Origin of the sequence: Photobacterium atrarenae (assembly GCF_024380015.1) — a bacterium.
In the GTDB taxonomy this organism is placed as follows: domain Bacteria; phylum Pseudomonadota; class Gammaproteobacteria; order Enterobacterales; family Vibrionaceae; genus Photobacterium; species Photobacterium atrarenae.
Map to the genome: position 1 here is coordinate 1,917,301 of NZ_CP101508.1, position 57,671 is coordinate 1,974,971.

Here is a 57,671-nt window from a genome sequence, read left to right on the forward strand (position 1 = left end):
AGATTCGTCAATTTAAACACGCTGTCGAAGTCCTCAAGAGCGGGAAAGATGTTGATAATGGCATTAGCTCATATCAGGTCTTTTGTACCTCAATGGCTGCCCGGGTCGGCACCGGGAACATGGCGGGGGTCGCCGTTGCACTGACTGTCGGTGGCCCGGGTGCCATCTTCTGGATGTGGCTAATCGCCATGTTCGGGATGTCGACAGCGTTTATCGAATCAACATTGGCCCAGGTTTTCAAAACGAAAGACGTTGACGGACAATACCGCGGCGGCCCGGCCTACTATATGGAAAAAGGCCTGGGGATGCGTTGGATGGGCTCACTGTTCTCCGTCTGCCTGATCATCGCCTTTGGTCTGGTTTTCAACGCTGTGCAAGCCAACACCATCACTGATGCACTAAACCACTCTTTTGGTTTTGATAAAACCATCATGGGTATCATCATCGTTATTGCCTCTGCCTTCTTCATTATGGGCGGGCTGCGCAAGGTCGCAGAAGCATCTTCTCGCATCGTTCCGGTGATGGCCGTTGGTTACCTGGCGATTGCAATGGTGATAGTGGTGATGAACATCTCTGAGCTGCCTGCTGCGCTAGCACTGATTGTCAAGAGTGCCTTTGGCTGGGAAGAAGCAGCAGTGGGTGGTGTGGCGTACACCATTTCGCAAGCAATGCAGAGCGGTATCGCCCGCGGCCTGTTCTCAAATGAAGCCGGGATGGGATCTGCTGCCAACGTTGCCGCCAGTGCGACACCAAACCCGAACCACCCTGCGTCTCAGGGCTTTGTTCAAATGCTGGGGGTATTTGCGGACACCATCGTGATCTGTACGGCTTCTGCTGCCATGATCATGCTGTCTGGCGTGATGGATCAGCCGAATGCAGCGACCGGGATCGGCCTGCTGCAGCAGGCGCTAAGCAGTGAGCTGGGCGGCTGGACAACCTACTTTATGGCTGCTGCCATCCTGTTGTTCTGCTTCTCTTCAATCATTGCCAACTACACCTATGCCGAAACAAACATCATGTTCCTGAACGGCAACAGCAAGAAAGGCCTGTTCACTTTCCGTCTGTTTGTACTGGCGATGGTCATGTTCGGCTCTGTGGCTTCGCTGCCGGTCGTCTGGAACCTGGCCGATGCCTCAATGGGTATGATGGCGCTCATCAATATCATTGCCCTTGTACTGCTGTCGAAGCTGGCGATCAAAGTCATTAAAGATTATGAGACGCAGCTAAAAGCTGGCAAAACGCCGGCGTTTGATCGCTCCCAATTCCCTGAGCTGGAAGACCTGGATGGTGCATGGCACCCAGAGCAGCCTGCGACAGTGAATAAATAAGTCTGCGTTTGACGCAACCCTAAAAAAAACAGCCAGCAATTTGCTGGCTGTTTTTTTTCTTAGTAACACTTACTCAAACTCAACTTCAAGATTCAGCGCATCGCTTACATCAAGCGCTTCGTGGCGAATACTGAGTTGTCCCCCCTGCTGACGCCATTCACTGACCGGCTGGCCGTTGAGAGTCACCGAAACCACTTTCTCACCCAACCCGAACCAAGCAAAATGGAACGGCCGACGTTGTGGCGCGTCCGGATAACTACCCGACGTCGTCACGCGCAACGCAACACCCGCAGGCGTTTCACGGGAGCTCAGAGTTGTTTTACGCACCTTTCCCTGAAGATAGGCATTGGTCGCGCCATCATCTTCATACAGCGTAAACTCCCCGCCTTTACCATAAATACGGGCAGCCAGCGTGAGCGGCACTGCACTACTCATCGGCATCGACTGCTGCGGGTTCACCGGAATGATAGCGCCTTCCCGGGCATAGAGCGGCAGCGTCAAGATTTGATTCTGGTAGAGCGGCACCTGGCTCAACCACTCCCCCTTGCTAGTGATGGCTTTGCCGGTGCGGTAGTCATACCAGGTTCCACGCGGTAAATAGATATCCACCGCGGTCTGCCCCAGCTGAGCAACAGCCACGCCCAGCAAATCCTGGCCCATCATTTTCTGCGCTGGCAAATTATGTGCCTGAAGATCCTCGCCAAAATAGTACTCCATCGACGGGTAGACCGGCTCTGCGGCCAGATGCGCCCGATGTGCCAGCGCGTACAAGTAAGGGATCAGCTGATATCGCAGTTTGATACTGGCCAAGTTACTTGCCTGATCACCCACACGATCCGGCGCTGTCTCTTTACAATTACACAGATTTTCAGTGTGCGGCCGAACCGGTACCTCAAACAAGCTGCTGTAAGCAAACCACTGGGTATAGGTTTCATTCAGCACCTGCTTCCGTTGCTCCGGCACCACACTCAAAGCGCTGCGGTGGAAACCACCGATATCCGAACTGTAATAGTCCATTCCCGACAGCATCATATTCGGCTGCATACTAAACTGGGTTGCCAGGCTTTCAACATTGGTGCCGATATCTGCCGACCACATGGTTGCACCGAAGCGCTGGATCCCCGGCGCGCCGGAGCGAGACATCATGAAGGGCCGCGACTCAACGGCATTTCGCTGATAACCGTCGTAAATACTTTCCAGCCATTTGTAGTTAAAAATGTTGTGGACGTCATTTTGCGACTTCCCACCAGCATAGACTCCCTGCGGGTTGTACATCTCCGGCTCACCCAGATCGGTCCAATGTCCGAGGATCCCCATCTCAATCAAGGGCTGTCGCTTCCAGTCATGCCAGCTGCTGCCGGCCGCCGGATTCGTCCAGTCGATCATCCCGCCCTTGCCCCACCAGTAACCGTAACCATTCGGGTCAGAATCTATCGGCTGGCCCGTCAGACGCTCCTGAACCAAAAAGCCTTCCTCGGCCAGTTTGGCATGCTCTTGCAACCCGTCGCTGACATAAGACTCTTCGATCAGCATCATTCCGATGCCCTGTGCTTTGAGCTGCTGAATTTTCTTCTCCGGCTCCGGGAAGTGTGTCTCATCCCAGGTTAGTGTGCCCATCGCACTGGTTGCGCTGAAGGCATCAACATTACCGAACCACTGCAAATCCATCACCACGCCATCCAGCGGGAAATGATGCTCGGCCAACGTTACCAGCTTATCATCCAGCTCTTGCCAGCCATCAAAACCATACTCCGACAGCCACATGCCAAACAGCTTCCGCGGCGGTACCAGCGGGTTGCCAACCAGCGCCATATACTGTTGGCGCAGATCCGGCAAGTCGTCACCGGCAATAAACAACAATCTCGGCTCGCTTTCTAACTGGGATATCTGCCAGGGTGAACGGGTAAAATCCCACTCCGCGGAATAGACAGTATCCAGGTAGACCGCATAGTTTTTCTGCTGCGGATTGAGCGCATACAACACCGGGAATTGGGTATTCCCGGTTCCGCCGCCCTGGAACCCTTCCATTTTGTTACCACCGTGACGTTTATGCCCCAGCCAGTTCGCATTCAAAACCCCGGGATCATGAAACTCCTGCCCCAGCCCATTGAGCTGATAGTCACCTTGTGAGGCAAGGCTAAAGCTGCGACCTTTGCCCGGGCAAATTTCACTCAGTTGCCCGCGCTGTTTTGAGGTTACCGTCAGGCACAGGCTCTGAGGTGCCACCTCAACATCCAAAGTCGCTGTCGCAAACCCTTGTTTGGTTTTCACCACCGAAGCATCACCGGCCAGCGATGTGATATCAATCAATTCCGTGGTGGGCAATGCCTGGTTATCCGGGTACGATGAGAACGCGATATGCAGCACATCATCATTGAGCACATCGATCGACAGGCTCTTAACAGGCTGACGCGCCTTCTCCAGCAACCGGGCCTGATGCCTTTCAACGATAGCCTCTCCAAGTTGCTTAGTCAGCGCCTGGACGAACACCGGCTCACTGTAATACGTTTTACCTATCAATGGTTTCAGCGCTTTACGCAAATTCACGTCCGGAATGGCTTTGCGCATCCGAAAGACTTGCGCCGCATCTAACCGGTAACTTTCCTGGTTCTGATAGCGAAAGTAGGTACTTTCTGCTAACACAGAACTACTCATTGCCAGTAAACCGGGCACCGCCAGTCCCAGTAGCCATGGTCGTAATCGTTTGTTTCGGGTCATCGTGGTTCCTTTTCTCATCCAGGGCAGAAGCTTCACAGACACCCCCAGCCCAACACCGACATGAATGGGTGGCTCCCCCTGTGCCGACGCAATATACGATGCCCAACCAAGGCTTAAAAGTATTTATTATCAATAATTTAGTTATTTTACCCCTATCACTAAATGTGCACGTGGAAGGTTACAAGGGTCACAGAATGCAGGGCTGTTCATCGATTAAACTCATGCGTTGCTGCACCCATTAGGTGGCTGTTTTTTATCCGATAGATCCCGCAAATCCGCCTGATCGCTTTAAACTCATTCAGCGCTCCTTTACTATGCCTGTGCAAATCATCTGAGGACGACACGCCATGCAACAAGTAAACATTGCTCCCAATCCACAAATTGCCGGTATTTTTCAGGGTTGGGCTGAAGATTGGGCAAAAGAAAGCCAGGCGAACCAAAAAGATATGGCCAACAAGTTCCATACGGTCTATAAAATCGCGGCAGATGTGTTCTCAAAAGGTGGCGATGTGGAACTGACGTTCCTGTCAGCATTGTTTCAAGACTGTCAAACCAAGCTGGAAATGGCAGAGTCGATGAATGAGAAGATCAAAGCGACCCTTCAGGAAGATGACGCCCGGGCGGCACTGCTGATTGCCAAAGTCACCCGCACCGCGCAAGATGCAGCGCATGTGGTGCGCTATCTCGGCCAGTTACTCAAACCGGCAGCCTGACCCAAAACGCACAGGCCGAGCAGCCTGTGCGTTTTCCTCCACCAAACTGGAGTTATTGCGACAAAACCGTGTTACCTTTATTGCTTCGGTTTCCAGGCTTTCAAGTCAATATCGAGATCCGAGAATTTCTTCGGATCAAAGACCGGATGTTCAGCGCCTGCTTTGAGCTGCTGTTGATAGTCCTTCAAAATCCGGATCAGGGTTGGAAACAGCATCAGCAAAGCCAGCAGATTCACCACCGCCAGAACTCCCATCAGGGGATCGGAGAAGAAGAATACCGAGGTGGCGCCAGGGGCAACCGCACCGATGAATACAATGCCAATGACCACCACCCGCAACACAAACACCGCAACTTTACTGCCAGACATAAATGTCAGGGCATTTTCTCCCAAATAATAGTTGTAGATAATTGAACTGACGGCAAACAACAAAATCGCAATCGTCAGGAAATACTGCGACCATTCACCGAGATGGGACACCAGGGATTGCTGGGTAAGCACAACGCCATCTATTTCTGCCGCGCCGGGTACGTAGACATCCCCCAGCAAAATCACAAACGCGGTACAGCTACAAATTACAATGGTATCAATAAACACGGACAGAGATTGAGTGATCCCCTGGCTTATCGGGTGTGACACTTTGGCAGTTGCGGCAACATTCGGTGCCGAGCCCAATCCGGCTTCATTTGAAAACAGCCCACGGCGCAGCCCTTGCGCCAATGCGGCCCCCATCCCACCACCGACCGCCTCTTCCAGCCCGAAAGCATTGGCAACAATGGTCATGATCACGGCCGGAATATGTGTGATGTTCATCAGGATCACCAACAACGCCATCGCCAAATACCCGACGGCCATGATAGGTACAATCACATCTGCCGCTTTGGCAATCCGCCGGATCCCGCCAAACACGATAAAGCCAGTCCCGATCGCCAGCAACGCACCGGTCCAGATGCGATCAACCCCCAAGCTATCCTGCGCGGCACCCGCAACCGTATTCCCCTGAAAGGCGTTAAACCCCAATGCAAAAGAAGCAATCAGGCACACCGCATACAAGGAAGCAAGCCAGCGATAATCCTCTCCCAAGCCATGAATAATGGTCCGTGCCGGGCCGCCCCGATATGTTTCACCTTCCTTGCGCTTATACAACTGAGCCAGGGAACACTCAACCAGGCTGGTTGCCATCCCGACCAGGGCAATCGCCCACATCCAGAACACGGCTCCCGGGCCCCCCAGGGTAATTGCCACGGCTACCCCAGCAATATTCCCGCCCCCCACGCGCCCCCCCACGGAAAGCAGCAATGCTTCCCGGCCGGAAATTGCGCTCTTGTCCGCGGTCTGGTTTTTATTGAGCAACACCCGGAACATACGTCCGAAGAACCGGAACTGGACAAATCCAGTGACGATGGTAAAGAAAAGGCCCAGGATAACGAGGAAAGGAACAAGGGACCATCCCCAGGTGAGATCACCAATGATCCCAAAAAAGCTCTTTAAAAATTCCATACCCACTCCGAATTCGATTTCTTCTTTTGACCATTCAGAGTATAGACAGGGCTATTCAATCCAGTTGTCAGGGATTTGCGTCCATTGCAGCGTATCTTAGCCATGAACAACTATCTAGGGTGATAGCGCGTAACACCGATTCAGACGGACTTTGCAACCATACAGTGACCGCATATCTGCCCGGCATCGAGGTGGCCGGCAGCAAATACCCGCTGACAAATCCGGCAGCGTTGGAAGTAAGCCGGGTTACTGAGTGTCTCAAGCAGACAATGCAAAGCTTCTAAAACATAAATGCAGCGGAATGAATTCACCCTCTGCCAGTGATGAACAGGTTTTAAACCTGGACGTTGCGTGACGGTACAAAGATTGAGTTCAATGGGTTGGAAGTTTTCATCATCACACTCAGACGGGAGCACCGGGGTGAAGAAATCAATCGGCACCCTTGAGGTCAGCCGGAGGAAGGGATAAGCACCTCCGAGATCGTCCAGGGTTAAATAATGCGAACGCGGGATATGATGTTCAACCAGGAGACTTTCGATATAAACCAAAGCGCCCTGACGTAAATGCTCATCGATATAGACCATTTGTTGCAAGAGCAACTGATGTGCCATCGATAACTGTTCAACGGAAAATGTCACTGAGAGTACAACTTACACGGACTAGCAAAAAATTCGCAGCGTTACTAGCACGAAGCAGCGCTGCGATACGGCTTCAAATCGCTAACTGACGGCGGTGCTATTTTGGAATGTTAAAGCTCTTGTCATCCGCACAAGTGAAAGTGTAATAATTACTCCGTTCATTGAATACGGCAAAACCTTTGCCGTAGCAGTAAGCGCCATTCAGCTCGTTCATGTAGGCCAGGGTTTGTTGATCTTTCACCAGGAAGTAACTCTCATTCTCACACACGACGCGAATTTTTCCATCTTCACCCTGGGAATAAGATTTCACCTTGGCACCACATAAGGCAAAACTTAAATCAACATACTCATCCGCACGCTCATCAACGGTTTTCGCACAACCGGCCAGGAAGATCGGCAACAAGATAGGTAGGATAGCTTTCACAGATGATCTCCCGATAAATCGTATTTATTCTCAATCTCTCTGGGCATTATGATGAGTTTGGGCAACCGCTGCAACTGGTGGAAGGTGTAAAAACAAGTATTTGCGGGGATTCTCATCACCTCCCCGCAAACCATACCTCGTTCAGCCCAGCAATTCTGGTGAGAACCTTGTGGCGCGTTGATGATGATCGCGGGCCAGGATCAACTCCCCCAACTCGCCTGCAACGATCATGACGCAATCCATACCAGCCGCCATTGCCGCGTTTTTACCCAGTTCGGTATCTTCAAAGACCACGCATTCATGGGGCGCAAGCCCAATGCGTTCAGCGGCTTGAAGGAAGGTATCCGGGTGAGGTTTATGGTTTTCTACATCATCCGCTGTGACCAGCGCGTCCAGCAGGGGTAAAATCGCCGTCTCCTCAAGCAGCGGTGCGGCGTGTTTATGCCGGCTGCCGGTCCCCACGGCTATTTTTTTGTCCGCTTTTAAGCGCTTTAGCAACTGGTAAGTCACAGCAATCACTTCCCCCCGGTTAGGCAGGGCCGCAAAAAAGTCACCTTTGGTATTGGCCAGGCGGTGAATATCAAAATTCTGCGCATAACGACGATTAATCGCCTGCGCTGTTTTCAGCGTCGGCAATCCACCGAGACTGTGGAACCAGGCTTCATCAAACGGGATTTCAAATAATTCGCAGGTCTGCTTCCAGGCATAGACATGAGCCGGCATCGAGTCAATCAACGTACCGTCCATATCAAAAATCAATCCTTTATAGGCTGAAAAATCCATATGACTCCTTTCTGTCGCGTAACAACGGATAAGGTGGCGTACCATCTCGCCCAACCAACTTATCAATCCACCATGTCATTTTTATGGTCTCAGTTCAACGCCAGAGCTGTCTGAATTTTCATCAACATCTGATTTGCCACCTGCTCACTGAAGCTCTTTGCTAAGGAATATCCAGGCTCACCAGCCCCCACTTGCGGGCAACCCGATCAAAAAAGCCTTGTGTTTTTTTGAGCTCTATCCAGTGATTTACATAATTGATCCAGACTTGATCCTCTTTGGGCATTAACATCGCAACCGGGGTGGGCCGGCGCATGCCTTTCACCTTGGCAACCGTCAGCTGCGGAAATCGATTGGTCAGCGTGGCCGCTTCAATATTGGAGATCACGATGGCAGTGGCTTTATCCGCCAGCAATTGCTGATAATCACGCAAGGGAGGTTGAATTACGTCGTGCCGGGCTTCCGGAAACAACTCTTTGACCAGGCTTTCCTGAGTCGTTCCCTCCCGGGAGCTGATGGTGATCAGATGACTGTTAAAATCGCGCCAACTTTGAAAACGGCGAAAATGTTTCTTTTGAATCACCGGTACATACGCCAGGTAAAAATATGGCTGGCTGTAGCCGGCAACCCTGGCCCGCTTCATATTCAGCGTTGCACTGCCGGTCATATCATATTTATTAGTGACCACCCCACTGACCAGCGCTTTCCAGTCCGTGGCCACATACTCGACAGTCACACCCAGGTCTTTTGCCAGCTCAGTGGTGATATCAATATCAAATCCCTTATAAAAGTTGGTCGACGGATCGCGGATCGTCATTGGCGTCCAGTCTCCAGTCGTTCCAACCCGTAACACACCGCGATCAATAATCTGTTGCAGTCGGCTGGCCGCTGCAATGGATGACTGGGAAAACACAAGCAAAAAGAGTAAACCGGCCAGGAAAACAGGATTCGGGGCGTACAACGCTCTCATATGGACCTCTCCGCAAAGAACCTGAAAACACAAGCGCATACGTTTAAAGATAGCAGTATTTTGACGCCCAACGTCTCAAATAAATCACTTTCAATTCAGGGGCTCTTCCCATCGCCGGACATGAATTCATAGCATCACACCCAATCCCGGCACGATCAGCCAACACGCCCCCGCATGGTTAACGACACAGCTGCTGAAGTTGCTGGTGGGCCGCAGCAAAGCCCTGATTCGGGAAGTATTCATGATTAATCAGCAAGCTCTGGCTCTCTGCCCAATTGGCAGCAAAAGAGCCGTTGCCGTAGGGAATATTATAAATTTGAAAATGTCGATCGAGCCGGTCAAAGATCAGATTTGCCGCCAGGCGCCCGGAGCGCAAATTAGCATTCCGGTAATACTGAAAATGACCATCACAGCTTTTGACGATATAGGACCCCCTGTCGCTACGAACCCGGATATAGGGCTGCTGGATATTCTCATAATACTGAACTTCCCAGCGGCCGACCTGGCTGACGAGCTGAATCCGGGGAGACGGCGGCCGGACCACAGGTTCATCAGCCACACGCTGAGTCGTCTGTACGGGGTTTGCTGCGATGATATCAGCCGGGTTATGGCTCAAAATCGTCATTTTCACTTCTGGCGGTGGCAGCGGCTCCTCAAACATTGCCATCAATGCGAGCCAAGGCGCTTTCCCTGCGCTCGCCAGTCCCGCGACCAAAATCAGGGGTATCGCCATCAGAGCGGTCCGGCGCAGGTTCATCCGCCCAAGCGACTTGATTTGATTCAGAACAGCCGGTGCGATCTGCCGTTGCGAAGACAACGCGTCCGTGTCCGTATCTTTCTTCCGCCCGGTATCAAACCGAGTCACCGTACGCGTCGTGTCACTGAGCTTTCTACGCGCTTCGTCCAGCTGTTTGCTCAGGCGGTTGTTTTCCCGCCGCAGCCATTTCAGATCCTCTTCACTGGCGGCAACATAACGCTCTAACTCTTCCGTCGATTTCTGTTGCTGCTTCTCCCGCTGGAGCTGTTGGGTCAGATCGTCATTGAGCCGCTGCAGCGCTTCAACCTCCCGCTCAAGCTGATGACATCGGTCTTTATACCGATCATCCGTATTCCCCTTGAGCGTGACCGTGCGGACAGCCTCCTCATACCCTTTCCCCTGACCGACTTTCTCATAAGCCTGAACCAGCAACTGCATCATGGCCTTCGAGCCACCTTTATCCGGATGCAGACGACTGGAAAGTAGCTTATAGCGCCGCTTGAGCTCAGCAGCCGACGTCTGTTTATCTGTCCCTAAAATATCGTGAAAGGTTGTCATCTTCTTCTTTGATACCGTTAACTTTGTCTGTGCCAGATTACGGCGACTCATGGCCTTCCATGCAACTGAATCTCAGGCATTTTTTTACCCTATGCCTTTCAGTGTATATCATGAATCAACCGGGTTACTGGCAATTGTCGCACCGGCGACACATCCTACCCGGGTTATCGGCAGATACGATCATTTTTTTAAACAATCGCTTCATTTCTACTTTGATGGAATGAGATGAGTAAGATGGCATCACAGACAGAAGAGGAAGAGTGAGCAAGTACTCGGCGGAATTGCCGTCACGTGTGGCTCTCATGGCAAAATTCCCAACATCGTTGTTGAGAATTTTTGCTATGAAGAATGCCCCGTTATTCAGATTAGCATTAGGTGTTGAGATTATGTTTACGCATCCTGAACTCGCCTGGCGAGCATCCCATGTGTTTTTTAAACACCCGCGAGAAATACGACACATCCTTAAAACCGGCAGAGTTCGCAATTTGGGAGATTTTCTCCCGATCGGAGCTCAGCAGGCCACACGCCAAATCCAAACGCTTCTTGATAATGTACTGCTTGAGTGTCACGCCCATAATGCTATGAAACAGACGAGAAAAATATGTCGGTGAATAATGGCAGGCGTTCGCCAGATCCTCCTCACGCAACGGCGCACTGATATTCTCATCGATGATCTTCAATGCCGGTCGGATTGACAACTCGCGGTGCTCAAAGCCCGTATCCGCTTCAGTTTCAACCTGATGTGTATGCAACCGGCTAAAGCATTCATCCAGTTCCTGACGCGTGGCATTGGCCGGCAAAACATCTTCTCCCCCGGCCCGTAACACATTCAGTGCCAGGCTGGCATCCAGGCTATGGTAAACAACCACCACCTTTGCCTGTGGAAAACGGCTTTTAATCGATCGCAGTAATTCAAAGCCTTCTGAGCTGGAATCAACGACTTCCAAAAAAATCAATTCCTGGCCTGTCATGGTCGACAGCAATTCAAAAGGCGATACATCAACAACATTGTGTGATTGCTTTAGATTTTCTCTGGCTTCTGCCGTCTTATCATGATGACTACAACTGACCCAAATCACAAATTCACCTTACTACCAGTATGATTAGTACATACAGCTTGTGGCTAAGCTGTGGTGAAACACTCCTTGTTGATGAAGTAAGTAAGCATTTATAGGAATTGTTGTTTTGGTCGTCAAAAAATTGACCACTTGTGAATAATTAACGTTCAGAAACCTAAATAAATCCAGCCGGGCGATCCTGTTTCAAATTTAAGCATTAACTCTGCTGTTTTCTGCTACCCCAGAAACTTCAAACGCTTATACAAAACCCGAACGCTTTTAGATTGGCTTTATATGCCCAATGCGGATTGATAAGCTCGTTTTAATTCCTATTTAATCTATAGATTCACTGTCTACTGCTGCCTAGAAAATAGTATAGAACGCCATAAAAAATTAACAGAACAGTGCGATTTACTATAAATTACTTCATCCATGTCAATTATCCGCCCCTGCTGGCCATGCCAACTCTGCTACCCACTCAGCCTGCCCAATACGCAACCCACCAGCCATTGAACATATTTTGCTCGATATCAAGCCCCATAGAGCCAAATTTTATACCGCCCTGCCACTTTTATGCAGACAATCACATTTTTATACATTAGTATAACCAGCGCAAAATGAGTTCCGATGAAGACAGCAGGAGAGTGGCACGATACTGACCCATCTGGTGAAGTACACGCCCGCCGAAGAAGTAAGTACGTTATCACCTGATTTTACCTAAAAAGGTCAACTGGTTGATAAGGTGTAAATCTTTCAGGCACCAGCATTTCCATGAATAGGTATGCTGGTATGGACTGTTGTTGGAGGAGCCTCTGGAGAGATCCGTTCGATCGGACGCCGAAGGAGCAAACTTGCCGGCTGGTTGACAGTTTCAACCGCAGACAAGTGAAACTCTCAGGCAAAAGGACAGAGGAGATAAGATCAACAGCTCAGAAATATGACCATCGCAATTTTCTGTAACACCCTTTTTCTGTTGTTCTTCATCTCTTCCTTTGATGTTTAAGGGGAGAATCATGAATCCATTCTATCACTTTCTTGAAACCGTCGATAACCTGGTCTGGGGACCGCCCCTCCTGATCCTGCTAGTCGGCACCGGTTTATACCTCACGCTACGCCTGGGTTTTATTCAGCTACGGCACTTGCCACTGGCACTGCGCTACCTGTTCTCAGGCAATGCAAAAGGCCGCGGCCAAGGCGACGTTTCCAGCTTTGCCGCCTTATGTACCGCCCTTTCGGCAACCATCGGGACCGGCAATATCGTGGGCGTGGCCACTGCGATCAAGCTCGGCGGGCCGGGTGCCTTGTTCTGGATGTGGCTGGCAGCCCTATTCGGTATGGCCACCAAATATGCCGAGTGTCTGCTTGCTGTTAAATACCGCGAAGTTGACGCCAACGGCCAGATGATCGGCGGCCCGATGTACTATCTGGAAAAAGGGGTCGGCAGCAAATGGCTGGCGAAACTATTCGCGATCTTCGCCCTCGGAGTTGCCTGTTTCGGGATCGGAACCTTCCCGCAAACCAACGCCATTCTTGATGCCGCCTATTTATCATTTGAAGTGCCACGAGAACTGGCCGCGGTCCTGCTGACCCTGTTGGTAGCCACAGTCACCCTCGGCGGGATCCAATCGATTGCCAAGGTTGCCAGTAAAGTGGTACCGCTGATGGCCGGGCTCTACATTGTCGCCTGTCTCACGGTGCTGACGTCTCAATTTGACGCCGTGCCGGCCGCTATTGAGCTGGTGATCCAGTCTGCCTTTACCGGCCATGCCGCCACCGGTGGCTTCGTCGGGGCCGGGATCATGCTTGCCATTCAATCCGGGATTGCACGCGGGGTGTTCTCAAACGAGTCCGGCCTCGGCAGTGCACCGATGGCCGCAGCCGCCGCCAAAACCGAGTCCTGCGTGCAGCAAGGTCTGATCTCCATGACCGGGACCTTCTTTGATACCATTATCATCTGTACCATGACCGGCCTCACCCTGGTGGTGACTGGTGCCTGGCAGAGCGATTACGCTGGTGCCGCCATGACAACCTTCGCCTTTGCCAGCGGACTGGACTCTGCCTACTGGGGACCGCTGATGGTCTCGGTCGGGCTGATGTTCTTTGCATTCACCACCATTCTAGGGTGGAATTATTATGGCGAGCGCTGTGTGACCTACCTGTTTGGGGTCAAAGCCATCTTGCCTTACAAGCTGTTCTTTCTGGTGTTGATTGCCGGCGGCGCTTTCTTAAAGCTGGATATGATTTGGCTGATCGCCGATATCGTCAACGGCCTGATGGCCATTCCGAACCTGATTGGCCTGCTCCTGCTGCGCCAGGTCATTATCGGTGAAACCCGGCAGTATTTTGAAGCGCTCAAGCAATCCCGGGTGCTCCAGACGCAGACGGCTTAACGCATTCAAGACATAGACCCCAACTCAATGCGGCATGGTGATCATCGTGCCGCTTTGCTTTACTGGCTAATCAATATACCGGGTGAGTTGCTGGTAGAGATCGAAACTGCTGTCTTCCAAACGGCACTCGGTGATCAAGTTGCCCTGACGCAAAAAATAAACCATGCCGGTCATCTCAACCTGCTGCTTGCGCGCCGGGATTTTTGCCCAACCACCGTTGTAGAGTGCACGGCAATGATAAATCGCGACCGTTCGTTCCCCTTCATTGACGATATCCCGCACCGTAAAGTTCACATCACGAAAGCGCTGGCTCCAGATCTCCAGATAACCCAGGTAGGCTTCATGACTCACCGTTTGGATCCGCCCGCCGGGCAAGTGAAAGCTAAACGGATCTGCGGCATATTCTGACAGCAACCGACCGTCAGCCCGCTGCCAGATATCCGTAAACCAGCGAATCACCCATTCGTTACTCTTTTTCATGCGCGGTACCACTCCAACAACATTTTCTTGCGCTTCCTTAATGGAAGACTAGACAAAAAAGTACCGAATTGCAGCGAAACCGCGACGACAGATTAGAAAAATAACCGGAACCCCATGGTCAGGAAAGCCGGTTATTGCAACGCCAGCTGAGAAAAAGCCGCTTTGAAGTGCACCATGTTCGGGATATGGTGGCGGTGTTGTTTTGCTTGTCCGACCTCGACAAAGTCGTAGCCCAGCTCCTGCGCAGCGTGCTTGTTCCAGCTGTGATGACCAAAGAACACCCGGCGGGCAAACGTTGCGCCAGAGTCTTGTTTGGCACGAAATGCAGCCAGCGCCATAATTTCAGTCCGGCTTGACGCATCCGACGCCGTGGTCAGGCTCATCCTGTCTAAAGCCACGCCTGCCGCCCGTAATTTCAACGCGGCAACCGTCGCCCAGTTCCCGGTCGCAATGGCGACATGGGTATCGGCTCTGGCCTGCATTTGCTCAACAAACGACGTAGCACCCTGCGCCTGGGTAAATGCAGAAGAATTGGCTGCCACATGCTCGCGAAGCAGTGCCAGGTAGCGACTTTCGACCTGGCGATGAATCAAGGAGCGGTTCGCTGTCACATGATGCAACTGAATCACTTCATCTAAGATCCCTGCATCCGTCACATTTTGATATTGAGGCCAGTCCGTGTGGATCTGGATCCCGATGACATCTTCAATAGCCTGGCTATAACAATGAAGAGCTGTAGCGTCTGATTCAACCAAAACTCCATCAATATCAATCAGAAATAAGTTCATTTTCTTACCTTTGTTATTGTCATCATTGGTGAGACGGACACATGATGCACTTGTAAATAAAATGTTTCAACCACGCAAACGTTACAATCTGATAATACCTTGCGCTGCATCAATCCTTAATAGTCAACCACTTGGAATTGAAGCCTCGATGACACCCATGTTTACAAAGTGTTAAATGATCAGGCGACTATTCCCGCAGTATCTTTGTCACTGTGGCGAATCTCGGTCATCGACCAAGAATACCGCGAATGTCGCAAAATGAATCTGTCACTCGCGCCATATCCCTCCCACACTTAAACGGACCTGATCTCAATCGGCAAGCAATCCGATATTCGTCAGGAAACGTAAAACTCAAAACAGAGCCTTACAAGAAACCATGCAATGTCGTGTTATCAGAGGAAATCGATATGAAGAAAGACTCAAGCCGCAGGACGTTCTTGAAATTCAGCCTGGCCGGCGTGATCGGTATAACGCTGGGCGGCAAAACCCTAATCCGCCCGGCTCAAGCTGCCGACCTGCCCCACCTGGCCGAAGATGACCCACAAGCGAAAGCCCTACAATATGTTGAAAATTCGCCACATGAAGATCAGAAGTGTGACGGCTGCGCCCTGCTCCAAGGGGAAGAGGGTGCCGACTGGCGACCTTGCCAACTATTTCCCGGCAAAGTCGTTTCAGCCAATGGTTGGTGCTCAGCCTGGGTCAAACGTCCTTAAACGTTCACCGGGCAAGCCCGATGGAATCGGGCTTGCCCATAGAACAACACCATGTTCCAAATTCAGATAGAGTCATCGTCTCTCAGAGCACTTCAGCAAAGATCAGCTCAAGCAAAGCAGTGTTCCGCCCAGCGGGCCAGGCCTGCGGTCACCGAGCCAAAATAGTTTCCGCTGACCAGAGGGACGCCCGGCAGGAGCTCTTCAATACAGGCCCGCAGAATCGGAGAGCGCGCAGTACCGCCGGTCATATAGACGACATCCGGTTTGACACCGCTTTGCTGGATCACCTCGGTGACCAATTGGCTGATCTTCACCCGAGGCGACTCAATCGCCTGCGCCATGTCCTGCTGGGACACAGAGGCGACCAAGTCCGCTGATAAACTCCCCAGCACCACCTGGCTGGCAGCCTGTTCAGAGAGCGCAATCTTGCACTCCTCAGCTTTGCGGACCAACTGGTAGCCCAGGGTTTCCTGGTGAACCCGGAGCAAGTAGCGGAGTTTTTCCGGCTCTGCCGCATCGCGCAGCAACTGCTCCAGCACCCGATAATTTGCCGCCGTGTAAAAATCAGTCTGGGCCGCGATGTTATTAATCGCGATCGGATTCCAGAACTGGCTCACCGGCAGATCGATCCCTTTCAGGTTCTGGCTACCAAGGCCCAACAATGGCATCAGCTGACGGAAGGCCAGGTGAATATCCAGATCATTTCCCCCAACCCTAAGGCCAGTATGGCCCAGCAAACTGGCCTGACGATCAGCCTTGTCACGCCAGTCCGGCCCCATCTGAATCATCGAGCAATCCGTGGTTCCCCCACCGATATCGACCACCAGCACTGTCTTATTGGCTGTCAGGGTACTTTCGTAATCCAGCCCTGCTGCGACCGGCTCGAACTGGAATTCAATGTGGCGAAAACCGGCCCGCTCTGCCGCCTGACGCAAAATCCCTTCGGCTTGCTGATTCGCCTTCTCGCCACCAGTGCCCTGAAAGTTGATCGGGCGACCGATCACCGCGCTCTCAATCGTTTGCTGGGTAGTCAGCTCTGCCTGAGTTTTAATATTGTGCATCATGGCACACACCAGATCCTCGAAGAAGCTGATCTGAACCGGTTGCAAGCCGTTGGCGCCTAAGAAAGACTTGGGCGATTTGACGTAATACACTTCTTCCGGATCATCGAGATACAGATCCAAAGCAGCCTGGCCAAAGCGCATATCCCCCGGCTCGACGTCAATCCCCTCTTCCCGGTTCATGGCAATCGAGCGCCGCAACAGCTGTTCCCCGACCGTCTCCCGGGGCGAGACCCCCATGTGCCGATACAGATATTCACTCACCGCTTCCCGGCTCGGTGCACACAGCGTGGAAGGAATATAGTGGTTGCCGCCTTCCAACGGTAGTAGCACAGGATTTCCCTCTGCCATCATTGCCACCGAACAATTGGCTGTCCCGTAATCAAACCCAATATACATTCCGATTTCCCCACGCTGAAAAAGCCCGCCATCATATCGGAGCCGGGCCAAATACTCAACGACTTGCAAGCCCACCCTTGTACTGGTTTCGAACCTTGAAAATGTAACAAAACCCTTCATTTCACGCCGTTTTTTATACAGTTTGCATTCATCTAAGCCGTTATTTTTACAGCCAGGTGACAAGACGGCTGAATGTCACTGTCAAGACTTGAAGATCCAGATTGATAGTGGTTTGATCTGCCGCCTTGCCACAACCTATCACCGGGTGACTGGGTGATGAGATGAATATAAAACCGGTTGTTATGACCTGGTTTTCTATCATTTGTGCTGGAATAGAAGACAAACATTAAGGTGCATTCATAATGGCGAAAACCCCAACGGCTTCAGCAGCCTCACAGGCAATCGAAATTGCTTACCAGCCGACATCGATGGAGATCTGGGACAGCAAATATCGTCTGACTTCCAAGCATGGAGAAGCGATTGATCAGACCCTGGATGATACATTCAAACGCGTCGCGCGCGCGTTAGCCGATTTAGAACAAAGTAAGGTCAAAGATCACTGGTACAACGAATTCCTGTGGGCGCTGCGTCACGGTGCCATTCCGGCAGGACGCATCACCTCCAACGCCGGGTCGTTCGAGCATAAACCTGCAACCTCAACCATTAACTGCACCGTCTCCGGCACCATTGAAGATTCAATGGACGATATCCTGGGCAAGGTTCACGAAGCGGGACTGACCCTGAAGGCCGGTTGTGGCATCGGCTATGATTTCTCGACCCTGCGTCCGCGGGGGGCCTTTGTCTCTGGCGCCGGCGCCTATACTTCCGGCCCGCTGTCGTTCATGGATATCTACGACAAGATGTGTTTCACCGTCTCTTCAGCCGGAGGTCGTCGCGGCGCGCAGATGGGCACCATGGATATCCGTCACCCGGATGTAATCGACTTTATCCGCGCCAAGCGTGAAGATGGTCGCCTGCGCCAGTTCAACCTGTCGCTGCTAATCACCGAAGAATTCATCAACGCGGTCAAAACCGACAGCGAATGGCAACTGATTTTCCCGATCACCGCCACCGAAGCCAAACAGGACCAACTGGATCCGCACACCGACGAGACCATCGTCTGGGCCGACTGGCCGACCAAAACCAACCTGATTGAAGATGATCTGGGCCGCGTCGCCTGTAAAATCTACCGCACCTTGCCGGCCCGCAAGCTGTGGAACGTGATCATGAGTTCAACTTATGACTACGCCGAGCCAGGTTTCATCCTGATCGACAAGGTCAATCAGATGAACAACAACTGGTTCTGCGAAGAGATCCGCGCCACGAACCCGTGTGGCGAGCAGCCGCTGCCACCTTACGGGGCTTGCCTGCTGGGTTCGGTCAACCTGACCAAGTTCGTGCGCGATCCGTTTACTGACAAGGCCCGTTTTGACTGGGACAGCTACCGCCGGGTAGTTGCCATCTTTACCCGGATGCTGGACAACGTGGTTGAAATCAACCAGTTGCCGCTGGAGAAACAACGCCACGAAATTCAGCACAAACGCCGTCACGGCATGGGCTTTTTAGGTCTGGGCTCAACCCTGACCATGCTCAAGCATCAATACGGCAGTGCGGCATCCGTTGCTTTCACCGAACAGATTGCCCAGGAAATGGCCGTCACCGGCTGGAAAGAAGCCCTGAGCCTGGCCAAAGAGAAAGGCGCCGCGCCAGTGATGGAAGAGGTGTTTGAGATCACCGCCAAAATGATGCGCCTGCGCCCGGAAATGGCCGAAGACGGCATCCAGGTTGGCGACAAGGTAAAAGGTAAAGTGCTGCACGCCCGCTACAGTCGCTACATGCAGCAGGTTGCGGCAGTTGAACCGGAACTGGTGGCGGAGCTGGCACAGCACGGGGCCCGCTTTACCCACCACAGCTCTATTGCGCCGACAGGCACGATTTCGCTGTCTCTGGCCAATAACGCCAGTAACGGCATCGAACCCAGTTTTGCCCACCACTACACCCGTAATGTCATTGTGGCCGGGAAAAAGTCCAAAGAGAGCGTGGATGTCTACAGCTACGAGCTGCTGTCCTACCGCACCCTCATCAACGAACAGGCGATGCCGTACAGCAACGACCCCGAGGCTAAGCTGCCGGATTATTTCATCACCGCCGATGATATTACACCGGCTCAGCACGTCGCGATTCAGGCTGCTGCCCAGCGCTGGATCGACTCGTCGATTTCGAAAACCGCCAACGTGCCGACCGACTTCCCGTTTGAGAACTTTAAAGACATCTATATGGATGCCTACGATCAGGGGCTGAAAGGCTGCACCACGTTCCGTTTTAACCCGGAAGTATTCCAGGGGGTACTGGTCAAAGAGCAGGATCTGGAGAACACCACCTATGTGTTCACACTGGAAGACGGCTCAACCCTGGAAGCCAAAGGGAACGAAACCATAGAGTATGATGGTGAAACCCACACTGCAGCCAATCTTTATGATGCGCTGAAAGAAGGCTACTACGGCAAATTTTAAGTAAGGTAACAACATCATGGTCAAGAAAATTGACAGTAAAATTGTCGGGTTCAAAGTCAAGACCCCGTCCGATGAAACGGCCGCGGTAGCAACTGCTGAGCTGCCGACAACCAAAGTGCCGGAAGTGGTCCACATGCATGAAGACATGCCGCGCCCGGAAAAGCTGCTGGGCTCGACTTATAAACTCAAAACCCCGGAGCATATCTCTGAGCATTCCCTGTTTATCACCATCAATGATGTCGTGCTGAACGAGGGCACGGAGCACGAAATCCGCCGCCCGTTTGAGGTGTTCATCAACTCCAAAAGCCTGGAGCACTATCAGTGGATTGTTGCACTGACGCGTATTATGTCGGCCGTGTTCCGCAAAGGCGGCGACTGTACTTTCCTGGTAGAAGAGCTGCGCTCAGTGTTCGACCCGAAAGGGGGCTACTGGAACAAGGGCAAATACGTGCCGTCATTGATTGCCGAAATCGGCAATGTGATTGAGCAGCACCTGACGGAGATCGGCATGCTGGACAAACCGGAGCCGGATGTCCACCAGCAAGCGTTCCTGAAAGCGAAGCAGCAAGAGTTGACAGCCGAGATTGAAGCCGAAACAACGCCTGCTGAAGATGCGGAAGCCGACAACAGCAATTTTCCACCCAGTGCGACGCTTTGCTACAAATGTCACAGCAAAGCCGTGATAATTAAGGACGGCTGCCAGACATGCCTTAACTGCGGCGACTCAAAGTGCGGTTAACGAACTAAACTTCCTGATTTTCCCCTGACTGTCCATCATTGCTGTTTTCGGTCAGGGGGTATCATCCAAACCTTTAATCATTTATTTACTGATAAGGAAATGATTTACTCTGTCAAAATTATCCTTTCTTAAAAGAATCAGCCCTCTAATGACATATTAAACAATATATAAAACCAGCCAACGCCAGCATTGCATTCATCAAAGTGTAATCACTTATACCAATGACGGTAAGTCAGTGACTAGAAATAGCGTTCCAAAACACTTGAGAACAAGGCTGGTTTAAATAGATCACTGAAGGGTTATCCCAACGCCATTATTTTCAAACAGTCATTTGAATATTCAGCTTTGGCTGGATGATTTAAAACGAGTCTCATTCACGGAACGCCCAAGTCTCGTTTCTTGATTGCGAGCCAACGGTGACCTCCGCTCCGCCAAGGCCCGCGCGCCCACAGCACGACTCAACCGAATCATCATTTCCAGCGGTGTAAAATGTTTTCGCCTACATACCCAGGCATCAAGAATAAATACCTGAGCATAAGTGTGAGCAATAACAATATCTGGATCATATTCTGCACAAATTACATGACATAGATTAAATACTTTCCATACCATGCCGATATAATGAATAAACACATATACCAATATATAAATTTTATTTTAAAGACATAGAGTTAAGCCGTATGAAAGAAATGAAGATAAAAAGCAAGTTATTGCTACTCGGTTTGTTACCCGCTCTTGTGATGATGAGCGCTGCGATTGGCATCATCATTACTTTGGAAAATAAAGCAATTGATGAAGAAGTTGGACTTTATCAGGAGAATCTGGTTCAGGAACGGAAGAATCAGCTGAAAGATACAGTCAACATTGCAAAGCATGCCGTAGAGCATGTCCTCGCCAACACCCCGAACACCACAGTCGCACTTGATGAATTACGCCAGCTCCTGACACCGCTCCGTTTTGCCGAAAACAATGCCGGCTACTTTTTTATCTATGATCACCAAGGGGTCACTCTGGTTCACCCGCTCACACCTGAAAAGCACGGCCAGGGCATGATCGGCCTCAAAGACAGCAACGGGGTCGCGATTATCCGTGAGTTGATCCAGGCCAGCCAAAAAGGCGGCGGCTTTGTCGCCTACAACTACCCGAAGACCAGTGGCGGGCAGCCGCAACCGAAGCTGAGCTTCGCAACCAGTGTCAACAACGGCCAGTGGATGATTGGTACCGGGTTGTACGTTGACGATATAGACCGGGAAGTTGCTATCTATCGTGATGATGCGATTTCCAGCATGCAGAGCCGCTTTCAAATCGTCCTGACAACCACCCTGGTACTTGGTGTGCTCTTTGCGATGGCAATTCTCTACTTTGCCAACCGCATGGCCCGCCCGGTTCAGAACATGGCGCGCACTCTTAATGAGATTGCCGACGGTGAAGGCGATTTAACCCGTCGCCTGGACATTCATGGTCACGATGAAATTGCCCAGCTCGGCGATGCATTTAACCGCTTCGTTGCAAAACTCCAAGGGATCATCACCCAGGTCTCCGATGCCACCCATCATGTTTCCGGCGCGGCTGGCAATATTCATGCGCAAACCGTTCGCCTGACCGAGCAGCTCCATGAGCACAATAATGAGACGGAGCAGGTGGTGACCGCAATTACAGAGATGAGCTCGGCCGCAAGCGAAGTGGCGATGAACGCCAATGAGGTGTCCAATGCCACCAGCAGCGCCAGCGAAGAGTCGCATATTGCCCAGCAGCGGGTCGACACCTCTGTCGTTTCCATTACAGCTTTGGTTGAAGAAGTGGACCAAGCCGCCCAGCATATCCATTCACTGAACCAGCAGTCGCAAAAAATTGATAATGTCCTGAAAGTGATCGGCGACATTGCCGAACAGACCAACCTACTGGCCCTCAATGCCGCGATTGAAGCCGCCCGTGCCGGGGAACAAGGACGCGGGTTTGCCGTGGTGGCCGATGAAGTACGCGGACTGGCCAGCCGGACCCAGTCCAGTACTCAGGAAATCAAAGAGATGTTGGATGAGCTGCATGCTTTGGTCTCACAGGCCGTCTCTTCGATGACCCATAGCCAGTCGACCTGCAGTGAAGCCGTGGATGCCGCCAACTCCATCACTGAGAGCCTGTCGACCGTGACCGGTGCGGTTGAAGCAATCAACGTCATGACCAGCCAGATCGCCACCGCGGCGACAGAACAAAGTTCAGTCACAGATGAGATCAACCGCAACATGGTTGCCATTCAGGATATTGTTGCCGAGTTGACCGAATCGAGCCGCAGCTCCGAGCAGGTCGTCAGTGAACTCAATCATGCCGGCGCCGATCTGAAAAAACTGGTTGGTCAGTTTAAAACCAGCTGATCGGAGCAAAACGCTGCAATAAACCATTCTGGCGGTCCATTCGGGCCGCCTTTTCTTACTCTATTAAGCGGAAAATCCTATTGCGATGCACACGTCGGCTGTTATGCTTTCGGCCTGATCATCTTCATCATGACCAAGGGAACCTCATGAACTATACCCATCCCTACCCGATCGGCACACCTGGTACCCCCTGGGGCGATCAAGAGAAACACGCCTGGCGCGATCAGGTGACGTTCAAACGTTCTTATCAGGACGGTGTGCTGGCAAAACTTAAACCGCTGGATAAGCGCTTTGAGCGGGTACAGTACGGCGCACTTTCTTATGACAAAAACCGCTATCCATTGTTTGCTCTGAAAACCCGACACTGGGACAGCCGGAAACCAACGGTTCTGGTGACCGGCGGCGTTCATGGCTACGAGACCAGCGGTGTTCATGGCGCCATTCAGTTTATCGCCGAGCAAGCCGAGAAATACAGCCAGTGGTTCAATCTGCTGGTTGCGCCCTGTGTCAGTCCGTGGGGCTATGAGACGATCAATCGCTGGAATCCAAACGCCGTCGATCCCAACCGTTCTTTTTACGCCAACAGCCCGGCAGAGGAATCCGCGGCCCTGATGAACCTGGTCGAATCCTTGCAGAGCGACATTCTGGCGCACATTGATCTGCATGAAACCACAGATACCGATGAGCTGGAATTTCGTCCGGCGCTAGCGGCCCGTGACGGGGTTGATTACATCAAAGGCACAGTGCCGGATGGTTTCTACCTGGTCGGTGATGCAGACAATCCTCAGCCGGATTTCCAGAAAGCTGTCATTGATGCCGTCCGCCCCGTAACGCATATTGCCCCGCCGGACAAAACAGGAAAAATAATCGGCGAGCCGATCACCCAGGAAGGTGTCATCAACTACCCGACCAAACAGCTGGGCTTGTGCAGTGGCCTGACCAACTGTGTCTACGGCACCACCACGGAAGTCTATCCGGACAGCCCGAAAGTGACCGAGCAAGAGTGTAATGATGCCCAAGTGGCAGCTGTCACCGGCGCACTGGATTATATTCTCCAGGCCGAAGGGTTCTGATCACGCTGTATCTCTTCTGCAACGCAAAGGGGCGCCTCGGCGCCCCTGATTCACATCAGATTTGCTCCAGTCACTGACTAAACCGAATCAATGCCATAATCCTTACCGTAATGCTCGACGACAAAATCAATGTCTTTATCGCCCCGGCCGGAGAGGTTGATCAAAATCGAGCCTTTCTCACCACCCTTGGCCAGCTTTAAGGCATAGGCCAGCGCGTGTGCTGATTCAATTGCCGGAATAATCCCTTCGCTGCGCGACAGCTCAAAGAATGCCGCAATTGCCTCTTCGTCACTGACAGTGCCATACTGCGCCCGCCCGATATCTTTCAGGTAGCTGTGCTGCGGCCCGACCGACGGATAATCCAACCCACTGGCAACCGAATATACTTCCTGCGGCTCACCCTGATCATCTTTGAGCATGTAAGATTTAAAGCCATGCATGATACCCGGCTCTCCCAGCGTCAGCGTCGCTGCGTGCTCTCCCGCTTCGGTCAGTGAGCGACCGGCCGGCTCCACACCATGGAGCGCTACGCCGGGATCGTCGAGGAATGCACTAAACAGCCCCATGGCATTAGAGCCACCGCCGACACAGGCGACCAGGTTCTCCGGCAGATGGCCGGTCATATCCTGGAACTGCACCCGCGCTTCATTGCCAATAATGGACTGAAAATCACGAACCATCATCGGGAATGGGTGAGGGCCCACCACCGAGCCAATGGCATACAACTGATTCACCGGATCTTTCAGATAAGCTTCAAAGGCCGCATCCACCGCTTCTTTCAGCGTTTTTCGTCCGTGGGTTACCGGGATCACATTGGCCCCGAGGATCCGCATCCGCACAACATTTGGATGCTCCTTGGCAATATCCACTTCCCCCATATAGATATCGCATTCTAACCCCACCAGCGCCGCGGCCGTTGCCAGGGCGACACCATGTTGGCCTGCCCCGGTTTCAGCAATGAGTTTCTTCTTGCCCATTTTTTTCGCCACCAGTGCTTCGCCAAGGCAATGGTTGATTTTGTGGGCACCAGTATGGTTCAAATCTTCACGCTTGAGGTAAATCGGCGCGCCGTGTTGACGGGAAAGATTCTCGGCATGAAAAATCGGGCTTGGCCGGCCAACAAAATGCTTATACAAACGTGCCAGCTCTTCACGGAACGCCGGATCCTGGCGACAAGACTCATAAGCAGCGGTGATCTGAACCATAATTTCTTGCAATTCCGGCGGAATAAAACTCCCGCCATATTCGCCAAAATAACCTTCCGCATTGGGCAATGCGTGCTCAAACGTATTTTTCATGTGCTTCCCTGTCCTACTTAATAAGTACAGATTTCATCTTAAATCAATCACTCAATAGGGTTCCATGACCAAGTTAACACTATTGATGCATATGCATCATGGGTTTGATATTGCCAGTCAGAGCCGTCTGTCGGCTTTCACACCCCTCCTGGCAGAAAGCCGGTGGTTATATTGCTCAATTTTCAGCCAAACGCACCATCCAATAAAAACAATGTTCAAAATATTATTGCACAGTGTTTTTATTGGCGTTAACCTCCCCCCATGACAAAGACAACCCTATCAATATCCAGGTTGTCAGAACAAGAAACAGGTAAACATCATGAACAAGATTGCTCTAGCGCCACTGTCTGCCCTGCTGATCACAGCTTTTTCTGCCCAGGCTGAAAACCCGACTCAAAACTTCAACTTTGTCAGCGGCGGGCTTCAGATCTCTGAATACAATCACGATCTGGTTTCTTCAGCGAACGCCTGGGGCGCCACAACAACGGATGATACGGCCGGCATTTACCTGCGCGGCAGCTGGAACTTCACCGATCAGGTCTTTGTAGAAGCGCGCAGTGAAGGGACCGCTGACAACGATCTGACTATTTCTCACTCGCTGCTGGGCCTGGGTTACTACCATCCGGTAAATGACAACATGACCGTCTACGGCCTGGCCGGGATTGCGCACAGCGAAGCAGAACTGGATGTGCACTACTGGGGCTTCTCCAACGCGAAAACCACCTTTAGTGGTGATGACTCCGGCCTAACCGGTGAAGTGGGTGCCCGTTATCAGGTGATGCGCAACTGGACCATTGAGCCGGCAGTTCGACTAGCAGCCTATGACGACACCCTGCATGAGCTGCGCCTGGGCAATAACATCCAGCTGACGCGTCATTTCAGCGTGGAAGCCAACCTGCAGCACCGCGATTTTGATGAATTGAAAGAAACCAGCTATCAACTGGGTGCGCGTTACAGCTTCTAATACCAATCAAAGTAAGTCAGTGATCAGAAATAGCGCCGGAAAAATGTTTGAGAACAAGGCAGAATTTTTAGATGAGTAGTTATTCTACAATCAAAAATTCTAACGCAGTTATCGAGCATTTGAACAAGCTAGAATGACCCCTTATTTACTGCGGTTGGTATAAGCTTTTTACTGACTGAATCTACGTCATCAAGTACGAAAAAGCGGTTTATTCAGCCACCGGATAAACCGCTTTGTTGTTTCTCAGGACAGTAAGTTATTTCAAAGTCGCAACCAGACGTTCAAACGCCGCCACTTGTTGCTGCACCATATCCACACTTTGCTGCCAGAATGCTGGCTGACGGATGTCCATCCCCAAGTGTTTCTGCACCACAGCTTCAGCGGTCATAGAGCCGGTATCACGTAGCAAGGCTTTATAATCGGCGTAGAACTGCTCGCCTTTCACCGCCCGCTGCGCATAAACCCCTTTACTGAACAGGTAACCGAACAGGTACGGATAGTTATAAAAGCTGATCTCAGGGATACTGAAATGCAGCTTGCTGGCCCAGAACATGGCATTGGTTTCGTCCATGGCTTCGCCATACCATTCACGCCAGGTCTCCCCCATCAGCTCACGTAATTGTGCGGGTGTCAGCTCGCCCTGCTGGCGCTGCTCATAGAAAGCCTTTTCAAATTCATAACGCACCGGAATGTTGATCAGCAGCTGTAATGCCGATTGCGCTTCTTCCCACAGCATTTGGAGCTGATCTTGTGTGGTCTGAGCTTTGGCCATCAGCGCATCACGAACAATATTCTCGGCAAAGATTGAGGCGGTTTCCGCCAGCGTCATCGGATATTCGGTGCGGGCCAGCGGCATGTCCCGCATCACCCAGTTATGGAAGGCATGGCCAAGCTCATGGGCCAGCGTCAGGACATCAGACATACTGCCGCCCCAGGTCATAAACACCAGCGGCGAACGCGTATCGGCAAACTTGGTGCAATAGGCCCCCAAGCGCTTGTGTGGCTGTGGCGCCGCATCAATCCGCTGATTTTCCACCATCCAGTCGACAAAATCTGCCATTTCCTGGTCTACCCCAGCAAAGGCTTCACGGATAATCGTAATGCCCCGGTCAAAGCTGTAGGTCGCACTCTCGCCCCCGTCCAGCGCCGGCATTGACGCCAGCTCATCCCAGGGTTTGAGTTTGTCAGTGCCAAACAAGGCCGCCATCGCCAGGCCCGCTTTTTGACCGACAGCACGATTGTCCCGCGCCACGCCAATCATTGCATCCAGGGTCGACTTTTCAATCCGACTGGTGTGCAGGCTCGGATCGAGAAAATGCACCTGCTCGGTATGGCTGCGCTTTTCATACTCGGTTAACCGGCCACCCGACAGTCCATTGAGAATGGCAGCAAATGACTCCTGATGGACCGTCATCACCTCGGAAATCCCGTGCCAAGCCGGCTCACGCCGCAACGCATCCGGGCCATAAAGCAGGCTCGCTGCCTGTGACAGTCCCACAGTTTCCTCACGGCCATCGACAAGTTTCATCTTGACCGACAGGCTGCCGGTCAGGTTATCATACAACCGGCCCCAGGCATTGCGGCCATCCACGTTCATCGCTGACAGCAACTGCTCTTCGCCAACCGACAACATTCGGTGACGCTGTAACCGTCGGCGTTCGAGTTTAAAGCGAAACACATCCAGCCCTTCGCCTTGCAGTAAGGTCTCAAATACGTTCGCATCGAGATGAATGATGGCCTGCAAGTATGGATTCAACGCCTGCTCAGCCTGCGAATACAGTCGGTCTGCCTGTCCAGCCAGTTTCTTGGCCCCTTCATGGCTGGCATCCACAGAAGCCAGGCAATTGGCGAACGTCGATAACGTTGACAGCGTCACCGATATGTCGGCATCAATCCGCAGCGCCTGTTGCAGATCTTCAAGACGTGTCGGATCCAGCGCTTCCAGGCGATTGATCAGCGACTGGATCATCTCGATATCCCGGGTAATTTTGGGATCGGCAAGATCCTGGTAGGCGATGGAAAGATCCCAGCTCGGTGCGTTCATGTTCGTGTCCTCATCAGCCGAACTTCCTGTTTCGGCTTCTTTATCAAAAATATGAAACTATGATTATAACAAACTGACAACGATCTGCCCGTGAGTCACGGGGGAATGAAGGATGATTTTTGCGAGCCGGGGCATATTTCTCACCCATCTCTCGCGTGCTAGTCAGAGAAAATCAGACACGCCTGTCCGCGATGTTCGATTCGCTGGACCCGAGTCGAAAACACCGCCTCCAACCGCTCAACGGTCATGACGGTTTCCGGCTCACCTTTAGCCACGCAGCTGCCATGATTGAGCAAAATCACTTTATCCGCTTCACGCAAAGTCCGGTTCAAATCATGGTTCGCCATGACCACAGCAATCCCCTTTTGCGCCATCATGCGGATCAATTTGTACATCGCCGCTTCCTGGCCAATGTCCAGTGCCGCGGCCGGTTCATCCAGCAACAGCAGCTTTGCTTGCGGGTTTAACGCAGGCCAAACCTGGAGACACGCTGCCGCAAGTCGTACCCGTTGCCACTCCCCACCCGACAGCTGCTGAATATTGCGGCTGAGCTTATCGGCGATACTGAGCGCCTGGCATACCTCGTCCAGCGCTTGCTGGACCGCAACCGGATCCGGCTTCCCCAGCGCAGAGAGCGCCAAAGCCAGGTAATGATACACCCCAACAGAAAATGCCGGCCTGTCCTGCTGCGCCAGATAGCAGCGCACCGTCGCCAGGGTCGGCAAATCATAGTCAGCCAGGGGCTGTCCCTGCAGGCGCACTTCTCCCCTGGCCGCGACCAGGCCGGACAGCATGGCAATCGCTGTACTCTTGCCGCTGCCATTGGGGCCAATCAGGTGAACAATCTCACCGGCTGCGACCGTAAAGGACACGGGTAATAGGCGCGGCGGCATCGCGAGGTTTTTCACATCCAGGAGCAACGCCTGTTGATTCATAGCGTTCATCGATTTAGTCCATTTGCGATCGCAGCAGCATCCAAATAAACACCGGCGCCCCGAGACTGGTGATCACCACCCCGACCGGCAGCTCCGCTGCCGGCAACAACACCCGAGCAAAAATATCAGCCACTGCCAGAAGCAAAGCACCGCACATTGCAGAGAGCGGCAGCAAGTAGCGATTTTCAGTCCCCAAAGCCAACCGGAGTAAATGCGGCACCACCAGCCCGATAAAGCCAATCACACCACCCAGCGCCACCGCGGCGCCAACCAGCAGGGAAACCACCAGGATCAAACGCCAGCGAAACGCCGTCACATCCAGCCCCAACTGCCGAGCCTGGCTCTCACCCAGCATCAGCAGATCCAACTTTTGTCCCTGCCAACAGAGCCAGCCCAATACCGGCACAACCAATAACAGCAGCGAGAGTTGCAACCAGTTTGCGCCACCAACGCTTCCCATTAGCCAGTACATCAGTTGCCGCAAGTTCAGATCATCACTGAAATAAAAAGCCCAGGTCACCACTGCGCCGGACAAGATCCCCAGCGCTACTCCGATGAGCAACAAACGGGTGGTTGAGACTTTACGCCGCCGCGACAATCCGGCCAGGATCAGGGTAAAACACAAGGCCCCGGCCATCGCGGTCACCATAGTGATCATCGGATTCGAGATTGCAGGAAAGAAAAACAGCAGGATCACCAGCGCCAGGCTGGCGCCGCCGGAAATGCCAATCACCCCGGGCTCAGCCAGCGGGTTACCCAATAAAACCTGCAACACAGCACCGGAAGCGGCCAGCGAAGCCCCGATGGCCATAGCGGCTAATAACCGTGGCATGCGCAACTGGATCAAGAACTGCTGTTCAAGCTCGCTGCCGGGCGACCAGGGCCAGATGAAGATTTCGCCCACGGCGAGAGAGAAAAAACCAGAAATCACCAACGCCACGGCACTCAGGATCAGGCTGAGCTGCCACCGGGCACGCTGGCGGAGAATAAGATCATTTAGTTGCATGGGACGAATACGGTAAAAACGGAGCGTTTACAATACCTTCTCGGCCCTGGAATGAAAAGCGGCGACCGCAAAGAAGCGACATTCTTTGCCTGGCCGCCGCCTGTCATGAATCGTTCGGGTGAATTATTCGACAGTCACCTGCTCTCTGAAGTTTACCCGGGTTTTCTTCACCAGCAGGCAGGCACGCTGACCCACCGCCACATTCGGGTTCGGGAACACAACCGCTTCACCGCCTTGTGCAGCGGTATATTCCACCCCTTCGTCACCGCCCAGTAATGTTCCTTCCTCAAAATGAGTAAAGTTGGCCTGGTTGGCCGGGAATGTAAAGTGGAACGCATCGGTCTGCTTGGTCAGAGTACGGGTGACTTTGTACACGCTCATGGTCTCACCGTACCACTCGAGCGGCACATCCACTTCAGTGACCAGCGCCAGCATCGCGCTGTAGAAGTCTTCCAGACGTGTCAGATCATTTTTACCAAACTGGGCGACTTTGCCAAGTTCCATTGTCAGCGCCTGGGCTGAGAAGTATTCCGCACTATACCAGCTGAATGTCGGCGAGGCCGAATTAGACAGCAAAATCGCATCGATTTGCGCACGCTGTAAAAATGCAAACAGGCGATTGCTGCGAGTTGGGTTGTCTGTATACGGACTGACCGCAAAAGTGTAGTGTTTTGAATCACGGATCGCACAATGCAGATCCAAATGCCAACGATCCGGCTGCGCCTGCGTCGAGCCATGATAAAAGTCGCTCACGGCTTGTTGCAGCGCATTGGCCGTCACACAATCAACGTTGCGCTCGTCATTTCGTGCTTTAAACAACCGGTTCATGTTTTCAGTCACAAACCGGGTATGCGCATTGATCGCTTCCGGGTGAGCAATGATCAACAATAATCGGTGGGCAGGGATGATCTCCCCTTTCAAAATTCCTTCGGCCAAACGCTGGATCAGTTCGATCGGGCTGGTTTCATCACCATGCACCCCTGAGGAGAGGACGATGTCTTTCTCATGTCCGCTCAGCGTTGGCGGCGTGATCTCCAGGACACCGCGCATCGGCAGCTTACACTGAACACCGGTATCCAGTGTCCATTCTCCGGACTCAAACGGTGAAGCCAGGTCCAGCGTCGCTTTGAGGAACCGCCCCTTCTTCACCTGTTTCAGAAACGCCATCGACAACCTCCGTGTAATTGCTCTTTTGCTTGTCAGTTCATCAGTGTTTTATCTTAGGTATTCACTGTTTAGTAGCGTTACACAGTGAAAGCGTTGGAGGGTAATATACAAGTTAGCTACATGTTTGTAACGGCTGAGCGCTTGCAGAAGATCTCAAAAAAAGAAAAAAGCGCTAAAAAAGCTGAACCCAGGAAAGCCTACACACCTTACCTGGGTTCATGTTCTGAACTCAAAACTGTTATTTTTCGATTTCGATGCTTTCTACGCGAGCTTTAAGTTTCTGGCCTGGGCGGAAAGTGACGACACGGCGGGCTGAAATCGGAATATCTTCACCTGTCTTCGGATTTCGTCCTGGTCGCTCATTTTTGTCGCGCAGGTCAAAGTTACCAAATCCGGATAACTTCACTTGCTCACCATGTTCCAGAGCTTTCCTGATTTCTTCAAAGAAGACTTCCACCGTATCCTTGGCGTCCCGTTTGCTTAGTCCAACATTCTCAAACAGGTTCTCAGCCAAATCGGCTTTTGTGAGCGCCATAGATAATTCCCTCAAGACTATGTTGAATGGACTGCAGATATAGAGTCACTACCTCTGCTACGTATTAGTCGCTAGGCAAGCATCACACGGATATGGATCGTCGTACAGTTTAATTCCCATACCCCGAGCCCGACCTCAACTAGTGACAAGTTTAAGCCAACTCGCTGATTTCCGCCAACTTTTTTACGTCAATGAAACGTCAAATTATTGATTATTCGTCGCAGTAAAAGTCAAATTTCATGCACCCAGTTGTGCTTTCTATTCACTTGCTCCCAAAATAATTTCTGAAAAATCATACGACTACCGCATAACACTCTGAAAGAAGCGGCAGAACCAGCAAATACCGCTATCTATCAGAATGTTAGCCAATTTTGACTAAAGATCAAAAAAAAGCAGCCGTTACCGGCTGCTTTCATAAAACAATGACTTAAATAACAAAAAAGTTCGCCTTTAAGTCCTGTTGTTTCTGTGACTAGTCACGCAGGGATGCATCAAAGCCTTCAGCCAGCGCCGCGACAATGGCGTCTACGGCACCTGAGATATCAGCTTCTTCCAGCGTTCGCTCCGTCGATTGCAGCGTCAGCGCAATCGCCAGGCTCTTCTTGCCTTCCTCTACTCCTTTGCCACGGTAGACATCAAACAGATTCACGTCAGTCAGCAGCTCACCACCATGGGTGCGGCAAGCTGCCACAATATCACCCGCAGCAACGTCTTCGTTCACGACGACAGCGATATCACGGCGGTTGGCCGGGAACTTCGACAGCGCCACAGCTTCCGGGATCACGCGGGAATCAATCGCAGACCACTCGATTTCGAACACAATGGTACGACCGTTCAGGCCGAACTTACGCTCAAGCTCAGGGTGAACCGTGCCGATCACACCGATTTCTTTCCCGTCAACAACAATGGCAGCCGTCTGGCCCGGATGAAGTGCCGGATGCTTTGCCGCTTTAAAGCTGTAAGCCTTATCGTTCGCTGTCAACTCCAGAACCGCTTCCAGATCACCTTTCAGGTCGAAGAAGTCAACGGTATTGGTGTCGATATCCCAGTGCTCTTCGCTACGGGTACCGACAATCACACCTGCCAGCATTGGCTCCTGGCGCATGCCGTTTTCAGCGCTGTCACACGGGATGAAACGCAGGCCGTACTCAAACAGGCGAACACGTGGCTGCTGACGTTTCTGATTGTGAACCACCGTGTTCAGCAAGCCCTGGATCAGACCCAGACGCATGGCAGACATATCCGCAGAAATCGGATTTGGCAGCACCAGCGGTTCAACACCCGGTACGATCAGCTGCTGCTGTTCTGGCTCTACGAAGCTGTACGTGATTGCTTCGTGGTAACCACGGTCGACCAGCAGGTTACGAACACGTTTCAGCGGCAGATCCGCTTCTTTGTGATCGTTCATCTTCAATGCCGCCGCAGGCGACTGATTCGGAATATTGTTGTAACCGTAGATACGGCCGACTTCTTCAATCAGATCCTGCTCAATCGCAATATCAAAACGCCAGGTCGGTGCCGTTGCCGTCCAACCTTCGGCTGTGGTTTCTACAGCCATCCCCAGACGCTCAAGGATCTCAACCACCTCAGCATCGGCAATATGGTGACCCAGCAGGTTATCCAGCTTGGTGCGACGCAGGGCAACGGTATTCGGTTGTGGCAGATCCGCTTCAGATTCAACCGCCACGACCGGCGCCACTTCACCACCACAGATCTCAACGATCAGCTGCGTGGCACGTTCCATCGCACTGGCTTGCAGCGCATAATCCACACCGCGTTCAAAGCGCATGGAAGAATCCGTGTGCAGGCCATAGCTACGGGCACGGCCGCGGATGTGATCCGGGGCGAAGAACGCACATTCCAGCAGGATATCTTTGGTGTAAGACATCACGCCCGACAGCTCACCCCCGAAGATACCGGCCATCGCCAGTGCCTTGTTATGGTCCGCAACAACCAGGGTATCGGCATTCAGAACCGCTTCAGAGCCATCCAGCAACGTCAGCTTTTCATCCTGCTCTGCCATCCGAACCACGATGCCACCTTCGATCTTGTCCAGATCAAAGGCATGCATTGGCTGTCCCTGCTCCAGCAGAACGTAGTTGGTGATATCAACAACCGGATCAATCGAGCGGATGCCACAGCGACGCAGCTTTTCCTGCATCCACAACGGTGTTTCCGCAGCAACGTTGACATTCTTGATCACGCGGCCCAGATAACGTGGGCACGCCGCAAGTGCTTTCACTTCGATCGAAACGGTATCATCGATCGATGGCGCAACCGCCTTGACGGCTGGCGCAGTCACGTCGGCACGATTCAGCACGCCGACTTCACGCGCCATCCCGCGGATGCTGAAGCAGTCGGCGCGGTTGGCCGTCAGATCCACATCAACCGTTACATCATCCAGACCCAGGAATTCACGGAAATCAGTTCCGATCACGGCGTCATCTGCCAGCTCCATGATCCCATCAGACTCAACGTCAATGCCCAGCTCGGTGAAAGAACACAGCATGCCGTGAGAAGGCTGGCCACGCAGTTTCGCTTTCTTAATTTTGAAGTCACCCGGCAGTACGGCACCGACAGTGGCTACAGCCACTTTCAAGCCCTGACGACAGTTCGGCGCGCCACAAACGATATCCAGCAGCTCTGCTTCACCCACATCAACTTTGGTCACGCGGAGCTTGTCTGCATCCGGGTGCTGACCACATTCAACCACCTGGCCTACTTTCACACCAGTGAAAGTGCCGGCCACAGGCAGAACGTCATCGACCTCAAGGCCAGCCATTGTAATTTGGTGCGTCAGCTCATCCGTTGTCACAGAAGGGCTTACCCACTCACGAAGCCATGATTCGCTAAATTTCATAGTGTTTAAACCTCTGGATTACTTGAACTGTTTTAGGAAACGAAGATCGTTCTCGAAGAATGCGCGCAGGTCGTTGACGCCGTAACGCAGCATCGTCAGACGCTCTACACCCATACCGAACGCAAAACCAGAGTATTTATCAGGATCGATCCCGACGCTACGCAGCACGTTCGGGTGAACCATACCGCAGCCCAGGACCTCAAGCCACTTACCATTCTTGCCTTTCACGTCCACTTCTGCAGAAGGTTCAGTGAACGGGAAGTATGAAGGACGGAAACGAACTTCCACTTCTTCTTCAAAGAAGTTACACAGGAAGTCATGCAAAATGCCTTTCAGCTGAGCAAAATTGACATTCTCATCAACCAGCATCCCTTCCACCTGGTGAAACATTGGCGTATGGGTTTGGTCGTAGTCATTACGGTAAACACGGCCTGGCGCGATAAAACGGAATGGCGGTTTGCCGTTTTCCATCGTCCGGATCTGAACGCCTGAGGTGTGCGTACGAAGCATCAGATCAGGGTTAAAGAAGAAGGTGTCGTGATCCGTACGCGCCGGGTGATCGGCCGCAATATTCAACGCGTCGAAGTTGTGGAATGCATCTTCGATTTCAGGGCCGGCTTCAACATTAAAGCCCAACTCACCAAAGAAGGTTTCGATACGCTCAACGGTACGGGTAACCGGGTGCAACCCACCGTTCTCGATGCGACGGCCCGGCAGGCTCACATCAATTGTTTCAGCAGCCAGTTTGGCTTCCAGTTCGGCACGTTGCAGCGCATCTTTACGCGCAGCAATGCCCTGCTGAACCGCTTGCTTGGCTTTATTGATGTTTTGACCGGCTTCGCGGCGCTCTTCCGGCGGAAGTTTGCCCAAGCTTTGTAATTGAAGGGTCAGTTCACCCTTTTTGCCCAGATACTGGACACGGACTTCGTCCAGAGCGACTAATGACTCAGCCTGCTCTATGGCTGCCGTTGCGTTGGCAATAATCTCGTCTAGATGTAGCATCGTTTCCTCATCCACCTACAGGTGGCGTCCTTTAGGGAGATATAAATTCGCGTAACGATACATACTAAAGAAACATGCGTCTAAATCCAAACTGAAATGCCATAAAAAGAGGGAATTGAGCAAAATTAACGCCACTGGCGTGCCAAGTCTTCACACACAAACCCGCGGTCTCTCGAACGAAGCAATGCAACTCTGTGTAACTTTGGGTAAGTAGTTGAAGCAGGAACAGAATCAGGCAAGGATCCGAATGATTATGCAACACGTGTTCACCTCGTATTCGGAGACGCTCATGCAAAGGATCCATGCCTTCGACTCAGTAAAGTTCTTGGCAATTATTGCAGTATTTGTCATTCATTATATGAGCTTCTATGGCTACGGGGGTGAAGAGCAGAATGCCATTTATCTGAGCCTGAATATATTGGCCCGGTTCGCTGTGCCCTTCTTTTTTGTCGCCGCCGGATATCTCTACTATTTCCGTAGCCAGTCTGACAGTGGGCAGTATACCCTGCGCTATGTGAGCAAGTTGATCCGGATGTATCTCATCTGGACCCTGTTTTACCTGCTTGTCGTTGGGCTGGGCTATCAAAACTGGCAATCGTTTTCCTGGTTGGCAGCACTGTACCACGGAACTCTCGGGTTCGAGATCATGTGGTTTATGACCGCCCTGATCATCACCATCAGCCTGCTTTATCTGGCACAGCGTTTCCAGGTGACGACTCCTCTGTTGCTCATCGCCTGTATGCTCCATGCAATTGGCTTAACTGGACAGTCCTATCAGGTATTGCTTCCTGTTGAGCTGTTTAATCCGCAAACCAACACCTTTTTGACAAACTCCCGCGACCCGCTGTTCTTTGGCCTGTTTTATCTGATGCTGGGGTACCAGTTGGCCAGAAGCAACGCCGTCAGATGGATTGCACGTGCGCCCTGGCCTACCTATTTACTGGCCACGCTGATATTTTCTGCCCTGTCTGTTGCAGAAGGGCTTTGGCTGATCCGGCGACACGGCAGTACCAGCGCAGATTATTATCTCATGACCATTCCGGTCACCCTGGCATTAACGGCACTTGTACTGACCCGACCAACAACGACCTCGCCTTCTGTACTGGCGAAACTCGGCACACACAGTGGAGAGATTTACCTTAATCATGGTGTTCTGAACACCTTGGTCATGTCCCTTTTCTGGTACATGGGAGCCTACAGCAATCCAGAAGTTGCCGCCCTGATTTTCGATAATTTGGCGCTGCAGCTGTTGCTGGTCCCGGCAGCGCTTGGCACCAACTTCTTCCTCTATTTCTCCATCAGAAAATTGTTCGGTGCGATATTTGGCCGCAACCTGATCATCCATTGGCGGGAGCCCGCAATGATGCTTTGTGCTTACTGGCTACTGTTCCTCTTGATGGGAGATAGCCAGGGCGAATTACGGTTTAATCACCGGGATCCTGTCACTATCCTGCAAGCCATTATCGGCAGTCTCGCGGCATACCTGGCTTTTGTCTATTTGCTGATGCCAACATCCGGTCGATGCGGGGTTGATTTTCGTAACCATATATTGGTTCCGCTGCTAACCGCCGTGTATTGGCTGATGTTGGCGTGGAGTGGCGCGATCCAATGGCTGTTGGCGTTCCACCAGCTTGAAGCATCGCCAGTGGTGCAGTTACTCAGTGGCCCTGTATTCTGCTTCTGCCTCCTGGCCATTGTGTCTGTAGCCATGGTGCTGGGTCTGCAAAAATGGTGTTACCAAATAACAGCGGATCATCAAGCGGCGTCATCATACGGCACCTGAGGCCGGGAGAATATTTTGGATACAGAGTATGTGGCAGGCAAGAAAAAAGGAGAGCCGAAGCTCTCCTTTTCACATCAAACTGGACTGAAATTACAGTGCAGCTTTTGCTTTTTCAACTAGAACTGCGAAAGTTGCTTTGTCGAATACAGCGATGTCAGCCAGGATCTTACGATCGATCTCGATAGAGGCTTTCTTAAGACCATTGATCAGACGGCTGTAAGACATACCGTTTTGACGAGCAGCAGCGTTGATACGTGCAATCCACAGTTGACGGAAAGTACGTTTCTTGTTGCGACGGTCACGGTAAGCATACTGACCAGCTTTAGTTACTGCTTGGAAAGCTACGCGATATACACGTGAACGTGCACCGTAGTAACCTTTAGCTTGTTTAAGAACTTTCTTGTGACGTGCACGTGCTTGTACACCACGTTTTACGCGAGGCATAGGAGACTCCTAACTAAATTAAAAATATAAAACTAAAAACGATTAAGCGAACGGAAGCATACGTGCAACAGCTGCCACTTCACATGCAGGAAGGATAGCGTTTGGACGTAGCTGACGTTTGTTCTTAGTAGTACGTTTAGTCAGGATGTGACGCTTAGTTGCGTGCTTAAACTTAAAGCCACCAGCAGTTTTCTTGAAACGCTTAGCAGCACCTTTGTTGGATTTCATCTTAGGCATGATGAGACTCCGCATTGTTGATAGTTAATAACATAGTAATCAGGCGAACAAAAAGCGCTGCGGTAAAGCAGCGCTTTGTGCTACTTGGAATGCCGTAATTACTTCTTCTTCGGGGCAAGCATCATCGTCATTTGACGACCTTCAACTCGCGTCGGGAAGCTCTCTACAACCGCTAGGTCGGCTAGCTCTTCCTTGATACGATTCAGAAGATCGATACCCAGACTCTGGTGGGCCATCTCACGACCACGGAAACGCAGTGTGACTTTGCCCTTGTTGCCCTCTTCTAAAAAGCGAGTCAGGTTGCGCAGTTTTACCTGATAATCGCCTTCGTCTGTACCAGGACGGAATTTAACTTCCTTCACCTGGATTTGTTTTTGCTTTTTCTTTTGCTCTTTAGCAGCCTTGCTCTTTTCGAACAGGTACTTGCCATAGTCCATCACACGACAAACTGGTGGCTCGGCATTAGGGCTGATTTCAACTAGATCAACACCAGCTTCATGAGCAGTATTCATTGCTTCTTCAATAGAAACAACACCAATTGACTCCCCATCAATACCAGTCAAGCGAACTTCGCGTACACCACGGATTTCGCCGTTCAGACGATGCTGATTTTGTTTCACTGGTGCTTGGGTTCTTCTTCCGCCTTTAATACCTTATTCCTCCACAATATTGAGCTTGCGACTGCTAATTTCTTCCTGCATAAATGCAACAAGATCATCAATCTTAAATTTACCCAAATCTTTACCCTTGCGAGTACGTACCGCAATCTCGCCTGCTTCGACTTCTTTGTCGCCGCAAACCAGCATGTAAGGTACCCGCTTCAAAGTATGTTCGCGAATTTTAAAGCCAATCTTCTCATTTCTCAAGTCCGCAATGGCTCTAATTCCACTTTTTTGCAGTTTTGCTACGACTTCCTGGACATATTCTGACTGACTGTCGGTAATATTCATCACCACAGCTTGTTGTGGTGCCAACCAGGTTGGGAAGAAACCAGCATACTCTTCAATCAGAATTCCGATAAAGCGCTCCAGCGAGCCCAGAATCGCACGGTGAATCATCACCGGGGTATGGCGCTCGTTGTCTTCACCAACATAAGTCGCACCCAGACGCTCAGGCAACGCAAAGTCCAGTTGCACCGTGCCACACTGCCAGGCACGATCCAGACAGTCATGCAGGGTAAACTCGATCTTCGGTCCGTAGAATGCACCCTCACCTTCCTGGATGTCATATGGGATATCCATAGACGCCAGTGCCAGTTTCAGGTCCGATTCGGCTTTATCCCACATTTCATCTGAGCCAACACGTTTTTCAGGACGTGTCGACAGCTTCACAACAATGTTGTCAAAGCCAAATGTCTGGTAGGTATCATAAACCATTTTGATACAAGAAGTAACTTCTTGTTGTACCTGATCTTCAGTACAGAATACGTGAGCATCATCCTGGGTAAAACCACGTACGCGCATTATGCCGTGCAGGGCGCCGGATGGCTCGTTACGGTGACATGAGCCGAACTCTGCCATACGCAGTGGCAGATCACGGTAAGATTTCAGTCCCTGGTTGAAGATCTGCACGTGACCCGGGCAGTTCATCGGCTTAATCGCATATTCACGGTTTTCAGAAGACGTCGTGAACATCGCTTCCGCGTATTTGTCCCAGTGACCAGAGCGTTCCCACAGCACGCGGTCCATCATCAGCGGACCTTTAACCTCCTGGTAATCATACTCAGCCAGTTTTTCGCGAATAAAGACTTCCAGCTCGCGGAAAATGGTCCAGCCATTGTGGTGCCAGAAGACCATACCCGGTGCTTCTTGCTGCATGTGGAACAAGTCCAGCTGCTTACCAATCTTACGGTGGTCACGCTTTGCTGCTTCTTCGAGACGAACCAGATGCGCCTTCAGCGCTTTCTTGTCGTGGAAGGCCGTGCCGTAAATCCGCTGCAGCATCTTGTTGTCGCTGTTCCCGCGCCAGTAAGCACCGGCAACGTTCAGCAGTGTAAAGTGCTGGCAGAAGCCCATATGCGGGACGTGCGGGCCACGACACATGTCAACGTATTCTTCGTGATGATACAGGCCCGGACGATCGTCGCGAGAAACGTTCTCGTCGAGGATTTCCATCTTGTACGGCTCTTCACGGGATTCAAACGTATCACGTGCTTCCTGCCAGCTGACCTTTTTCTTTACCACCTGGTATTTGGTCTTCGCCAGCTCTTTCATCCGCTTTTCAATCTTTTCCAGATCTTCTTGCGTCAGCGACTCATCCAAATCAATATCGTAATAAAAGCCGTTGTCGATCGTCGGACCAATCGCCATTTTCGCTTGCGGGTACAGCTGTTTCAGGGCGTGGCCCAACAGGTGCGCACAGGAGTGACGAACAATTTCCAGGCCATCGACTTCGTCTTTCGCTGTGATGATTTCAAGGCTCGCATCTGTTTCGATCAGATCACACGCATCGACGCGCTGACCATTAACTCGACCGGCAATGGTCGCTTTTGCCAAACCAGGACCGATTGATTGTGCAACTTCCAAAGTTGAAACCGGGTTGTCGAATTGACGCTGACTGCCGTCAGGAAGAGTAATTACAGGCATGTATATATCCTTTAACAGTGGTCTTGCACACCAAGCAAGACATGTTGAATTTAAACGTAAAAGCTTTGAGAAGCTTAAAGTGAGAGTCACCTTTATGCCGATACCGCAATACTGAGCAGCACGGGACACAAAGACAAAGGTGGACTATAGCAAACGCGGGGAAGATAATGCAAAGTAGAGTGCATCAATTGAATCAGATTGAAGTATTTATCACCACTGACTGCTCCAGCAGGCTTTATTTCCCTGCGTTACCCCAAATACTGTACGGGTAAACTTGAAATCACGCAGAAAAATTGCTTTCATTTGTATAGGCAATTATGGAAAAACAACAATGGCTCAGTCCCCGCGATACTTACAAATCAAACAATATCTCCATGAGAAGATCCAATCCCGGGTCTGGCCGCCGGGTCACCGGATCCCTACTGAAATCGAACTGTCGGAGCAATTTTCTGTCAGTCGGATGACCGCCAACAAAGCGATTCGTGATTTAGTCAAAGACGGGCTACTCGAGCGTACACCGCGACTGGGCACATTTGTTTGCCAGAAAAAGGCAGAATCGCCGCTGATGGCGATCCGCAATATTGCCGAAGAGGTAAAAAACCGCGGCCATCATTATACCAGTGAGGTGATCAGCCAGGCCACCGTGAAAGCGAGTGATGAAATTGCGCTGCAACTGGGGGTCCGCCATGGCACCGATGTTTATTTTACCCAGATTGTCCACTTCGAGAATGACAGCCCTATCCAGTTGGAAGAGCGCTGGGTCAACCCTGACTTTGCCCCGAGTTATATCGAGCAGGACTTTACCCGCCAAACCCCGAATGAATACCTGGTCCAGGCCTGCCCGCTGAGTGACATCGAGCATACGGTCGAAGCCATTCTGCCGGCTAAGCGAATTGCCGATTTACTGAAGATCCGCTCAGGCTCCCCTTGTCTGCTGCTCAACCGCCGAACCTGGAGCAATAAGAACCTGATCAGTACCGCCCTGCTCTACCATCCGGGCGACAAGTACAAACTCAGCTCCCGCAGCAAGGTATAATATACCAATCGTAGTCAATCAGGGATCATCCTAGCTTGTTAAAATGCTCGATAACTGCGTTAGAATTTTTGATTGTAGAATAACTACTGCTCGAAAAATTCTGCCTTGTTCTCAAGAATTTTCCGACGCTATTTCTGCTCACTGATTGACTGTGATTAGTATAGCCTTCCTAAGATAAAGGAGTTCTCCACGGGCTCCTTTTCGTATCAACCACGCTATACACCACCAGATATTTGACATACGCAATCGATATGTCTGCCACCCATGGCAGAGCTGTCTGTTTAATCACCACATCTTTTATCTAGACATTTATAAAAACAGCGTTTAAGTCGCTGATTCTCTCAAACCCGATCCTGCCCAATTGTCAGAATTATCGATTTATTGCCATTTCGATCACATTTTATTTACACAATCTCTTGTGTTCACCCCGAATTTTGACTAATAATTTGTATATACATTAACAACACGCAATATAGGTTCTCATGGATCGCGTACTGACAAATCTCAAACTGGTCACGATGCAGCCGGACAATGGCTACCAGATCATCGACAATGCCATGATTGGTATTCAGGACGGAAAAATTCAATTCGCCGGCCATGCCGATGAACACCCGGACTGCCATGGTCATCCGCAGGTGATTGACTGTCAGGGCGCACTGGTGACACCGGGGCTGATCGACTGCCACACCCACCTGGTGTATGCCGGCAATCGTGCCAATGAGTTTGAGCAGCGCCTCAATGGGGTTCCTTACGAAGCGATCGCCAAGGCCGGCGGCGGAATTCTGTCTACCGTTCGTGCAACGCGCACCGCAACCGAAGATGAACTGTTTGAACTAGCCGTAGCGCGCCTGGCCGGTCTGAAACAGGATGGCGTCACCACGGTCGAGATCAAATCCGGCTATGGCCTGACCCTGGAAGATGAGCTGAAGATGCTGCGTGTCGCCCGCCGAATTGGCAGGGCGTCCGATATCAAAGTCTCGACCACCCTGCTGGCCGCCCATGCCCTGCCGCCGGAATTTGCCGGACGCAGCGACGACTACATCGACTTTGTCTGCCAGAACATCATCCCGGCAGCAGCCAACGAGCAACTGGCCGATGCGGTTGATGTATTCTGCGAGGGCATCGCGTTCAGCCCGGCCCAGTGCCAGCGTGTATTTGAGGCCGCCAAAACCCACGGCCTGCAGATTAAAGGACATACCGAACAACTGTCGAACCTGGGCGGCAGCGCACTGGCTGCCCAAATGGGGGCCACTTCGGTCGATCACATCGAGTTTCTGGACGAAGCCGGGGTAAAAGCACTGGCAACCCACGGGACCGTCGCGACCCTGCTGCCGGGCGCCTTCTATTTCCTGCGGGAAACCCAGTTGCCACCGATTGCGCTGTTACGCCAACACCAGGTGCCGATGGCCCTGGCGACTGATTTCAACCCGGGGACCTCCCCGATTGCCTCGCTGCGCACCATGATGAACATGGGCTGCACCCTGTTCCGCCTGACACCGGAAGAGTGTCTGCGCGGCGTCACCTGCCACGCGGCGCAAGCCCTTGGCCTGCAGGAGAGCCGCGGACAAATCAAACCGGGCATGGATGCGGATCTGGCCCTGTGGCAGGTTGCGACGCCTGCCGAACTGTCTTATCGCCTGGGTGTTCCGGACTTAATGGCGCGTGTCGTCGATGGACATCTGTTTCCAGCTAACGGAGCGTTCAACCATGCCAATTGATATGAGTACCTGGACCGGTCGTACCGATCCGGAAGACGGTGAGCTGGGTCTGCGCTGGCACCAGGTGGTCCAGCCGGCGGATCAAGCCAATGAAGAAGGCATTATGCTACTCGGCTTTGCCTGCGATGAAGGGGTATCCCGCAACAAAGGTCGCACCGGCGCCTACCAGGCACCGCAAGCGATTCGAAAAACGCTGGCGAACCTGGCCTGGCATCACCAAGAGCCGATCTACGACGGTGGTGACATCTGCTGTAACGACGGCAATCTGGAGTTGGCCCAGTACCGGCTGGGTGAAGACGTCTGCCGTGCACTGCGCCAACGCCACAAAGTGATTGTTTTCGGCGGCGGCCACGAAGTTGCCTGGGGAACCTTCCAGGGGATCGGTAATTACCTGCTGCAAAAGCAACAAGCAGGTGCTACGGAAGGCACAGATGCCGAAGCTCCGCCGTCTCGTCCGGCACCACGCGTCGGGATCATTAACTTTGACGCCCACTTCGACCTGCGTAACCCGCCGGCCGGGCAGCAGTCCAATATGGGTAGCTCAGGTACACCGTTCCATCAGGCAGCCCGCTTCTGCCAGCTGCAAAACTGGCCGTTCCGCTATGCCTGTCTGGGCCTGAGCCGGACCAGCAATACCCAGGCGCTGTACGACAAGGCCGACCGTCTGGGGGTGCTGTACAAGGATGATACCGAGCTGACCCATCAGCACCTTGAGCAGACGTTGAATGAATTACAAGCGTTTATTGATCAGTGCGATCATCTTTACCTGACCATTGATCTGGACGTATTTCCCGCCGCTGTTGCCCCCGGGGTCAGTGCCCCGGCCGCGCGCGGCGTTCCATTCGATATCGTCGAGCAGTTACTCGAGCCCATTCTGGCAGCGAAAAACCAGGCGGGTGAATCCAAGATCCTGGTCGCCGACCTGGCCGAGTACAACCCGCGATTCGATATTGATAACCACACAGCACGGCTGGCCGCACGGTTAGCCTGGACTATCGCCCGTGCCATCCGATAACAATACAGGCACTGCAAGGAGAGCCAAATGACACAATCTACGACTCAACAAAACCCACGTTTAGATGAAACTCGGACCATCAAAGCGCCGACCGGTACCCAGCTCAATGCCAAGTCATGGCTGACGGAAGCCCCACTACGGATGCTGATGAACAACCTGCACCCGGATGTTGCGGAGCACCCGCACTCTCTGGTGGTTTACGGCGGCATTGGCCGTGCGGCACGAAACTGGGAATGCTACGACAAGATTGTTGAGGTTCTGAAACGCCTGGAAGAAGATGAAACCCTGATGGTTCAGTCCGGTAAGCCGGTCGGCGTCTTTAAGACCCACGCCAATGCGCCGCGCGTGCTGATCGCCAACTCCAACCTGGTGCCGCACTGGGCCAACTGGGAACACTTTAACGAGCTGGATAAAAAAGGCCTGATGATGTACGGCCAGATGACGGCCGGAAGCTGGATTTACATCGGCTCACAGGGCATCGTCCAGGGCACCTACGAAACCTTTGTCGCGATGGCCAAGACTCACTTCAACGGCGACGCGTCAGGCCGCTGGATCCTGACCGGCGGCTTGGGCGGCATGGGTGGTGCTCAGCCACTGGCTGCGACCATGGCTGGCTTCTCGATGATTGCGGTCGAATGTGATGAGAGCCGTATCGACTACCGCCTGCGCACCGGCTACGTCGACTGTAAAGCCACCTCGCTGGATGAAGCGCTGGCCATTGTCGAAGAAGCCAAGCAAACCGGCAAACCGGTTTCTGTCGGCCTGCTGGGCAACGCCGCCGATATCTATCCGGAAATTGTTCGCCGCGGCATTGTACCGGACGGCACTACGGATCAGACTTCAGCTCACGACCCGCTCAATGGCTACCTGCCACAAGGCTGGAGCATGGAATACGCCGCTGAAATGCGTCTGAAAGACGAAGCGGCTGTGGTGAAAGCGGCGAAAGCCTCCATGGCAGTTCAGGTTCAGGCGATGCTGGATCTGCAAAAAGCCGGCTCGGCAACCGTGGACTACGGCAACAACATCCGCCAGATGGCACTGGAAGAAGGTGTTGAAAACGCATTCGACTTCCCTGGCTTCGTTCCGGCTTACATCCGTCCGCTGTTCTGTGAAGGTGTCGGTCCGTTCCGTTGGGCTGCTCTGTCCGGCGATCCGGAAGATATCTACAAAACGGATCAGAAAGTGAAAGAGCTGATCCCGGACAACCCGCACCTGCACAACTGGCTGGACATGGCGCGCGAGCGCATTCAGTTCCAGGGCCTGCCGGCGCGTATCTGCTGGGTGGGTCTGAAAGATCGTGCCCGCCTGGGGAAAGCCTTCAACGAAATGGTGAAAAATGGTGAGCTGAAAGCACCAATTGTCATCGGTCGTGACCACCTGGACTCCGGCTCTGTTGCCAGCCCGAACCGTGAAACCGAAGGCATGATGGACGGCTCCGATACGGTTTCCGACTGGCCGCTGCTGAACGCCCTGCTGAACACCGCATCCGGTGCCACCTGGGTATCGCTGCACCACGGCGGTGGTGTCGGCATGGGCTTCTCACAGCACTCTGGTATGGTTGTGGTCTGTGACGGCTCTGATGAAGCCGGTGAGCGTGTCGGTCGCGTGCTGCGCAACGACCCGGCCACAGGCGTCATGCGCCATGCTGATGCCGGTTACGATATTGCGATTAACTGCGCCAAAGAGCAGGGTCTGGACCTGCCAATGATCACCACCAAATAACGATTGCGGAAAGGACGTTGTATGTACCATTTAGAAATCAATCCGGGCCAGCTGTCACTGAAACAACTGCGTGAAGTGAGCCGCCAGACCGTTGCACTGTCGCTCAATGAGGCAGCCCTGGAAGATATGCTGGCCAGTACCGCTGCGGTAGAGCGGATCATCGCAGAAGATCGCGTCGTTTACGGCATCAACACCGGGTTTGGCCTGCTGGCCAACACCCGAATTGCCGTCGAGGATCTGGAAACCCTGCAGCGCAGTATCGTGCTCTCCCATGCCGCCGGGATCGGCGAGTTCATGGATGACGCCACCGTGCGCCTGATGATGGTGCTGAAAATTAACAGCTTGTCGCGCGGCTTCTCCGGGATCCGTCCGCTGGTGGTCAATGCCTTAATCCAACTTGTAAACGCCGAAGTCTACCCGTGCATTCCGAAAAAAGGCTCAGTCGGGGCGTCCGGCGACCTGGCACCGCTGGCGCACATGAGCACCGTGCTGCTAGGCGAAGGCCAGGCACGCCACAAAGGTGAAATCCTAAGTGGCGCCGAAGCACTGAAAATTGCCGGCCTGGAGCCCATCACCCTGGCACCGAAAGAAGGTCTGGCGCTGCTGAACGGCACCCAGGCGTCGACAGCGTTTGCCCTGGAAGGCCTGTTTGCCGCGGAAGATCTGTATGCAGCAGGCACTGTGTGCGGCTCGATGTCTGTTGATGCCGCACTGGGAAGCCGCCGTCCGTTTGACCCGCGTATCCACCGCGTGCGTGGCCATCGCAGCCAAATTGACGCCGCCGCCGCGTACCGCCACATGCTGGATAAAGAAAGTGAGATCGGTCTGTCTCATCAGCAGTGTGAAAAGGTGCAGGACCCTTACTCCCTGCGCTGCCAGCCACAGGTCATGGGCGCCTGCCTGCAGCAAATCCGCCACGCCGCGGATATTCTGGAAGTCGAAGCCAACTCGGTCTCCGACAACCCGCTAGTGTTTGCCGAAGATGATGACATCATTTCCGGCGGTAACTTCCACGCCGAGCCGGTCGCCATGGCTGCCGATAACCTGGCGCTGGCAATTGCCGAAATCGGCAGCCTGTCGGAGCGCCGCATGGCCCTGCTGATCGACAGCGCGCTGAGCAAGTTGCCACCCTTCCTGGTCGATAACGGCGGCGTCAACTCCGGCTTTATGATTGCCCAGGTCACCTCTGCTGCCTTGGCCAGTGAAAACAAAACCCTGGCGCACCCGGCTTCGGTTGACAGTCTGCCGACTTCGGCGAACCAGGAAGACCACGTGTCTATGGCAACTTTTGCCGGTCGTCGTCTTACGGACATGGCCGAGAACACCCGCGGTATTCTGGCGGTTGAGCTGCTGGCCACCGCGCAAGGCCTGGACTTCCGCAGCCCGAACAAAAGTTCGGCTCGGATTGAGGAAGCCAAAGCGCAACTGCGTGAACGTGTCAGCTTCTACGATAAAGACCGCTACTTTGCGCCAGATATCGAAAAAGCCAACCAGTTACTGCAGGAAGCCAGCTTTAATGCCCTGATGCCGGCGCAGCTGCTGCCAAGCCTGTAAGTCATTACACGATACATCCCTCCCCAAAGCCGGAATAATTTCCGGCTTTTTTCATGGTTTTGTCATTCACTCAAGCCACCATTCCGGCCAGCTTTGGCTATGCTTGGGAGGAGCAGATCAGAAGTCAATGCGCTAAAACCTTGATGAACGCACAGTAAATCGTTCAACAATTAGTCTAGGATACTGAAAGAACAGGTAACTTCTGACTGTAATATCTGGGTTCGCCTTGGAGGGTGCTATGTGGCAAGCAATATCTCACCAGCTTTCTGATGTTTTGGGGAAACCTTTCAAAATCACCGAAAAGGAGCCGGTAGAAGGCGGTGACGTCAATGATTGCTACTGTATCGGCGATGGCAATGACCGCTTTTTTGTCAAACTCAATGACCGTGAGCAACTGGTCACCTTCGAAGCCGAAGCCGAAAACCTGCGCATTCTTCAGGAAGCCGGGTGCATCCAGGTCCCGGAGGTCCAACACCTGGGCATTTCACGCGACCATGCCTTTCTGATCTTAAACTTCCTGCCGACCAAAGTGCTCGATGACACCAACGCCTATACCCTGGGGCAGGACTTAGCGCGGCTACATGCCTGGGGCGATCAGGCCGAGTACGGCTTTGACCTGGATAATTTTATCGGCCTGACGCCACAACCGAACAAGTGGCGCCGTCGCTGGTGCCGCTTCTTTGCCGAGCAGCGCATTGCCTGGCAACTCCAGCTCTGCCTGGAGAAAGGCATCGATTTCGGCAATATCGACACCATCACCAGCCGGGTCATTGAACTGCTCATGAACCACCAGCCCAAGCCTTCCCTGCTCCATGGCGACCTCTGGCATGGCAATACTGCCGTCACGGTCACCGGCCCGATCATTTTCGATCCTGCCAGCTACTGGGGAGATCGGGAGTGCGATCTGGCAATGACCGAGCTGTTTGGCGGCTTCCCGCCCCGTTTCTATGAGGGCTACCACTCAATTTGGCCCCTGGATGAAGGTTACCAGCAGCGCAAAGAGCTGTATAACCTGTACCACATCCTCAACCACTGTAATTTGTTCGGGGGCAGCTATATTGCCAAAGCCGAGCACCTGATCGAAAAGCTCGGGCTGCTGGCTGATCCCGTCTAATCCCACATCCCCGTGGTCCTCAATTGATCGGCATCATTCCAACCGCCAATCAATTGAGGTGTCCCGACACATGCCATGACGTTATCCACATTCATATGTTATCTTCGGGCTTTCTAACAAGTCAGAACGTGCGGATCGTCACGAACGGTTTGCCGTTAGTCGTGAATTATGAGAGACGTACATGTTACAAGCTGCTGTGTTTGATATGGATGGCCTGCTGGTCGACTCTGAACCTTTCTGGCAACGTGCTCAAGTGGAAGTGCTGACTTCGCTTGGGGTACAGATCGCGCAGGAAGATACCCGGGAAACCACCGGGCTGCGCATTGATCAGGTGGTCGAATTCTGGTTTGCCAAACAGCCCTGGCAGGGCCAGGGCTGCGCCGCCGTGACGGAGTCTATCGTCTGCCGGGTTGAAGCCCTGATCCGCGAGCACAAACCCATGCTGCCGGGCGTACTGGAAGCAATTCAGGTTTGCGAGCAGGCCGGCTTAAAAATCGGCCTGGCTTCCTCTTCTCCGATGCGCTTGATCCAGTCCACGCTACAGGCCTTGTCTCTCGAAGATAAATTCGGTGCCGTCCTGTCTGCCGAACATCTGCGCTACGGCAAACCGCATCCGGAAGTCTATATCAATGCCGCCGACGCCCTGGGCGTTCCGCCTCAGGCCTGCGTTGCCTTTGAAGATTCCGTCAACGGCCTGCTGGCTGCAAAAGCAGCCCAAATGAAAGGGATCGCCGTGCCTGAAGCACACTTTGCAGAAGACGCCCGCTGGGCGATTGCTGACCACAAACTTCGCTCGTTAAACGAAGTAAGTACCAGCTTGATCACCGCGCTGTAAGCGAGTTTTTCACAGCGATAAGAGGTGAAAGTCAATCACTTATTTTCACCTCTCATTTTTGATCTCTATGCGCGGCAAGATGTGCCTAATTTGACTTTTTATCGATTGAGACCGCTCGAATAAAATCCTAAATTTCCAGCGCTATATACTTCGTATCAGACTCTTTTCTCGTGATTTATTCCAAACTGCCCCATCAATCAAACTTTGTGGTTAATTTACGGCAGAAACCAACACAAAACGCTACAGTTTAATCAACGGAGGATATCCTGCCGTCTGAAATCAGCTTGATAAAAAAGAAATATTTCAGCTCGACACCGAAGTATCCAGCCATTCGATTTGAGATTGACCGTACCAACACAGATCGATTGCAGGAATGGAATCCGGCTTGACGTGCTCAGCACTTCTTCAGGAGTACAGCAATGAAAAACATTACAGAACAAGGCGTTATTTGCCCGCATTGCGGACACAATATTCGTATCACCCTGGATGCCAGTGGCGGCAGCCAGGAATTTTACGACGACTGTCCGGCGTGTTGCCACGCCATTCATCTGACCATGGAAGTGGACGACTTACATCGCACCATCAACCTGTTTGTTGATGCGGACGACGAACAAATCTTCTGAGCCTGCGATGTGATACCGAAGGCTCAGAGCGCAGGCTTGATCAGCACCTCAGCAAGCGCCTCTGGCCTCTGATTAAGACCGGGCCGCCAGGACGCGCTCGACGGTATCGACGATCGCCTGGGTCTGCGGGTCGATTTCGATATTGACCCGATCACCGGCCTGCCGCTGGCCGAACAATGTCCGATTCAGGGTTTCCGGGATCAAATGAACACAGAACTGATACTCGGTCACCTCACCGATGGTCAGCGAGCAACCGTCAATCCCGATATAGCCTTTTCGCAACACATACTTGCTATAGTTTTGCGGCAGATTAAACCAGAGAGTGCAATTATTCGGCGTGGTGATCACCTCACTGATTTCGGTCGCAAAATTCACATGACCAGACATCGAGTGCCCGCCAATTTCATCGCCAAACTTCGCTGCACGCTCAATATTGACATGATCCCCGACCTTCACCAGGCCTAGGTTGGTCACTTTGAGCGTCTCCTGCATCAAATCAAAGGCAACACGATCACCGTCGATTTCTGTCACGGTCAGACAGCAGCCATTATGGGAAACCGAAGCGCCGATTTCCAAGCCGGCCAGCAAGGCTTGCGGCAAGCGGATCACATGGGTCTGAAACTGATCTTTTTTAACGATGTCAACAACTTCTGCTGTTCCCTGAACAATCCCGGTAAACATACATACTCCAGAAGAAAACCCGGTACCCGGCTCACGAATACCCATTGAAACTGCTATCCTAGCACAGCTTGGCCGGTATCCCGGGCGATCGCAATTGAGATCCCAACCAGCACGGTGCTTTTTTAGACATTAACAATTGTGTCACGTTATTATCGCGCTATAATTCACCGCTCAGCACATTTGTATTACCTTTCTTCTGGAGCATCTTCCGTGCAAAACTATTGGCGAGAAACACGTCATCTATTGAAATTAGCCATCCCGGTTCTGATCGCATCCGTTGCCCAGACTGCTATGGGATTTGTCGATACCGTGATGGCTGGCGGCGTCAGTGCCACCGATATGGCAGCCGTTTCCGTGGCTTCAAGTATCTGGTTGCCGGCGATTTTGTTCGGCGTCGGCCTGTTAATCGCTCTAGTGCCAATCGTTGCTCAGCTCAACGGCTCAGGCAAAAAGGAAAAAATCCCGTTCGAAGTGCAGCACGGATTTGTTCTCTCAGCACTGGTTTCCGTTCCGATTATTCTGGTGCTCTACAATGCCGGCATGCTGATTGATCTGATGGACGTCGAACCGGTTCTGGCCGAGAAAACCATCGGCTATCTCCACGCCGTGCTCTATGCCGTGCCTGGTTTATTGTTTTTCCAAACCCTGAAAAGCTTCTCCGAAGGCTTATCTTTGACCATCCCCGGGATGGTGATCGGCTTTATCGGTCTGGCGGCGAACATCCCACTGAACTGGATCTTTGTCTACGGTAAATTCGGCGCCCCTGAAATGGGCGGCGTCGGCTGCGGGGTGGCGACCGCCATTGTCTACTGGCTGATGTTTATCGCCATGCTGATCTATGTGTTTATCAATAAACGTTTAAAGCAGGCCGGTCTGTTTACCACCCTGTACCAACCGCAGCCGAAGGCTGTCTTACGCCTGTTCAGGCTGGGATTCCCGGTGGCGGCATCGCTGTTTTTCGAAGTCTCGTTATTTGCTGCGATTGCCCTGCTGATCTCACCACTGGGCTCTATTGTGGTCGCCGCTCATCAGGTCGCAATCAACTTCTCGTCGCTGGTCTTTATGCTGCCAATGAGCCTGGGGGCAGCACTAAGTATCCGGGTCGGCTTCCTGATGGGCAAAGAAGAGATTGATGAAGCCCGGATTGCCAGCCACAGCGGTATTCTTGTGTCGATCGCGATGTCGCTGATCACTGCAGCGTTGACCATTCTCTTCCGTGAAGAGATCGCTTTGCTGTATACAGACAACCCGGATGTTGTTTTACTGGCCGGTCAATTGCTGTTCCTGGCCGCGGTGTACCAGTGTAGCGATGCGGTTCAGGTCGTCGCTGCCGGGGCACTGCGTGGCTATAAAGATATGCAGGCAATTTTCAGCCGGACCTTTATTGCCTACTGGATTTTGGGCCTGCCATCCGGATACATCCTCGGCATGACAGACTGGGTCGTCGCGCCAATGGGACCTCACGGCTTCTGGTACGGCAACATTATCGGCCTGACCTCTGCTGCCATCATGTTGGCAGTGCGGATGCATTGGGTCCACCGTCAGGATAACCATTTCCAATTAGCCATGTCGCTGCGCTGAGCCCAGACAAAGGCTAATAATTCAAACAACAAGGCGGCCACGGTCGCCTTTTCTTTTTGTCGTAAAGTTAACCATAATAGAAAAAGCCATAATAAAAAACATAGGCTTACGTGATGTCAAAATACCCTGCGATTTCTAAGTTGCTACCGCTACTACTTTGCTTCCCCCTCTTTGGGTGTGAGCGCAATGGCACAGAAGCGCACTTCGAGACCTATCATCAACGCCTGGCCAATGTACTCGAGGCGCCGGCCGGTGCAGCGCCGGAGACCCAACTTCCACCTCTGCCAGATATTCGTGTGCTGATGTTGCCCATTGAGGAGATCCGAATCGGCTTGCTGGATGCGTATGAACTCAGAGAATGCGGCCTGTTCCAGCTCATTGCGGAGCGCAACTCAACGCTGGGGAGACTACAGGACAAAACCCGGCAAATGCGCTATGAGCTACTGTTTATGGACGGGCTGGAATACTGCCTCAGCACCTTACCGGAGGACTCAGACCTGTTGCCGCAATTAGAACAATTTCACCGCTTGAAACGCCACCAGTTGTCGCGTTATTTATGGAATATGCTGACCACCGGTGAAGAGTGGCGCCGGCAATTCAATCTTTTCACGCACGCTTTTCCACTGAATGCCTTTCCCGGCGCCGCAGAGAACCTGGAAGCGATGCGCTACCTGCAATACATTCACCAGCTTATTGTCCGGGGGGAAACGCTGCCGCCTAACCAAGCCGAAGGCTTGCTCCATCATCAGGAGGCCATTCATACCTTTCGCTATTTCGGCCAGCTCGTCTATTCCATGGCCCGGGCAAGCGAGTGGCTCACCACGACCACCCAACTGCTGGAAGCTCATGAATCTTCAGTGATATGCGAGACAAACCGAAATCAGCAACAAGCAGAGTACCTGAGTAATGTGTTCTATCGCTTTTATGCCGCCGATTTGCAACCTTATCTTGCCGAGCTCGACAGCCAGTACCAGCAAATTCAAGGGTCCCTGCTCGATTTACTGGAGCCACCGCAGGAACTCAGCACCCAGTTTTCCCCGTATTATCAGTACTACGTTGCCGGACAGCTGTACCAGGAATATCGCCAGGCCATCCTCAATCATGTTCGATTCTGGCAGCGCACCTTCAAGCGTTGCAACATCAAAGTCGGCCTGCAACACTGAGCAAGAGAGATTCACATCGACCCGGACTATTCATCCGACAAAATTCGCTTTATGATGAATTCTAATGCGCCACCGGACACATCAACTGATCTCAGCGCGAAGGAGTAGCCATGAAAAAAAATAAGAATGACCCCAAGTTACTGAAAAAAGCCCTGGAGCTGGGCATGGCCTTTGCGAAGCAACAAGGCTATGGCGACCTGGACAAAAGTGTCTCGGCAAAAGACAAAGTCGAATGTATTTATCGCCTGCTGGTCACTGCCAAACAAATCACCCCACTGGCACCGGATCAGGAAGATGGCCCCAATATGAAGCACAAGCTGGTGCTGTGGATTTCCCGCTTATTGCCCCCGGATCACGAGTTACTGAAATAAGCATTGCGACGCATAGTGAGCTCAGGTAACGTATTTTGATTCGATATCATCCAGGGAAGGGAGACATGCGACGAGTCATATTCAATCAAAAAGGCGGCGTGGGTAAATCCAGCATTGCGGCAAACCTGGCAGCACTTAGCGCGACCCAGGGACTGAAGACCCTGCTCATCGATTTAGATGTTCAGGGTAACAGCAGTCATTATCTGGGGTACGATCCCCGCGATGAAGCCGGAGCCGAACAAAGCAAAAACATTGCCGAGCTGCTCAATCAAACTGTCGGGTGGTTTTCGGTCTCCACACCGGTGAAAGCTTTTCCCCAGCCGACCCAATTCTCCAATTTGGATATCATCCCTTCCAGCCCTAAACTGGAGAAAATCGAATCCGAACTCGAGCGACGCTATAAAATCTACAAGCTCCGGGATGCCCTGGATGAGCTCGAGAAAGACTACGATCGCATCTATATCGACACCCCACCGAATTTTAACTTTTTCAGCAAAGCAGCACTCATCGCCGCGCAGCGCCTGCTGATCCCGTTCGATTGTGACAGCTTTTCCCAGCAGGCTCTGATGACCTTGCTCAACAATGTCGCCGAATTGCGTGAAGATCATAACCGCAAACTGGAAGTTGAAGGGGTCATTGTCAACATGTTCAATGCTCAGGCAAATTTCCCGGCGAAGATCATCGCCGATTTAAGCGACATCGGCTTACCGATCCTCAAGCCCTATTTGCCTCTGTCAGTCAAAATGAAAGAGTCACATTACCACCAGCAACCGCTGATCCATATGCTCCCGAACCATAAACTGACCCGAGCGTTTGAAGAATTATTTACGCAGCTGGAGCAACGCCAGTCCAGTAGGCTGGAAACTGAGCAATAACAAGGCATTACTTATCGCGAAACCCACAGCCTCGACGACCTTTTTGGACTGTTTTTGTCGAATTGGCTGGCGCTTTGCGTAAACAGTAAGCAAACAAGCCCTTTTTTCAGTTTTTATGGATAGTTGCACTTGCGCCACCATCATGAAGTGTTTAATATCCACCTTGTTCTCAGGAACGTCACAGTTTTATGATACGACCGTAGCTCAGCTGGTTAGAGCACCACCTTGACATGGTGGGGGTCGGTGGTTCGAGTCCACTCGGTCGTACCAATATCGAACGTCAAACTAGAACGATTCGAAATACTGAAACTAAATTTGCGTCTGTAGCTCAGCTGGTTAGAGTACTACCTTGACATGGTAGGGGTCGGTGGTTCGAGTCCACTCAGACGCACCAAATTTGAATGTTCTGCCCTTTCGCTTATTTTAATGAATGCGCAGTGCATCATAAATAATACGACCGTAGCTCAGCTGGTTAGAGCACCACCTTGACATGGTGGGGGTCGGTGGTTCGAGTCCACTCGGTCGTACCAATTTCGAGCGTTAAACCAGAACGATTCGAAATGCTCAAACAAAATCTGCGTCTGTAGCTCAGCTGGTTAGAGTACTACCTTGACATGGTAGGGGTCGGTGGTTCGAGTCCACTCAGACGCACCAATTTAAATGCCCCGCCCCTTCGCCTAATGTCGATTATTCGCGGTGCATCATAAATAATACGACCGTAGCTCAGCTGGTTAGAGCACCACCTTGACATGGTGGGGGTCGGTGGTTCGAGTCCACTCGGTCGTACCAGTTTCGAGCGTTAAACCAGAACGATTCGAAATGCTCAAACAAAATTTGCGTCTGTAGCTCAGCTGGTTAGAGTACTACCTTGACATGGTAGGGGTCGGTGGTTCGAGTCCACTCAGACGCACCAATTATCTCAATCGAGATTGAAAAGCCTGTTCTTCGGAACAGGCTTTTTTTGTATACCAACTTGATTACCAATGCTGCCGCTCACCATTGTGTTTGCCAAGCAACTTCGCAATCCCATTCACGCCCCGGCACCATCAGCAACAAGTTTTCTCTCACAGCCAGCCACTCGGTTACCCCAAGCGACCCCGCATCACCAACACTCCGACGAATAGATGTCGTCATGCCCTGCCACCGACAAATGTTAGTTGCGTGAAAATAATCACATTTTAAACAGGATGTAATCACAAGGTTTCTATTCTACAAAAGCATATTGTTGATAGTTATCACATTTCCAAAGGCAACCGATTGCGAGTAATTACTCTAAGTGTGAGCATATAAACAGTTACTTGCTATCAATGTTAAAAATATCACACTTTTAAGGTCGAATAATGAAGAGAATAACGACTCATCCAACTAAAGTCGCAGCGCTTGTCTCTGCACTGCTTTGCGCTTCTACGGTGCAGGCAGCCACCATTTATCAGGATGACCAAGGCAATGCCCTTAACCTATATGGTGAAGTCGGTGTCGGCGGCCACTTCGGTGCCAACTACGAATACGGTGAGTTCTACGCCGATCAGGGTTATATCGACGACTCCTTTGCGACTCTGGGCGTGAAAGGTAACAACGGCGATCTGCTGTACCGCCTCGAAGTCGATTACGAGCGCGAGAACTGGGCCTATGGCTCCGGTGATATGGTGCTGAGCATCGATAAGTTGTACCTCGGTTACGTCCTCAACGACTACCACTACGTCGAGTTCGGCCTCACCGATACGGCTTTTGATGACTACGACAAATGGGGTGACTTTACCTTTGATACCACGGTCGAAACCGGGGAAGCCGGCGATCAGGACGCCACGGTGAAGTATGAAGGCACCTACGGCAGCGTGAAGCTAGGGACCTCATACAGCTACAATGCAACCTCTTCCTCCGGCGCCCTGCTGGGTGACGTGGTCAATGGCTACCTCGGCTACTTTGGCGATCACTTCTCTGCTGTGATTGGCCTGGAAGGGCGCGGCGGCTCTGAAGGCGAGTCCAAGTATGGTGAGCAAAAACTGATCGGGTTTGGTATGCGCTATGCCCTGACCGACAGCCTGCTGTTTGGCCTCAATGCCTTCTACGAAGAAGAAGATATTGCCCAATCGAAAACTGCGGTTGATGTGACTGACCCGAACAACAAAATCTACGCCTTTAACGACTACCAAACTTTAAAGAACGAAGGCGCGTTGGTTTCAGCCAAGTACATCCTGACTGAACAGTGGGAAGTTGTCGGCTCGGCAAACTACGAATCTTACGAGAAGTGGGATGCAGAGAGTGAGTTCTGGAACGGCAAAGACACCGACTGGGGCAACAACCGCACCTGGGGCACCCTGGGTGTGAACTTCAAGCCGACCCGCTCTTCCGTAATTGCCATTGAAGGCAACCTCGGCGAAGCCGCTCAGGACGCTTACGCCTATGCCCGCGTCTACTTCTAAAGACTTTGTGACTACGCAAACTGCGAACAATCAATGAGAACTCACAATGAATAAGAAAATTACTTTCCTCTCTGCGGCTATTGCCACCGCCCTCTCCGCCCCTGCGCTGGCGGATATCAACGATATTATTAT

The 57,671-nt window shown here is 52.2% G+C and carries 48 protein-coding genes, 6 tRNA genes and 1 riboswitch (2 of these 55 only partly in view); of the genes, 30 read left to right on the forward strand and 24 right to left on the reverse strand.

Annotated elements, in window-relative coordinates:
- Positions 1–1,328, forward strand: the 3' portion of a protein-coding gene (locus NNL38_RS09155; RefSeq protein WP_255387749.1) for an alanine/glycine:cation symporter family protein. 151 nt of this gene lie to the left of the window's left edge; the window shows 1,328 of its 1,479 coding nt (coding positions 152–1,479); its start codon lies beyond the left edge, outside the window; its stop codon occupies positions 1,326–1,328.
- 69 nt (positions 1,329–1,397) lie between these two features.
- Here NNL38_RS09155 and NNL38_RS09160 read toward each other — a convergent pair whose 3' ends face one another.
- A complete protein-coding gene (locus tag NNL38_RS09160; RefSeq protein ID WP_255387750.1) occupies positions 1,398–4,046 on the reverse strand; it encodes a TIM-barrel domain-containing protein in 2,649 nt (882 codons plus the stop codon).
- A gap of 347 nt (positions 4,047–4,393) precedes the next feature.
- On the opposite strand from NNL38_RS09160, the gene NNL38_RS09165 reads away from it, so the two are divergent.
- Positions 4,394–4,759 carry a hypothetical protein gene (locus tag NNL38_RS09165; protein ID WP_255387751.1) on the forward strand — a complete coding sequence of 122 codons (366 nt, stop codon included), beginning with the start codon at positions 4,394–4,396 and terminating at the stop codon, positions 4,757–4,759.
- A gap of 77 nt (positions 4,760–4,836) precedes the next feature.
- On the opposite strand, the gene NNL38_RS09170 is transcribed toward NNL38_RS09165, so the two are convergent.
- From NNL38_RS09170 to NNL38_RS09200, 7 genes are all read right to left on the reverse strand, one after another.
- The gene (locus NNL38_RS09170) at positions 4,837–6,258 is read right to left on the reverse strand and encodes an alanine/glycine:cation symporter family protein (RefSeq protein ID WP_255387752.1); all 1,422 of its coding nucleotides are present in this window, start codon (positions 6,256–6,258) and stop codon (positions 4,837–4,839) included.
- A gap of 140 nt (positions 6,259–6,398) precedes the next feature.
- Positions 6,399–6,869, reverse strand: coding sequence for a hypothetical protein (locus NNL38_RS09175; protein WP_255387753.1), 471 nt, complete (start codon positions 6,867–6,869; stop codon positions 6,399–6,401).
- 124 nt (positions 6,870–6,993) lie between these two features.
- Complete coding sequence (locus NNL38_RS09180; protein WP_255387754.1) at positions 6,994–7,320, reverse strand: hypothetical protein; 327 nt, start codon at positions 7,318–7,320, stop codon at positions 6,994–6,996.
- Between the two features lie 141 nt (positions 7,321–7,461).
- Entirely contained in the window at positions 7,462–8,103 is a 642-nt protein-coding gene (locus NNL38_RS09185) for a beta-phosphoglucomutase family hydrolase (protein ID WP_255387755.1), read from the reverse strand.
- A gap of 160 nt (positions 8,104–8,263) precedes the next feature.
- Positions 8,264–9,070, reverse strand: coding sequence for a transporter substrate-binding domain-containing protein (locus NNL38_RS09190; RefSeq protein ID WP_255387756.1), 807 nt, complete (start codon positions 9,068–9,070; stop codon positions 8,264–8,266).
- Positions 9,071–9,248: 178 nt separating this feature from the next.
- A complete protein-coding gene (locus NNL38_RS09195; protein WP_255387757.1) occupies positions 9,249–10,385 on the reverse strand; it encodes a J domain-containing protein in 1,137 nt (378 codons plus the stop codon).
- Positions 10,386–10,756: 371 nt separating this feature from the next.
- Positions 10,757–11,332, reverse strand: a complete 576-nt coding sequence (locus NNL38_RS09200) for a helix-turn-helix transcriptional regulator (protein WP_255387758.1) — start codon at positions 11,330–11,332, stop codon at positions 10,757–10,759.
- A 913-nt stretch (positions 11,333–12,245) separates the two neighbouring features.
- A riboswitch (glycine riboswitch) is annotated at positions 12,246–12,363 on the forward strand.
- Between the two features lie 93 nt (positions 12,364–12,456).
- Here NNL38_RS09200 and NNL38_RS09205 point away from each other — a divergent pair.
- The gene (locus NNL38_RS09205) at positions 12,457–13,833 is read left to right on the forward strand and encodes an alanine/glycine:cation symporter family protein (protein ID WP_255387759.1); all 1,377 of its coding nucleotides are present in this window, start codon (positions 12,457–12,459) and stop codon (positions 13,831–13,833) included.
- Between the two features lie 66 nt (positions 13,834–13,899).
- Here the strand turns inward: NNL38_RS09205 and NNL38_RS09210 are convergent, their stop codons facing one another.
- The gene (locus NNL38_RS09210; protein WP_255387760.1) at positions 13,900–14,313 is read right to left on the reverse strand and encodes a nuclear transport factor 2 family protein; all 414 of its coding nucleotides are present in this window, start codon (positions 14,311–14,313) and stop codon (positions 13,900–13,902) included.
- 131 nt (positions 14,314–14,444) lie between these two features.
- Positions 14,445–15,101 (reverse strand): HAD family hydrolase, encoded by a 657-nt coding sequence (locus NNL38_RS09215; protein ID WP_255387761.1) that lies wholly within the window; start codon positions 15,099–15,101, stop codon positions 14,445–14,447.
- Positions 15,102–15,508: 407 nt separating this feature from the next.
- Between NNL38_RS09215 and NNL38_RS09220 the strand changes: the two genes are divergently transcribed.
- Positions 15,509–15,814, forward strand: a complete 306-nt coding sequence (locus tag NNL38_RS09220) for a high-potential iron-sulfur protein (RefSeq protein WP_255387762.1) — start codon at positions 15,509–15,511, stop codon at positions 15,812–15,814.
- Positions 15,815–15,921: 107 nt separating this feature from the next.
- Here the strand turns inward: NNL38_RS09220 and yegD are convergent, their stop codons facing one another.
- The gene (gene yegD, locus NNL38_RS09225; protein ID WP_255387763.1) at positions 15,922–17,274 is read right to left on the reverse strand and encodes a molecular chaperone; all 1,353 of its coding nucleotides are present in this window, start codon (positions 17,272–17,274) and stop codon (positions 15,922–15,924) included.
- A gap of 362 nt (positions 17,275–17,636) precedes the next feature.
- Between yegD and NNL38_RS09230 the strand changes: the two genes are divergently transcribed.
- From NNL38_RS09230 to NNL38_RS09245, 4 genes are all read left to right on the forward strand, one after another.
- Positions 17,637–19,787 (forward strand): adenosylcobalamin-dependent ribonucleoside-diphosphate reductase, encoded by a 2,151-nt coding sequence (locus tag NNL38_RS09230; RefSeq protein WP_255387764.1) that lies wholly within the window; start codon positions 17,637–17,639, stop codon positions 19,785–19,787.
- Between the two features lie 16 nt (positions 19,788–19,803).
- Entirely contained in the window at positions 19,804–20,526 is a 723-nt protein-coding gene (locus tag NNL38_RS09235) for a TSCPD domain-containing protein (protein ID WP_255387765.1), read from the forward strand.
- 680 nt (positions 20,527–21,206) lie between these two features.
- A complete protein-coding gene (locus tag NNL38_RS09240; RefSeq protein WP_255387766.1) occupies positions 21,207–22,895 on the forward strand; it encodes a methyl-accepting chemotaxis protein in 1,689 nt (562 codons plus the stop codon).
- 146 nt (positions 22,896–23,041) lie between these two features.
- The gene (locus tag NNL38_RS09245) at positions 23,042–23,968 is read left to right on the forward strand and encodes a M14 family metallopeptidase (RefSeq protein ID WP_255387767.1); all 927 of its coding nucleotides are present in this window, start codon (positions 23,042–23,044) and stop codon (positions 23,966–23,968) included.
- Between the two features lie 77 nt (positions 23,969–24,045).
- On the opposite strand, the gene trpB is transcribed toward NNL38_RS09245, so the two are convergent.
- On the reverse strand, positions 24,046–25,266 hold the full coding sequence (gene trpB / locus NNL38_RS09250; RefSeq protein ID WP_255387768.1) for a tryptophan synthase subunit beta: 1,221 nt from the start codon (positions 25,264–25,266) through the stop codon (positions 24,046–24,048).
- Between the two features lie 319 nt (positions 25,267–25,585).
- Here trpB and NNL38_RS09255 point away from each other — a divergent pair, with 319 nt between their 5' ends.
- Entirely contained in the window at positions 25,586–26,230 is a 645-nt protein-coding gene (locus tag NNL38_RS09255; protein ID WP_255387769.1) for an outer membrane beta-barrel protein, read from the forward strand.
- Positions 26,231–26,486: 256 nt separating this feature from the next.
- On the opposite strand, the gene NNL38_RS09260 is transcribed toward NNL38_RS09255, so the two are convergent.
- The 7 genes from NNL38_RS09260 to pheS all read right to left on the reverse strand — a co-directional run bounded on the left by NNL38_RS09260 (position 26,487) and on the right by pheS (position 35,779).
- A complete protein-coding gene (locus NNL38_RS09260; RefSeq protein WP_255387770.1) occupies positions 26,487–28,274 on the reverse strand; it encodes a M3 family oligoendopeptidase in 1,788 nt (595 codons plus the stop codon).
- Between the two features lie 158 nt (positions 28,275–28,432).
- Positions 28,433–29,194 (reverse strand): vitamin B12 ABC transporter ATP-binding protein BtuD, encoded by a 762-nt coding sequence (gene btuD / locus NNL38_RS09265; protein ID WP_255390608.1) that lies wholly within the window; start codon positions 29,192–29,194, stop codon positions 28,433–28,435.
- 28 nt (positions 29,195–29,222) lie between these two features.
- A complete protein-coding gene (btuC, locus tag NNL38_RS09270; RefSeq protein WP_255387771.1) occupies positions 29,223–30,215 on the reverse strand; it encodes a vitamin B12 ABC transporter permease BtuC in 993 nt (330 codons plus the stop codon).
- Between the two features lie 123 nt (positions 30,216–30,338).
- Entirely contained in the window at positions 30,339–31,382 is a 1,044-nt protein-coding gene (locus tag NNL38_RS09275) for a succinylglutamate desuccinylase (protein ID WP_255387772.1), read from the reverse strand.
- Positions 31,383–31,620: 238 nt separating this feature from the next.
- Positions 31,621–31,917, reverse strand: a complete 297-nt coding sequence (gene ihfA, locus NNL38_RS09280; protein ID WP_255387773.1) for an integration host factor subunit alpha — start codon at positions 31,915–31,917, stop codon at positions 31,621–31,623.
- Between the two features lie 472 nt (positions 31,918–32,389).
- Positions 32,390–34,777 (reverse strand): phenylalanine--tRNA ligase subunit beta, encoded by a 2,388-nt coding sequence (gene pheT / locus NNL38_RS09285; RefSeq protein ID WP_255387774.1) that lies wholly within the window; start codon positions 34,775–34,777, stop codon positions 32,390–32,392.
- Positions 34,778–34,795: 18 nt separating this feature from the next.
- Positions 34,796–35,779 (reverse strand): phenylalanine--tRNA ligase subunit alpha, encoded by a 984-nt coding sequence (pheS, locus tag NNL38_RS09290; protein WP_255387775.1) that lies wholly within the window; start codon positions 35,777–35,779, stop codon positions 34,796–34,798.
- A gap of 289 nt (positions 35,780–36,068) precedes the next feature.
- On the opposite strand from pheS, the gene NNL38_RS09295 reads away from it, so the two are divergent.
- A complete protein-coding gene (locus NNL38_RS09295; RefSeq protein ID WP_255387776.1) occupies positions 36,069–37,562 on the forward strand; it encodes an acyltransferase family protein in 1,494 nt (497 codons plus the stop codon).
- Positions 37,563–37,652: 90 nt separating this feature from the next.
- On the opposite strand, the gene rplT is transcribed toward NNL38_RS09295, so the two are convergent.
- The 4 genes from rplT to thrS all read right to left on the reverse strand — a co-directional run bounded on the left by rplT (position 37,653) and on the right by thrS (position 40,828).
- Entirely contained in the window at positions 37,653–38,006 is a 354-nt protein-coding gene (gene rplT / locus NNL38_RS09300; RefSeq protein ID WP_255387777.1) for a 50S ribosomal protein L20, read from the reverse strand.
- Between the two features lie 42 nt (positions 38,007–38,048).
- Positions 38,049–38,243 carry a 50S ribosomal protein L35 gene (gene rpmI / locus NNL38_RS09305; RefSeq protein WP_007469870.1) on the reverse strand — a complete coding sequence of 65 codons (195 nt, stop codon included), beginning with the start codon at positions 38,241–38,243 and terminating at the stop codon, positions 38,049–38,051.
- Positions 38,244–38,341: 98 nt separating this feature from the next.
- Positions 38,342–38,863 (reverse strand): translation initiation factor IF-3, encoded by a 522-nt coding sequence (gene infC, locus NNL38_RS09310; RefSeq protein WP_255387778.1) that lies wholly within the window; start codon positions 38,861–38,863, stop codon positions 38,342–38,344.
- Between the two features lie 33 nt (positions 38,864–38,896).
- On the reverse strand, positions 38,897–40,828 hold the full coding sequence (thrS, locus tag NNL38_RS09315; protein WP_255387779.1) for a threonine--tRNA ligase: 1,932 nt from the start codon (positions 40,826–40,828) through the stop codon (positions 38,897–38,899).
- A gap of 331 nt (positions 40,829–41,159) precedes the next feature.
- On the opposite strand from thrS, the gene hutC reads away from it, so the two are divergent.
- From hutC to NNL38_RS09355, 8 genes are all read left to right on the forward strand, one after another.
- Positions 41,160–41,864 (forward strand): histidine utilization transcriptional repressor HutC, encoded by a 705-nt coding sequence (gene hutC, locus NNL38_RS09320; protein WP_255387780.1) that lies wholly within the window; start codon positions 41,160–41,162, stop codon positions 41,862–41,864.
- Between the two features lie 482 nt (positions 41,865–42,346).
- Positions 42,347–43,582 carry an imidazolonepropionase gene (gene hutI / locus NNL38_RS09325; RefSeq protein ID WP_255387781.1) on the forward strand — a complete coding sequence of 412 codons (1,236 nt, stop codon included), beginning with the start codon at positions 42,347–42,349 and terminating at the stop codon, positions 43,580–43,582.
- Positions 43,572–44,597: a formimidoylglutamase gene (gene hutG / locus NNL38_RS09330; protein WP_255387782.1), complete on the forward strand. Its 1,026-nt coding sequence runs from the start codon at positions 43,572–43,574 to the stop codon at positions 44,595–44,597. Before hutI ends, hutG begins: the two co-directional genes overlap by 11 nt.
- A 27-nt stretch (positions 44,598–44,624) precedes the next feature.
- Positions 44,625–46,319 (forward strand): urocanate hydratase, encoded by a 1,695-nt coding sequence (gene hutU, locus NNL38_RS09335; RefSeq protein WP_255387783.1) that lies wholly within the window; start codon positions 44,625–44,627, stop codon positions 46,317–46,319.
- A gap of 21 nt (positions 46,320–46,340) precedes the next feature.
- Positions 46,341–47,873, forward strand: a complete 1,533-nt coding sequence (hutH, locus tag NNL38_RS09340; RefSeq protein WP_255387784.1) for a histidine ammonia-lyase — start codon at positions 46,341–46,343, stop codon at positions 47,871–47,873.
- Positions 47,874–48,111: 238 nt separating this feature from the next.
- On the forward strand, positions 48,112–48,987 hold the full coding sequence (locus tag NNL38_RS09345) for a fructosamine kinase family protein (protein WP_255387785.1): 876 nt from the start codon (positions 48,112–48,114) through the stop codon (positions 48,985–48,987).
- A 181-nt stretch (positions 48,988–49,168) separates the two neighbouring features.
- Positions 49,169–49,822 carry a hexitol phosphatase HxpB gene (gene hxpB / locus NNL38_RS09350; protein WP_255387786.1) on the forward strand — a complete coding sequence of 218 codons (654 nt, stop codon included), beginning with the start codon at positions 49,169–49,171 and terminating at the stop codon, positions 49,820–49,822.
- A gap of 419 nt (positions 49,823–50,241) precedes the next feature.
- Positions 50,242–50,445 carry a CPXCG motif-containing cysteine-rich protein gene (locus NNL38_RS09355; protein WP_255387787.1) on the forward strand — a complete coding sequence of 68 codons (204 nt, stop codon included), beginning with the start codon at positions 50,242–50,244 and terminating at the stop codon, positions 50,443–50,445.
- 72 nt (positions 50,446–50,517) lie between these two features.
- Here the strand turns inward: NNL38_RS09355 and NNL38_RS09360 are convergent, their stop codons facing one another.
- Positions 50,518–51,126: a riboflavin synthase subunit alpha gene (locus NNL38_RS09360; protein ID WP_255387788.1), complete on the reverse strand. Its 609-nt coding sequence runs from the start codon at positions 51,124–51,126 to the stop codon at positions 50,518–50,520.
- Between the two features lie 210 nt (positions 51,127–51,336).
- On the opposite strand from NNL38_RS09360, the gene NNL38_RS09365 reads away from it, so the two are divergent.
- From NNL38_RS09365 to NNL38_RS09420, 12 genes are all read left to right on the forward strand, one after another.
- Positions 51,337–52,707: an MATE family efflux transporter gene (locus tag NNL38_RS09365; protein WP_255387789.1), complete on the forward strand. Its 1,371-nt coding sequence runs from the start codon at positions 51,337–51,339 to the stop codon at positions 52,705–52,707.
- A gap of 113 nt (positions 52,708–52,820) precedes the next feature.
- Complete coding sequence (locus NNL38_RS09370; RefSeq protein ID WP_255387790.1) at positions 52,821–53,870, forward strand: DUF3080 domain-containing protein; 1,050 nt, start codon at positions 52,821–52,823, stop codon at positions 53,868–53,870.
- Between the two features lie 110 nt (positions 53,871–53,980).
- On the forward strand, positions 53,981–54,241 hold the full coding sequence (locus NNL38_RS09375; RefSeq protein ID WP_255387791.1) for a DUF5062 family protein: 261 nt from the start codon (positions 53,981–53,983) through the stop codon (positions 54,239–54,241).
- A 65-nt stretch (positions 54,242–54,306) separates the two neighbouring features.
- Positions 54,307–55,116 carry a ParA family protein gene (locus tag NNL38_RS09380; RefSeq protein ID WP_255387792.1) on the forward strand — a complete coding sequence of 270 codons (810 nt, stop codon included), beginning with the start codon at positions 54,307–54,309 and terminating at the stop codon, positions 55,114–55,116.
- Positions 55,117–55,309: 193 nt separating this feature from the next.
- Positions 55,310–55,386, forward strand: a tRNA-Val gene (locus NNL38_RS09385).
- A gap of 47 nt (positions 55,387–55,433) precedes the next feature.
- A tRNA-Val gene (locus NNL38_RS09390) sits at positions 55,434–55,510 on the forward strand.
- Between the two features lie 59 nt (positions 55,511–55,569).
- A tRNA-Val gene (locus tag NNL38_RS09395) sits at positions 55,570–55,646 on the forward strand.
- A 47-nt stretch (positions 55,647–55,693) separates the two neighbouring features.
- Positions 55,694–55,770: transfer RNA gene (locus NNL38_RS09400), tRNA-Val, on the forward strand.
- A gap of 58 nt (positions 55,771–55,828) precedes the next feature.
- A tRNA-Val gene (locus tag NNL38_RS09405) sits at positions 55,829–55,905 on the forward strand.
- A gap of 47 nt (positions 55,906–55,952) precedes the next feature.
- A tRNA-Val gene (locus NNL38_RS09410) sits at positions 55,953–56,029 on the forward strand.
- Between the two features lie 427 nt (positions 56,030–56,456).
- Positions 56,457–57,539, forward strand: coding sequence for a porin (locus NNL38_RS09415; protein ID WP_255387793.1), 1,083 nt, complete (start codon positions 56,457–56,459; stop codon positions 57,537–57,539).
- Positions 57,540–57,585: 46 nt separating this feature from the next.
- A protein-coding gene (locus tag NNL38_RS09420) for an ExeM/NucH family extracellular endonuclease (protein ID WP_255387794.1) crosses the window boundary here: on the forward strand, positions 57,586–57,671 show its 5' end (the start). It continues 3,046 nt past the right edge of the window; 86 of the gene's 3,132 nt are visible here — the first part of the coding sequence; it begins with the start codon at positions 57,586–57,588; the stop codon falls past the right edge of the window.

What these genes read in the sequence shown, in the direction of transcription:
- NNL38_RS09160 (WP_255387750.1), bottom strand. Translation starts at nt 4,046, where the DNA reads ATGACCCGAAACAAACGATTACGACCATGGCTACTGGGACTGGCGGTG.
- NNL38_RS09165 (WP_255387751.1), top strand. Translation starts at nt 4,394, where the DNA reads ATGCAACAAGTAAACATTGCTCCCAATCCACAAATTGCCGGTATTTTT.
- NNL38_RS09170 (WP_255387752.1), bottom strand. Translation starts at nt 6,258, where the DNA reads ATGGAATTTTTAAAGAGCTTTTTTGGGATCATTGGTGATCTCACCTGG.
- NNL38_RS09175 (WP_255387753.1), bottom strand. Translation starts at nt 6,869, where the DNA reads ATGGCACATCAGTTGCTCTTGCAACAAATGGTCTATATCGATGAGCAT.
- NNL38_RS09185 (WP_255387755.1), bottom strand. Translation starts at nt 8,103, where the DNA reads ATGGATTTTTCAGCCTATAAAGGATTGATTTTTGATATGGACGGTACG.
- NNL38_RS09190 (WP_255387756.1), bottom strand. Translation starts at nt 9,070, where the DNA reads ATGAGAGCGTTGTACGCCCCGAATCCTGTTTTCCTGGCCGGTTTACTC.
- NNL38_RS09195 (WP_255387757.1), bottom strand. Translation starts at nt 10,385, where the DNA reads ATGACAACCTTTCACGATATTTTAGGGACAGATAAACAGACGTCGGCT.
- NNL38_RS09205 (WP_255387759.1), top strand. Translation starts at nt 12,457, where the DNA reads ATGAATCCATTCTATCACTTTCTTGAAACCGTCGATAACCTGGTCTGG.
- NNL38_RS09210 (WP_255387760.1), bottom strand. Translation starts at nt 14,313, where the DNA reads ATGAAAAAGAGTAACGAATGGGTGATTCGCTGGTTTACGGATATCTGG.
- NNL38_RS09215 (WP_255387761.1), bottom strand. Translation starts at nt 15,101, where the DNA reads ATGAACTTATTTCTGATTGATATTGATGGAGTTTTGGTTGAATCAGAC.
- NNL38_RS09220 (WP_255387762.1), top strand. Translation starts at nt 15,509, where the DNA reads ATGAAGAAAGACTCAAGCCGCAGGACGTTCTTGAAATTCAGCCTGGCC.
- yegD (WP_255387763.1), bottom strand. Translation starts at nt 17,274, where the DNA reads ATGTATATTGGGTTTGATTACGGGACAGCCAATTGTTCGGTGGCAATG.
- NNL38_RS09230 (WP_255387764.1), top strand. Translation starts at nt 17,637, where the DNA reads ATGGCGAAAACCCCAACGGCTTCAGCAGCCTCACAGGCAATCGAAATT.
- NNL38_RS09235 (WP_255387765.1), top strand. Translation starts at nt 19,804, where the DNA reads ATGGTCAAGAAAATTGACAGTAAAATTGTCGGGTTCAAAGTCAAGACC.
- NNL38_RS09240 (WP_255387766.1), top strand. Translation starts at nt 21,207, where the DNA reads ATGAAAGAAATGAAGATAAAAAGCAAGTTATTGCTACTCGGTTTGTTA.
- NNL38_RS09245 (WP_255387767.1), top strand. Translation starts at nt 23,042, where the DNA reads ATGAACTATACCCATCCCTACCCGATCGGCACACCTGGTACCCCCTGG.
- trpB (WP_255387768.1), bottom strand. Translation starts at nt 25,266, where the DNA reads ATGAAAAATACGTTTGAGCACGCATTGCCCAATGCGGAAGGTTATTTT.
- NNL38_RS09255 (WP_255387769.1), top strand. Translation starts at nt 25,586, where the DNA reads ATGAACAAGATTGCTCTAGCGCCACTGTCTGCCCTGCTGATCACAGCT.
- NNL38_RS09260 (WP_255387770.1), bottom strand. Translation starts at nt 28,274, where the DNA reads ATGAACGCACCGAGCTGGGATCTTTCCATCGCCTACCAGGATCTTGCC.
- btuC (WP_255387771.1), bottom strand. Translation starts at nt 30,215, where the DNA reads ATGCAACTAAATGATCTTATTCTCCGCCAGCGTGCCCGGTGGCAGCTC.
- NNL38_RS09275 (WP_255387772.1), bottom strand. Translation starts at nt 31,382, where the DNA reads ATGGCGTTTCTGAAACAGGTGAAGAAGGGGCGGTTCCTCAAAGCGACG.
- ihfA (WP_255387773.1), bottom strand. Translation starts at nt 31,917, where the DNA reads ATGGCGCTCACAAAAGCCGATTTGGCTGAGAACCTGTTTGAGAATGTT.
- pheT (WP_255387774.1), bottom strand. Translation starts at nt 34,777, where the DNA reads ATGAAATTTAGCGAATCATGGCTTCGTGAGTGGGTAAGCCCTTCTGTG.
- pheS (WP_255387775.1), bottom strand. Translation starts at nt 35,779, where the DNA reads ATGCTACATCTAGACGAGATTATTGCCAACGCAACGGCAGCCATAGAG.
- NNL38_RS09295 (WP_255387776.1), top strand. Translation starts at nt 36,069, where the DNA reads ATGCAAAGGATCCATGCCTTCGACTCAGTAAAGTTCTTGGCAATTATT.
- rplT (WP_255387777.1), bottom strand. Translation starts at nt 38,006, where the DNA reads ATGCCTCGCGTAAAACGTGGTGTACAAGCACGTGCACGTCACAAGAAA.
- rpmI (WP_007469870.1), bottom strand. Translation starts at nt 38,243, where the DNA reads ATGCCTAAGATGAAATCCAACAAAGGTGCTGCTAAGCGTTTCAAGAAA.
- thrS (WP_255387779.1), bottom strand. Translation starts at nt 40,828, where the DNA reads ATGCCTGTAATTACTCTTCCTGACGGCAGTCAGCGTCAATTCGACAAC.
- hutC (WP_255387780.1), top strand. Translation starts at nt 41,160, where the DNA reads ATGGCTCAGTCCCCGCGATACTTACAAATCAAACAATATCTCCATGAG.
- hutI (WP_255387781.1), top strand. Translation starts at nt 42,347, where the DNA reads ATGGATCGCGTACTGACAAATCTCAAACTGGTCACGATGCAGCCGGAC.
- hutG (WP_255387782.1), top strand. Translation starts at nt 43,572, where the DNA reads ATGCCAATTGATATGAGTACCTGGACCGGTCGTACCGATCCGGAAGAC.
- hutU (WP_255387783.1), top strand. Translation starts at nt 44,625, where the DNA reads ATGACACAATCTACGACTCAACAAAACCCACGTTTAGATGAAACTCGG.
- hutH (WP_255387784.1), top strand. Translation starts at nt 46,341, where the DNA reads ATGTACCATTTAGAAATCAATCCGGGCCAGCTGTCACTGAAACAACTG.
- NNL38_RS09345 (WP_255387785.1), top strand. Translation starts at nt 48,112, where the DNA reads ATGTGGCAAGCAATATCTCACCAGCTTTCTGATGTTTTGGGGAAACCT.
- hxpB (WP_255387786.1), top strand. Translation starts at nt 49,169, where the DNA reads ATGTTACAAGCTGCTGTGTTTGATATGGATGGCCTGCTGGTCGACTCT.
- NNL38_RS09355 (WP_255387787.1), top strand. Translation starts at nt 50,242, where the DNA reads ATGAAAAACATTACAGAACAAGGCGTTATTTGCCCGCATTGCGGACAC.
- NNL38_RS09360 (WP_255387788.1), bottom strand. Translation starts at nt 51,126, where the DNA reads ATGTTTACCGGGATTGTTCAGGGAACAGCAGAAGTTGTTGACATCGTT.
- NNL38_RS09370 (WP_255387790.1), top strand. Translation starts at nt 52,821, where the DNA reads ATGTCAAAATACCCTGCGATTTCTAAGTTGCTACCGCTACTACTTTGC.
- NNL38_RS09375 (WP_255387791.1), top strand. Translation starts at nt 53,981, where the DNA reads ATGAAAAAAAATAAGAATGACCCCAAGTTACTGAAAAAAGCCCTGGAG.
- NNL38_RS09380 (WP_255387792.1), top strand. Translation starts at nt 54,307, where the DNA reads ATGCGACGAGTCATATTCAATCAAAAAGGCGGCGTGGGTAAATCCAGC.
- NNL38_RS09415 (WP_255387793.1), top strand. Translation starts at nt 56,457, where the DNA reads ATGAAGAGAATAACGACTCATCCAACTAAAGTCGCAGCGCTTGTCTCT.